Annotated in this window: 47 protein-coding genes and 2 pseudogenes (2 of these 49 running past the window's edge); 31 read left to right on the forward strand and 18 right to left on the reverse strand. The window is 42.4% G+C overall.

The window, feature by feature from the left end; translation table 11 throughout:
* The 8 genes and pseudogenes from CHJ_RS00515 to CHJ_RS00550 all read left to right on the forward strand — a co-directional run.
* Nucleotides 1-146: the 3' end of a ribonuclease HI gene (locus tag CHJ_RS00515; protein WP_317916590.1), read on the forward strand. The gene continues 295 nt to the left of window position 1, outside the view; 146 of the gene's 441 nt are visible here — the last part of the coding sequence; its start codon lies beyond the left edge, outside the window; it ends in the stop codon at nucleotides 144-146.
* 860 nt (nucleotides 147-1,006) lie between these two features.
* Complete coding sequence (locus CHJ_RS00520) at nucleotides 1,007-2,662, forward strand: SgrR family transcriptional regulator (RefSeq protein ID WP_317916591.1); 1,656 nt, start codon at nucleotides 1,007-1,009, stop codon at nucleotides 2,660-2,662.
* A 68-nt stretch (nucleotides 2,663-2,730) separates the two neighbouring features.
* Nucleotides 2,731-3,357, forward strand: coding sequence for a LysE family translocator (locus CHJ_RS00525; protein ID WP_317916592.1), 627 nt, complete (start codon nucleotides 2,731-2,733; stop codon nucleotides 3,355-3,357).
* Nucleotides 3,358-3,445: 88 nt separating this feature from the next.
* Nucleotides 3,446-4,111 carry a glutathione S-transferase N-terminal domain-containing protein gene (locus CHJ_RS00530; protein WP_317916593.1) on the forward strand — a complete coding sequence of 222 codons (666 nt, stop codon included), beginning with the start codon at nucleotides 3,446-3,448 and terminating at the stop codon, nucleotides 4,109-4,111.
* A gap of 167 nt (nucleotides 4,112-4,278) precedes the next feature.
* Nucleotides 4,279-4,890: a hypothetical protein gene (locus CHJ_RS00535; RefSeq protein WP_317916594.1), complete on the forward strand. Its 612-nt coding sequence runs from the start codon at nucleotides 4,279-4,281 to the stop codon at nucleotides 4,888-4,890.
* A gap of 563 nt (nucleotides 4,891-5,453) precedes the next feature.
* A pseudogene (locus CHJ_RS00540) lies at nucleotides 5,454-5,910 on the forward strand (hypothetical protein).
* Between the two features lie 175 nt (nucleotides 5,911-6,085).
* Complete coding sequence (locus CHJ_RS00545) at nucleotides 6,086-6,310, forward strand: DUF1835 domain-containing protein (protein ID WP_317916595.1); 225 nt, start codon at nucleotides 6,086-6,088, stop codon at nucleotides 6,308-6,310.
* A gap of 23 nt (nucleotides 6,311-6,333) precedes the next feature.
* Nucleotides 6,334-6,864: a DUF3658 domain-containing protein gene (locus CHJ_RS00550; RefSeq protein WP_317916596.1), complete on the forward strand. Its 531-nt coding sequence runs from the start codon at nucleotides 6,334-6,336 to the stop codon at nucleotides 6,862-6,864.
* 261 nt (nucleotides 6,865-7,125) lie between these two features.
* Here CHJ_RS00550 and CHJ_RS00555 read toward each other — a convergent pair whose 3' ends face one another.
* From CHJ_RS00555 to radC (CHJ_RS00580), 6 genes are all read right to left on the reverse strand, one after another.
* On the reverse strand, nucleotides 7,126-7,959 hold the full coding sequence (locus tag CHJ_RS00555) for a tetratricopeptide repeat protein (protein ID WP_317916597.1): 834 nt from the start codon (nucleotides 7,957-7,959) through the stop codon (nucleotides 7,126-7,128).
* Nucleotides 7,960-8,190: 231 nt separating this feature from the next.
* Nucleotides 8,191-8,427, reverse strand: coding sequence for a hypothetical protein (locus tag CHJ_RS00560; RefSeq protein WP_317916598.1), 237 nt, complete (start codon nucleotides 8,425-8,427; stop codon nucleotides 8,191-8,193).
* Between the two features lie 55 nt (nucleotides 8,428-8,482).
* Nucleotides 8,483-8,815, reverse strand: a complete 333-nt coding sequence (locus CHJ_RS00565; RefSeq protein WP_411861551.1) for a hypothetical protein — start codon at nucleotides 8,813-8,815, stop codon at nucleotides 8,483-8,485.
* A gap of 44 nt (nucleotides 8,816-8,859) precedes the next feature.
* Nucleotides 8,860-9,627, reverse strand: a complete 768-nt coding sequence (locus CHJ_RS00570) for a WYL domain-containing protein (protein ID WP_317916600.1) — start codon at nucleotides 9,625-9,627, stop codon at nucleotides 8,860-8,862.
* 325 nt (nucleotides 9,628-9,952) lie between these two features.
* On the reverse strand, nucleotides 9,953-10,390 hold the full coding sequence (locus tag CHJ_RS00575) for a DUF2787 domain-containing protein (protein WP_317916601.1): 438 nt from the start codon (nucleotides 10,388-10,390) through the stop codon (nucleotides 9,953-9,955).
* Nucleotides 10,387-10,860 (reverse strand): RadC family protein, encoded by a 474-nt coding sequence (gene radC, locus CHJ_RS00580; protein WP_317916602.1) that lies wholly within the window; start codon nucleotides 10,858-10,860, stop codon nucleotides 10,387-10,389. The genes CHJ_RS00575 and radC (CHJ_RS00580) overlap by 4 nt, the downstream gene beginning before the upstream one ends.
* A gap of 514 nt (nucleotides 10,861-11,374) precedes the next feature.
* Between radC (CHJ_RS00580) and CHJ_RS00585 the strand changes: the two genes are divergently transcribed.
* From CHJ_RS00585 to CHJ_RS00595, 3 genes are read left to right on the forward strand one after another with little or no spacing between them, the layout of a single operon-like run.
* Nucleotides 11,375-13,021, forward strand: a complete 1,647-nt coding sequence (locus tag CHJ_RS00585) for an ABC transporter transmembrane domain-containing protein (protein ID WP_317916603.1) — start codon at nucleotides 11,375-11,377, stop codon at nucleotides 13,019-13,021.
* A complete protein-coding gene (locus CHJ_RS00590) occupies nucleotides 13,018-15,270 on the forward strand; it encodes an ABC transporter transmembrane domain-containing protein (protein ID WP_317916604.1) in 2,253 nt (750 codons plus the stop codon). Before CHJ_RS00585 ends, CHJ_RS00590 begins: the two co-directional genes overlap by 4 nt.
* On the forward strand, nucleotides 15,263-16,576 hold the full coding sequence (locus CHJ_RS00595) for an HlyD family type I secretion periplasmic adaptor subunit (RefSeq protein ID WP_081230386.1): 1,314 nt from the start codon (nucleotides 15,263-15,265) through the stop codon (nucleotides 16,574-16,576). Before CHJ_RS00590 ends, CHJ_RS00595 begins: the two co-directional genes overlap by 8 nt.
* Nucleotides 16,577-16,654: 78 nt before the next feature.
* On the opposite strand, the pseudogene CHJ_RS00600 reads toward CHJ_RS00595, so the two are convergent.
* The 4 genes and pseudogenes from CHJ_RS00600 to CHJ_RS00615 all read right to left on the reverse strand — a co-directional run bounded on the left by CHJ_RS00600 (nucleotide 16,655) and on the right by CHJ_RS00615 (nucleotide 30,171).
* Nucleotides 16,655-17,985: pseudogene (locus CHJ_RS00600) on the reverse strand (IS4 family transposase).
* A 135-nt stretch (nucleotides 17,986-18,120) separates the two neighbouring features.
* Entirely contained in the window at nucleotides 18,121-27,369 is a 9,249-nt protein-coding gene (locus tag CHJ_RS00605; RefSeq protein WP_317916605.1) for a VCBS domain-containing protein, read from the reverse strand.
* 481 nt (nucleotides 27,370-27,850) lie between these two features.
* The gene (locus CHJ_RS00610) at nucleotides 27,851-29,068 is read right to left on the reverse strand and encodes a tyrosine-type recombinase/integrase (protein WP_317916606.1); all 1,218 of its coding nucleotides are present in this window, start codon (nucleotides 29,066-29,068) and stop codon (nucleotides 27,851-27,853) included.
* Nucleotides 29,069-29,304: 236 nt separating this feature from the next.
* Nucleotides 29,305-30,171, reverse strand: a complete 867-nt coding sequence (locus tag CHJ_RS00615; RefSeq protein ID WP_171753506.1) for a YicC/YloC family endoribonuclease — start codon at nucleotides 30,169-30,171, stop codon at nucleotides 29,305-29,307.
* A 176-nt stretch (nucleotides 30,172-30,347) separates the two neighbouring features.
* Between CHJ_RS00615 and rph the strand changes: the two genes are divergently transcribed.
* Together rph and pyrE are read left to right on the forward strand one after the other, a co-directional pair.
* Complete coding sequence (rph, locus tag CHJ_RS00620) at nucleotides 30,348-31,064, forward strand: ribonuclease PH (protein WP_171753505.1); 717 nt, start codon at nucleotides 30,348-30,350, stop codon at nucleotides 31,062-31,064.
* 86 nt (nucleotides 31,065-31,150) lie between these two features.
* Nucleotides 31,151-31,792, forward strand: coding sequence for an orotate phosphoribosyltransferase (pyrE, locus tag CHJ_RS00625; protein WP_171753504.1), 642 nt, complete (start codon nucleotides 31,151-31,153; stop codon nucleotides 31,790-31,792).
* Nucleotides 31,793-31,908: 116 nt separating this feature from the next.
* On the opposite strand, the gene lpxL is transcribed toward pyrE, so the two are convergent.
* The 4 genes from lpxL to coaBC all read right to left on the reverse strand — a co-directional run bounded on the left by lpxL (nucleotide 31,909) and on the right by coaBC (nucleotide 35,709).
* The gene (gene lpxL / locus CHJ_RS00630) at nucleotides 31,909-32,853 is read right to left on the reverse strand and encodes an LpxL/LpxP family Kdo(2)-lipid IV(A) lauroyl/palmitoleoyl acyltransferase (RefSeq protein WP_317916607.1); all 945 of its coding nucleotides are present in this window, start codon (nucleotides 32,851-32,853) and stop codon (nucleotides 31,909-31,911) included.
* A 12-nt stretch (nucleotides 32,854-32,865) separates the two neighbouring features.
* Nucleotides 32,866-33,456, reverse strand: coding sequence for a nucleoid occlusion factor SlmA (gene slmA, locus CHJ_RS00635; protein WP_171753502.1), 591 nt, complete (start codon nucleotides 33,454-33,456; stop codon nucleotides 32,866-32,868).
* A 498-nt stretch (nucleotides 33,457-33,954) separates the two neighbouring features.
* The gene (dut, locus tag CHJ_RS00640) at nucleotides 33,955-34,410 is read right to left on the reverse strand and encodes a dUTP diphosphatase (RefSeq protein ID WP_171753501.1); all 456 of its coding nucleotides are present in this window, start codon (nucleotides 34,408-34,410) and stop codon (nucleotides 33,955-33,957) included.
* Between the two features lie 96 nt (nucleotides 34,411-34,506).
* A complete protein-coding gene (gene coaBC / locus CHJ_RS00645) occupies nucleotides 34,507-35,709 on the reverse strand; it encodes a bifunctional phosphopantothenoylcysteine decarboxylase/phosphopantothenate--cysteine ligase CoaBC (protein ID WP_317916608.1) in 1,203 nt (400 codons plus the stop codon).
* 282 nt (nucleotides 35,710-35,991) lie between these two features.
* On the opposite strand from coaBC, the gene radC (CHJ_RS00650) reads away from it, so the two are divergent.
* The 6 genes from radC (CHJ_RS00650) (at nucleotide 35,992) to CHJ_RS00675 (ending at nucleotide 41,067) form a co-directional block, all read left to right on the forward strand.
* Complete coding sequence (radC, locus tag CHJ_RS00650) at nucleotides 35,992-36,666, forward strand: RadC family protein (protein WP_171753499.1); 675 nt, start codon at nucleotides 35,992-35,994, stop codon at nucleotides 36,664-36,666.
* 417 nt (nucleotides 36,667-37,083) lie between these two features.
* Nucleotides 37,084-37,320 (forward strand): 50S ribosomal protein L28, encoded by a 237-nt coding sequence (rpmB, locus tag CHJ_RS00655; protein WP_004728407.1) that lies wholly within the window; start codon nucleotides 37,084-37,086, stop codon nucleotides 37,318-37,320.
* Between the two features lie 13 nt (nucleotides 37,321-37,333).
* Entirely contained in the window at nucleotides 37,334-37,501 is a 168-nt protein-coding gene (rpmG, locus tag CHJ_RS00660; RefSeq protein ID WP_084884015.1) for a 50S ribosomal protein L33, read from the forward strand.
* A 243-nt stretch (nucleotides 37,502-37,744) separates the two neighbouring features.
* Nucleotides 37,745-38,215 (forward strand): hypothetical protein, encoded by a 471-nt coding sequence (locus CHJ_RS00665; RefSeq protein WP_171753498.1) that lies wholly within the window; start codon nucleotides 37,745-37,747, stop codon nucleotides 38,213-38,215.
* A 47-nt stretch (nucleotides 38,216-38,262) separates the two neighbouring features.
* A complete protein-coding gene (gene mutM / locus CHJ_RS00670) occupies nucleotides 38,263-39,078 on the forward strand; it encodes a bifunctional DNA-formamidopyrimidine glycosylase/DNA-(apurinic or apyrimidinic site) lyase (RefSeq protein ID WP_317916609.1) in 816 nt (271 codons plus the stop codon).
* A 12-nt stretch (nucleotides 39,079-39,090) separates the two neighbouring features.
* Nucleotides 39,091-41,067 (forward strand): LTA synthase family protein, encoded by a 1,977-nt coding sequence (locus CHJ_RS00675; RefSeq protein WP_411861527.1) that lies wholly within the window; start codon nucleotides 39,091-39,093, stop codon nucleotides 41,065-41,067.
* On the opposite strand, the gene coaD is transcribed toward CHJ_RS00675, so the two are convergent.
* Nucleotides 41,068-41,592 carry a pantetheine-phosphate adenylyltransferase gene (gene coaD / locus CHJ_RS00680; RefSeq protein WP_317916610.1) on the reverse strand — a complete coding sequence of 175 codons (525 nt, stop codon included), beginning with the start codon at nucleotides 41,590-41,592 and terminating at the stop codon, nucleotides 41,068-41,070.
* 168 nt (nucleotides 41,593-41,760) lie between these two features.
* Between coaD and CHJ_RS00685 the strand changes: the two genes are divergently transcribed.
* Complete coding sequence (locus tag CHJ_RS00685) at nucleotides 41,761-42,795, forward strand: glycosyltransferase family 9 protein (protein WP_317916611.1); 1,035 nt, start codon at nucleotides 41,761-41,763, stop codon at nucleotides 42,793-42,795.
* Here CHJ_RS00685 and CHJ_RS00690 read toward each other — a convergent pair.
* Together CHJ_RS00690 and CHJ_RS00695 are read right to left on the reverse strand one after the other, a co-directional pair.
* A complete protein-coding gene (locus CHJ_RS00690; protein WP_317916612.1) occupies nucleotides 42,764-43,558 on the reverse strand; it encodes a glycosyltransferase family 2 protein in 795 nt (264 codons plus the stop codon). The genes CHJ_RS00685 and CHJ_RS00690 overlap by 32 nt on opposite strands.
* Nucleotides 43,548-44,606, reverse strand: coding sequence for a glycosyltransferase family 9 protein (locus tag CHJ_RS00695; RefSeq protein WP_317916613.1), 1,059 nt, complete (start codon nucleotides 44,604-44,606; stop codon nucleotides 43,548-43,550). The genes CHJ_RS00690 and CHJ_RS00695 overlap by 11 nt, the downstream gene beginning before the upstream one ends.
* 42 nt (nucleotides 44,607-44,648) lie before the next feature.
* On the opposite strand from CHJ_RS00695, the gene CHJ_RS00700 reads away from it, so the two are divergent.
* The 3 genes from CHJ_RS00700 to CHJ_RS00710 all read left to right on the forward strand — a co-directional run bounded on the left by CHJ_RS00700 (nucleotide 44,649) and on the right by CHJ_RS00710 (nucleotide 47,452).
* A complete protein-coding gene (locus CHJ_RS00700; protein ID WP_171753491.1) occupies nucleotides 44,649-44,804 on the forward strand; it encodes a hypothetical protein in 156 nt (51 codons plus the stop codon).
* Between the two features lie 20 nt (nucleotides 44,805-44,824).
* Nucleotides 44,825-45,532 carry a 3-deoxy-D-manno-octulosonic acid kinase gene (locus CHJ_RS00705; RefSeq protein ID WP_171753490.1) on the forward strand — a complete coding sequence of 236 codons (708 nt, stop codon included), beginning with the start codon at nucleotides 44,825-44,827 and terminating at the stop codon, nucleotides 45,530-45,532.
* 66 nt (nucleotides 45,533-45,598) lie between these two features.
* Nucleotides 45,599-47,452, forward strand: coding sequence for a DUF3413 domain-containing protein (locus CHJ_RS00710; protein WP_317916614.1), 1,854 nt, complete (start codon nucleotides 45,599-45,601; stop codon nucleotides 47,450-47,452).
* Between the two features lie 3 nt (nucleotides 47,453-47,455).
* Here CHJ_RS00710 and CHJ_RS00715 read toward each other — a convergent pair whose 3' ends face one another.
* Nucleotides 47,456-48,622, reverse strand: a complete 1,167-nt coding sequence (locus CHJ_RS00715) for a glycosyltransferase (protein WP_411861528.1) — start codon at nucleotides 48,620-48,622, stop codon at nucleotides 47,456-47,458.
* A 341-nt stretch (nucleotides 48,623-48,963) separates the two neighbouring features.
* On the opposite strand from CHJ_RS00715, the gene CHJ_RS00720 reads away from it, so the two are divergent.
* The 8 genes from CHJ_RS00720 to CHJ_RS00755 form a co-directional block, all read left to right on the forward strand.
* Nucleotides 48,964-50,874: an acyltransferase family protein gene (locus tag CHJ_RS00720; protein WP_317918054.1), complete on the forward strand. Its 1,911-nt coding sequence runs from the start codon at nucleotides 48,964-48,966 to the stop codon at nucleotides 50,872-50,874.
* Between the two features lie 162 nt (nucleotides 50,875-51,036).
* The gene (locus tag CHJ_RS00725) at nucleotides 51,037-52,227 is read left to right on the forward strand and encodes a UDP-N-acetylglucosamine 4,6-dehydratase (protein WP_317916616.1); all 1,191 of its coding nucleotides are present in this window, start codon (nucleotides 51,037-51,039) and stop codon (nucleotides 52,225-52,227) included.
* A gap of 15 nt (nucleotides 52,228-52,242) precedes the next feature.
* Nucleotides 52,243-53,391: a LegC family aminotransferase gene (locus CHJ_RS00730; RefSeq protein ID WP_317918055.1), complete on the forward strand. Its 1,149-nt coding sequence runs from the start codon at nucleotides 52,243-52,245 to the stop codon at nucleotides 53,389-53,391.
* Between the two features lie 18 nt (nucleotides 53,392-53,409).
* The gene (gene neuC, locus CHJ_RS00735) at nucleotides 53,410-54,567 is read left to right on the forward strand and encodes a UDP-N-acetylglucosamine 2-epimerase (protein ID WP_411861529.1); all 1,158 of its coding nucleotides are present in this window, start codon (nucleotides 53,410-53,412) and stop codon (nucleotides 54,565-54,567) included.
* Nucleotides 54,568-54,574: 7 nt separating this feature from the next.
* Nucleotides 54,575-55,648: an N-acetylneuraminate synthase gene (gene neuB / locus CHJ_RS00740; RefSeq protein WP_317918056.1), complete on the forward strand. Its 1,074-nt coding sequence runs from the start codon at nucleotides 54,575-54,577 to the stop codon at nucleotides 55,646-55,648.
* Nucleotides 55,641-56,279, forward strand: a complete 639-nt coding sequence (locus CHJ_RS00745; protein WP_317916617.1) for an acetyltransferase — start codon at nucleotides 55,641-55,643, stop codon at nucleotides 56,277-56,279. The genes neuB and CHJ_RS00745 overlap by 8 nt, the downstream gene beginning before the upstream one ends.
* 14 nt (nucleotides 56,280-56,293) lie before the next feature.
* Nucleotides 56,294-57,352 carry a nucleotidyltransferase family protein gene (locus CHJ_RS00750; protein WP_317916618.1) on the forward strand — a complete coding sequence of 353 codons (1,059 nt, stop codon included), beginning with the start codon at nucleotides 56,294-56,296 and terminating at the stop codon, nucleotides 57,350-57,352.
* Between the two features lie 52 nt (nucleotides 57,353-57,404).
* On the forward strand, nucleotides 57,405-57,671 hold the start of the coding sequence (locus tag CHJ_RS00755; protein ID WP_317916619.1) for a Gfo/Idh/MocA family oxidoreductase. The gene runs 714 nt beyond the window's last position; only the first 267 of its 981 coding nucleotides appear in the window; its start codon is at nucleotides 57,405-57,407; its stop codon lies beyond the right edge, outside the window.

Raw genomic sequence — 57,671 nt, forward strand, 5'->3', positions numbered from 1 at the left:
CAGTAAAGAACCGTCATTTATGGCAACAAATCGATGAACTACGTTCACAGAAATACGTAGAGGTGAGAAAGGTCAAAGCTCATTCAGGTGATAAGGGTAATGACATGGCAGACTTGTTAGCCGTTGAAGCGGCAGAAGCTGATTAAGAAAATAGAGCACAGCTTGTTGGCAGACCGCTAGCAGGCTGTGGGGGCGTATTTTTGCTTTATCCCTAGGAACGGTGATTTGTCTTTAGGGTAGTGTTAAGCGTTTTTATAGATAACATATACCTGAAGATGAAGCATTCAATGGCTGCAATTGGGGTGTTTTTTCAGGCTCGACATTGACGATGATAGTGATCATGATGTAGATAGGGATTGTATGATTTATAAATAGAACGATATTAGGACACTACAATCTAGCGTACCGCTGCGCAGACGTTACATTTACTCTTTCTCAGCACCAGCGAAAAGTTACGCTTTGTTGAGTCGACGTGTCAAAGCGACTTTAACTTATGGAAGAGAGTTGTAAGTCTGCTTACGTTTACTTTGATGAAGATGTAGCGTCGATTGCTAATATTGCATGTGACTGGGATTAACTTGCCTCGACATGCTTGTTGAATTATTTTGTTTGGTGGCAGTTAGCAAAAATAGAGCTGTACTTCATTAATTAAAAGGTGAACTGTTTATAGTAAAGAGAGCGTTATTATTTCGGGTTTGTTCGCTGATAATGAACACATGAGTCATTATTAGCGAGTAAAACAATGAATCCATTAGACTACACATTCTATACTTTAAACGCGAAACACTACTTACTGGAACCAGAACAAACGATGACGGTAATACAAAGCCAAAGCCAAAGCCGTCCGATCTTGCCTGGGATAGTTTTCTTGGTGGGATTCCTAGTCGGTCAGATTACCCACATTTACTAATCACGTCCCGTGGCATTATAAGAGGACAACTTTAAGTTAAGTCGCCATATTTCAGAGGGATCCGTTGTATCTAATGAACATGATTTTGAGGTTGACATGGTAGCTTCTCAGTTGTTATCTACGAGTCATCTGCAGCGTTTAAAGCAACTCGAGAAACATTTTTCTCGCAATGAAACTTATGATGTTGATATTGTCTCCCTTGCTGAAATTCTGGCCTGCTCAGAGAGGTACGTGAGTAAGCTAATGGCTTCTTTTGAAAGCTTTGGGCTTATCCATTGGGCTTCGGGTCAGGGGCGAGGTCATCGTTCGAAACTGACACTACTAAAAAGTTTTGAGACTTCACTGCTGACTCAGTTAGAGCGAATGGCTCGGTCTGGCAGAATGAATCAGGCATTTCGATTAGCCACTCTACTTGGCGAAGTACGCCTATTTCAAGATCACTTACCACTCTGGTTAGGGGATGCGCAACAGGAACTGAAAAAGCAGAATACTTTAATGTATTTAGTTCCTTACGTGCTGCCTGAATGGCACCCTCATTTGGCGCAGTCCGCTCGTTCTATTTTATTGATCGAAAGCGTCTTCGATACCTTAGTTCGATATAACCCTATTCAGAACGAAATTGTACCTCATATCGCTCACCAATTTCATTACAGTGACAAGCAAATCCGTCTCCGCATCCGCAATGATATAATGATGCACAATGGAGAAGTGCTGACACCGGAACTTGTCAAAAAAAATATAGAAATGCGCCTTAGGACGCCGCATCCATATCAAATTCTATTTCGTCATGTAGAGGGTATTGACATAGATAAGCAGTGGGCCATTTTCTCTATGCGTCAATTTGACCCCGTTTTCCTGCATTTGTTAGCCGACTCACACAGTGCAATTTTTGATTATCAGGCTTCAAAACCTATCGGGTGTGGAGCATATCGGGTCGAAAGTCTGGAAAAACAATATTGGAGTTTAGTTCGCAACAACCACTATTTTGGCTTTGGTGGCCATATTGAACGAGTAGAGTTTTGGTGTAGCGATGCCCAACCTCAAACGCCTATGCACGTGGCAGAACTGCTCTATTGCGAATCTCAACCCGCTCAGCCACAAAAAGTCGATCGCAGTGGGTGTACTGTTTTGCAGTTTCATCATCATGCAAACGCCTTGTCCGCTCAAGAAAGAGCTTGGCTTGTTCATCATAGTCGACGCTTTACACTTGATAGCCAGAAAAGAGCAGCGAACAGCGTGATGGATTGCCATCAAGATAAGGGATTTCACTTGTTCAATCACGACATGAAACTGCCAGCTCGTCCGGTGATAATTGAAGTGATAGACAGTCATATGAGGGAGTTGCAACCTTTGCTTGATGCGTTGTCTCAAAAAGGGGTTATTTGGCAGGTATGTCTTCAAGGACAGTCTCAAGATGTGGCTGTTGATGTCTCCTACGACTGTTACGTATTTGGCGACGACCTGACGTTCCAGTATTACGAATGGCTACTTTGCGGCAATGTGTTTAGCCTATGTTTGCCTGAACGTGGAAAACAAAGCCTATTAACCTTTATTGATATGCTCATGCAGGAAAGTAACGACAGTGAGGAGCTTCTGCACAAGCTGTATCGAGCGGAGGATTGGCTTATCCAGAACTATTATTATTGTCCTCTGTGGCGCAATCATTTCACCGTCACTCGCGCAGACAATTTGTATGGTACCGAAACCAACAATATGGGTGTCATGTCGCTGGTCAATATGTGGTTGGAGTAATCGCTGGTATGGTAGTGTATCTGTAGCAATATGATTTGCAGTGTTTAACGGATAATTAAGGAAAAAAAATGGACTTTCACCTTTGGCTCGGCTTTGTCGCGGCATCGCTCATTCTTACCGCGACACCAGGGCCTAGCATATTTTTAGGTATTGCACATGCTCTCAGATATGGGCACAAATGCGTGCTATATACAGCCCTTGGGGACATCTCAGCTAACTTTATTCAAATGGTGTTAGTCGCCTTGGGTTTAGGTGTCATCCTTGCCAATTCGGTAGTGGCATTTACTGTCATCAAAGTTTTTGGTGTGATCACGTTGGTTTACATGGGACTAAAAATGCTCCTCGCTAAACCAGCACAAGTTGAGCACTTAAACCTCAACAACTCAGATTTACAGGCCTCAAACAAAAAGTTGTTTTACTCTGGCTTTTTAGTCGCGGCTGGCAATCCCAAAGCCATCCTATTCTTTTCGGCTTTTTTTCCGCAATTCATCAACCCCGACTTACCCGTATTCCCTCAACTATTAGTGATGTGCCCAACCATGGCGTTGCTTGATTTCAGTTTAGTGATGTTTTATGCGTTTTCGGCCAGACGGATTGTTGATGCGAGCCGACTATCTCTTACCGCTGTGACAAGAGGAAGTGGTGCTTTACTGCTGGGAGCCGCAGGTATTCTAGCAGTTAAAGAACCCACTTAATCTCGACTGAGAACCGCGACCAAGATTGAACATACTGTGCCCAGCACAACCATTACACCTATTTAGCAACTCTCGGAGTAAGACACCTATGATCACTTTTTACGAACTGTGTGGGGGCGATGGCTTAAAATTCAGTCCTTATTGTTGGCGAACGAAAATGTGCTTGATACACAAAAATATAGCGTTTGATACCACTGAGCTTTCTTTTGTCGACATTCAGGCTCAGTTTAAGGCGCAGTTTTCTACACTCCCCGCCATCAAAGATGGTGAAACGGTGCTCTCTGATTCGTTTAACATCGCTGATTATCTTGAGGCCCACTACCCTGAATCACCTTCATTATTTGGCGGTGAAAAAGGGCGTTTAATGGCACTTTTTTTCCATGAGTGGGCAGCATCATTACATTCGGACATCGCCAAAATTGCCATCTTCGACATTTACTGCAAGCTTAAAGATCGCGATAAAGATTACTTTCGTTCCTCTAGAGAGAAACACTTTGAGGACAGCTTAGAAAATGTACAAAGCAACAGCCAAGAGTTAGCAAAGGCCGACTTACTCAAAAAAATGAGAGTACTGGAATCTTATTTAGCTAAGACACGATACTTATCGGGCGATGCGCCCATGTATTCAGACTATATCGTCTATGGGGCGTTGAAGTGGCTGCTGTCTACGAGTAACGCTTTCACAGGGGAAATGCTGACTAGCCATGTTTTGAATTGGTATGACAGCCTAGATAGGATTGGTTCTGGAATTTAAACATGCTTTAAGACAACGATGGAAATGTGAACGCAACGCATAGTTTGCGTTTAAATTTACCGGATGTTACATATTGATTTGTTACAGTTTATTTCCGTATGTTGCTGTCAATATGCAATGTACAGAATAAATTTTTATTTCAAAAAAGTGCCACAGGATATCGTATTATGATAACTAAAGTTGTTCCTCTGATGTTGTTAGTTTCGTGTTCAAGCTTTGCATCAAGTGAGATTGTTGATAATTTTTCTCACATAGGATTTGGTTATAAAGGAGCTAGTTTTAAGTCGGGAGCGTTAAAACCTTACCTTAACGATAAGTATGACAATACAGAGAATAAGACGATGGGAGGATTATACTTAGATGTCAGTGTTCAAGTTTTTGACTACGTATTCGTTGAAGGAAAAGCAGACTTTCTCACTCGATTTAGTTCGGAGGTAGATAGTTGGCAAGCTGGCGGAGGACTCATTGGGCGCTTGGGAGGGGCAATGGCAAGCTCTTTATCATGTGGAGCAGTAAACTATCGTGCTGATAGTGATTACAGTTCACCATATTCCGAGCGTGGAACATACTGTCAAGCGATGGTTAGAAAACAAATAGCTAATCATTGGTTGATGGGAGTTTCCTATCAGCATGATTTCTTAGATCTAGCAAGAGATGAGTTTAAGTGGAATAACGTCTTTCAATTCGGCTCAGTGTTTGGCTTAGTTGCAAATTTAGAATATGCAGAGCGCGATGAGGCGGAAGTGAGCTATGAGCTTGGGTTACAGTTCTCATTTTAACTTGCGAGGGTATATATTTTTAGAAGTTTCATTTTATTATCAATATATTATTTTGTTTTTCATAAGAGGCTAGACTTAGCCACCACTTGAAAGTCATCTCTGTATAAAATGGTGCCGACGTCTGAATAATGTAATGTCGCCACCTTTGTATCATATTCTTCTAATATATATTTTAGCTCATACATGAGTGATATATGTTTGACGCTTGAGTCTAAAAACCAAGAGATTGCATTGTCTGGCCATGACTTTGAGTGGAACGGTGGACATGGTAGTGATTCATTAAGTTGAGTGAAGATTTTTTTAATATGCACCTGATGGTACTCGTAAAGGATCAATCCGTCGACAAGCATCATTTGTGCTTGGGTAATGATACCATGAGTATGCTGGAGTCGCTTTTCCTCCTCCATACTGGCAATAAATCTTATAAACATTGGATTCCTTTATTACTATTTATTCATCTAGTTTAAGATTTTATCATTGATAATTTATCGTTGGACGATTTGAGAGTTAGCACAGAGTGTAAATAAATTTCATGCTATTAGTCAATTATAGAGGAGATGCACATGGAAACCATTATCCACGAAGCCATCAATCTTAGAGAGGCCGGAAATTATCATGCGTCTTGGCTTTTGCTGCGTACGCTATTGGATGACAGTCAATATGCAGCCAAAGCAAATTTATACATGGCTTGGTCTTATGATAATGAAGGCAAAGAGAAGCAAGCGCTTATACATTATCATATTGCATTGGAAAGGGATCTTTCCATAACTGAACGTTTTGATGCTCTGTTTGGGTAAATACACTGAAGCGTTAGAGTATTTTGAGCGAACCATGGCTGAATACCCTGATTCACTGGAAGTACAGCCGCTCTATGCCATGGGTTTGTACAACTTAGAACGACACAAAGAAGCAACGGCGTTACTAATTAAGTTATTGTTATCAACCACTGAGAATAAGAAAATCAAAAGTTACCAGCGAGCTATTCTGCTTTATGCAAAAGACCTTGATAAAACGTGGTAAATGTTGCGTTCCTGCGTATATTTGTTCGTCTAACCGGGGAATAGAAACAATAGAGTAAACCAACTTATGAACTCTAAGGTTATGGAGCTCGATAAGTGATTAGCTGTTGGTAGCAGACAAGGATCGATGATGATAATAGAGAGACGATGTGCTGATATGATAAGTGAGTTTAGTCATGACCCTTCGTAAGGTGACTCACTTTGTTACAGGAGGCGCAGCTGCTGGCATTTTGAATTATCTTCTTGCGCCAGATGAAAAGAAGCGGGTAGTAGAGCTGAGTGACCCGTTGACTTACGGTCCGCTAAATAATTATGGTACGCAGCAGGGAGATGCTCTACGTAGTAATTGGTTTAGGGGGTATGTGATCTTATTAATGAGCCAGACTTATGGCCATGGTTAGCCGGCCATATAGGACTGCCCATATTGCAGAGCTATCAGAACCTCGAATGCGATGGCGATTATGTTGTTTGGGTTGGCCAGTCAGTGGATGAGCAATTAATGTTGCGAGCGCTGTGCTCTGTGCTACCGGAACAACGTTTATTTTTAGCCGATGTAACGACAGGTAAGTTGAGCAAAGACACCATGCCAATCGTTGGTGCCTGCTCAGCCGAAGAACTTACCACCGTCATTCCAGTACCCCTTGATATCTTTCAGCAGGTTAAATTAGCCAAAGAATGGGATAGTCTTCTTGTGAATAGGGATATGGTTCGAACTTGGAACGGTTCCGTAATTGTATCCCATGATGAGACGTTTTTTGATGCTGCTCTTCTTGCTGCGATTGGACCACGAGTTTGTGTTGCAGCAGTAGTCATTGGTCGTGTGCTTGGTGATTATGTAGGGCAAGTTGGTGATACTTTTCTCTGTTACAGATTGCGTGTGTTGATCTTGAGGAAAATAGTGCGCTCGGTAGGTGAAGGACCTTTCTTTAGGCGTCAGTTGAGTCGAGCGTTATGATATGGGAAGTTCAAACATTTAGTGAAAATATAGGGTGAGAAAAATACAACGGAAACGTAATCGAGAGTAAGAGCTCACACTTTGCCTATCGAACGCTCATTCCTAGTGTGCGTGCTTAACGTATAACTAAGTAAAAATTTAAATTCTCATTCTCATCACCGTAGCCTCGGATATTAACGAAGCGAATGTTTTTATTTTTGAGCTCTGGAAACAGCCGCGAGTATAAACTATTACAGCATAGTTTTGATTGCGTACCAAAAATTACCAATGGCAGTGTTCATACAGGGATTCGACACATTCTATTGATCTGAATTGAGCTTCATCAATATCAGTTTGGCTTAAGTCATCAAATATTATTCCTTTCATATTTTGAATATCTTTTCCGTTGTATTGACTGATGTTTAACCACATATAGCTTGTAATATCATTTTTAGGCACAATTTTCCCCAGGTAGTAAATAACAGCAAGCTTATACTGTGCGTCTTGCTGTCCATTCTTTGAGGCTAAGTTAAACCAATGTAGAGAGTATTTGTCATTTTGTAGGACACCTTCACCTAGTTCATACATTTGACCAATGTAAAACTGTGCGTCTTTATTGCCTTTCTCTGCTGATTGTAAGAACCAATGTGCTGATTTTTTTAGATCTTTGCTAATGCCATCGCCACGGTAGTACATTAAACCCAAATAAAACTGCGCTTTATTTTCGTCATTTTCTGCTGCTAACTTAAAATACGTAAATGCATCCTCGTATTGTTGAAGAGAATAAAGGTAGATTCGCCCAGCACTATATTGCGCGTCCACAAAACCTTGGTTTGCTGACTTAACGTACCAATCTAAAGCTTTCGCGACACTTTTTTCAACACCCAGTCCTTTACTATACATCCAGCCTATCGAGTACTGTGCTTGAGCATCTCCGTTCTCAGCTAAGGGTAGCCATTCTGCATAAGCAGCCTTATATTTCTTTTGCCTAAGCGCGATGTATCCTTTTTCATAGGCTTCATCAGAGTTTAGAGTTTGTTCATTTGTGATATTGGTAGTACCACTCGTACAGGCACTTAAAATAAAAAGAGGAATGAAAATTAAATAGCGAAGCATGATTTATTGACTGCGTGATGAAAATTTAAACGTAAGTATATCAGTGGTGGTCACTAAAAACATGATGTTAATCAGATGACTACTAAGTGCTATTTGAATTAAGTGAAATAGCCAGCTAATGGGAATAGTATTGTTGAGAGGTATTTAGATAAGAAGCTTATGTACAGAAGCAAAAAAAGAATGGGGGGCGTGATTGCTCCCCATTGTCATTTTTAGTCTTGGCTGGTGGCATTACTTTTCTTTGATGGCTTCACACCCTTTAGGTATCGCAACCGACGATATTTGTTTACCTGAATTTAAGGCTGCTTTCACATCCAGCTTGTATTGAGTGCATTTGCCTACACTGACGTTAACCGCTCCCGTTTCTACCGATGGATTACCTCCAAGCGATCCACCACCTTGAGCCAAAACAAAAGGTGATACTAGGGTAGTCAGTAGAACAAGAGTGTTTGTTGTGATGTTTTTCATAGTTGATCCTGATTGGTGTTTATAAATAGATGAGTAGTTTTGTCTTACTTTAGATTTAGAAGCTGTACACAAAGGTTCCAGCGTTCGATGTCACTTCGATTTCTTTCACGTTGTCTACGGTGCAGTTGTTGCTGTACCCCGTGTAGGTTTCACCGAACTTCAATTGAACGGCTTTAGAAAGGTCTGAGGCCGTACCAGCTGGAAGGCGACAATTACCTCTATTGATTACAACATTGCTTATTACGGTGTTATTAGTGATGGCTTGCAGGTCAAAGACTAAACTCCCCCAATGAGAGTTGGTGGATATCGAGACTTCAATATCAGCAACTGCTTCAGGAGTTTCCTCTTGCTCGGTGCAGGCTGTGACACCTATAAAAAGGGACATCATTACGGCGTATTGAACGGACTGACTCAATAGGTGTTTTATACTTGTCATGGGTTTGCTCTCCTCATCGGTGAGTGAAATTCTGGATACTCGGCTCCCTCATGCTCATGCATGAATTGCTCAAGATTGAAATCAGAGGGATAAGTAAATGAAAACGTCGAGACATTGGCCTCATCAATAAGCGGTAAGGCGATGGTGTGTATCGTGTGTTGGTTAGATAATCGAAAAAGCAGCAAGAGCGCGTAACATTGAACCGAGAGTCCCAGAGGTTCAACGAGCGCCTTCTCTTGCTGCATAACTTGGCTTGATATCTTCAGCATACGATGGTGCAGTAATGCGGTATGGACAGTACTGAGGACGTGCTGTTGCGCGTCAGTCCAGCCCCTAATATCAGGTAGATTAATGTGTATTTTGTTCAGCCATAGTCGTTCTTTTGAAATGGCTGATCCCTTATTCCATAAGGGTTTCGCTCTCTCCGAGGACCGACCTAAGCCATTACTCAGTTCATCAGGGATAACAGGCATTAAGTACTTGTTAGTTAAGTGCCAATGCAACGTTTCTTGCTTGTTGAGCTTCAGTAATTGCTCCGATGTTTTACGGTAAGTGTGCGGCATGCTTTGTGTTTCACACTCAACGTTAAACACTTCCACAATGACTTCATCCAGATAACGTTTGATACTGCGTGTTGTTCTATGGATATCCAGTTTGGCTAATTGTTGCTGCAACTCCTTAACGGTTATCCATCGATGTTGAGGAATAAGCATTAGCGTGTGCAGCAAAGCGGATAACCCTTCAATGCTGGTTTTATTGCTCATGGTTTTTCTCTCAATACATCAACAGGTTGATACGTTGTTGCTGGTGGACATTTAATGTCGTGAGAATAAAGAGGGGTCGGACACATAATGTCCAACGGTGAAATAGTCATCAATTGGCTTTATAAAAACGTGAACCAATTAACATTCAGGCGGTGTTACTTACCTTTTAGGTCAGCTATGAACACAATCATCCCCACCAATAACACAACGAGAAAGCCCACGGATGTGAGGCTACCAATTGCGCCAAAGAGAGGGGACAACGTGAATAAAGCGATAAGGGCTGTAATCAGTTTGATGGTTTGGAGTAGGAGGGAAATCATAGACGTTAACCAAACGTCTTGACCATAGAGAGTTGAACATTATCAAAGACGTTTCTTGATAGGTGTCTCGTAAGGGCTTTCATCCAGATAGACAGAAGTTCTTGTACTTCAGGGTGAGCAAGGTCAGTCGTGCCTATGTCAGGTTGATAGCACCAAAGGTTGGTTAGGTGAAAATACAGCTCAGGCTCAACCGATACGCTGTTGTCATTGGGATAGGAAAAGCTGGCAAAGAACACCACCAACCAACGACTACTGGTACTGTCGCGCTTTAGCTGTATCTCAATGGGGTGTAGCCCTTGCCTTGTTCGATAGTAACTCGATTGTCGGCAGTTAAGCACAACGCGCGAAGCGTTCTCAGGGATAGAGAACCGTCCAATTATCGTTTCTAATAACGAGTGCAATGTGCTCTCGATAGCAACCTCTCCATACGTTTTAGTAATCATAACCACCCCTTTTCAGCAAACGAGAAACAACGTTCACCTGTAACGATATGGTCAAGTACTCGTACATCGACTAAGGCGAGGGCATCTTTCAAACGGTCAGTAATACGCTTATCTGCTTGTGAGGGCGTAGCATCACCTGAAGGGTGGTTGTGAGCCATTATCACGGCCGCTGCATTTACTCCTAATACGGTCTTTATTACTTCACGAGGGTAGATAGTGGCCGCGTCAACGGTTCCTTTAAATAACTCCTTAAACTCTATTAATCGATGTTGGTTATCCAGTAACAGCAGAGCAAACACTTCTCGCTCACATCCTCCTAATTTACAACGGATAAATTCCTTCGTGGCTTCAGGATTACTAAAGGCATCACCGCGTACATATCGGTTAGCCAGTATTTCAGCGGCATGCTCCAGTATTTCGTTTTCCTGATAGCGTTGTTGTTTTTTATACTCAGAATGTTGTGTATTCATTACGGGCTCCTGTCGGATTCAATGATGGGTATTCACATTGATGACATATGTCTGAATATTTTTGGGCTTAGAGTGAAGGGCTATGGGGGCGAGCTCCTAATGAGAGTATATGAATTGTTAGTGTTAAGGAGGAAAGCTGATGGCGTTAGGATGAGAGATGGTAGAACAGAATCGCTGGTGTTCACAATTTATTGATTCGTTACTCTGAATTATTTATGCCCCAATATCATTTAGTATAAAAGCTCATTCATAATCCGTTAATATGAATCACACATACATTTACTAATCTAAAAGAAGCTCTAATATTGAAAATCTTGATTTGAACAGAACTAGCTAAAGTTAGATGTTTCTCGTTATAACTTAATTAGTGATAACGTGTGATTTTGGCTGTAAGATTTTCTCGAAATAACAGAATTCTAGCAATATCTTAAAATTAAATTAAATCAGCCCCTTACCTTGCATAACATAGTAGCCTGTACCAATCTTATTTCATAAGCATGGATAAGGATTGTGTATGCCCGCAAGTTCAATGAAAAACAAAGGGGTGGTGGGGAAAGTCCTACTGCCTTCTTTGCTCATAAATCTTCTTTCTCTCGCCGTTCCGCTAACGGTTTTACAAATTTACGATCGTATTTTACCTAACCAGAGTTATGGGACTGCCACTCTGTTATTAGCGGGTGCGACTTTGGCTGTCGCTATGGAAGCGCTAATTCGGTTTGTGCGAACTTGGCTTTTGTCTGCTGCGGCCAGTAATACCGAGAAAGCGACCTATCAAACCATGGTTGAAAGGGTGACTAATGCTTCATCAAGTCATCTTCGTCATTTAGGTGTTGGCGGTGTAGAAGAAGGACTCGGCTCTGTATCCAAAGTCAAAGATTGGTATTCCGGTGGTGTGATTGCAGGCTTTATTGATTTGCCTTTCGCATTGATCTTTTTGGGTTTGGTGGCTTACATCGGCGGTGAGCTGGTGGCGATACCTTTGGCAGTTTGGCTGATTACTCTCGGAATTGTTTGGTTATCTTCTATTCGCGTTAAAAGCCTAAGTGAAGAAGCTTCCCAAGATGAGCAGGAGCGAAAAGCGTTTTTGATTTTGCTAAGCCAAACCATTCAAGGAATCAAACGTCAGGCAGTTGAGTCTCGAATCTTCAATCAATTTAAATCCCTCAACAACGTCCGTTCTCAGTCTAAAGCGAGAGAAGAGGAACAGAATGCCTTTGCCCAAGAGTGTATTCAGCTTGCCGCATTAGCGACGTCAGTTTTACTCGTGATTACTGGCAGTTTGTGGGTGCTGGATGGACAGTTGACCACAGGTGGATTGGCGGCATGTTCTATCTTATCGGGCAGAGCGGTTGCACCTTTAAGTGCTTTAGTGGGAGTTCGAATCAAGCTTAATTCAATACACAGTGCCAATCAGGCAATAGAAAAATTGAGTGACTTATCATTATCGGAACCTTCAGATTCTGAGCAAGCTGAGAACCACTTATCTGACTTTGAGGTGTTGGAAATCAAGCAAGCGACCGTTGAAAGATACGGTGAAATCGCTCATGCGGATGTCACATTGAATAAAGGTGAATTGGTGTTGTTAGAGAGTGAAGACCGCCACACCAACAGTCATTTATTGTCGTCGATTGCAGGTATTGATGATCTGAAAGCGGGTGAGTGCTTCATTAACGGAGCTGCCGTTTCAATCTCATCCGTAACTAACATTGCTGCCTACTGCGGCGTTAAAGGGCAGTTGGTGTCAGGTACTATTCTCGACAACTTGTGCGGGTTTGATCCTGAGAGAACACATAGCGCCAGTGACTATGCTAAGCGTTTGGGTTTAACCAAGGAAATCACTCGATTACCCGATGGGCTAGAGACACAAATTGGCCGTACGAGTGCGTCTCTGCTGAGTATGGGCAACGTGAAAATGCTCAATATCGCGACTCAACTGGCAAGTGATAAACCCATTATCATGTTAGAAAGGCCAGACTCCTCGCTTGATTTAGATGCCCTTGGAAACCTAGCTAAGGTTCTGGAAGAAGAAGTCACGGTAGGACGCACGATACTGATGGTGAGCTACCATTCTAAACTTCGCGAATTGGCTAATCGAATCATTACAGTGGAAAGTCGAACTATTGCGGTCGACAGTGAGAACAACAAGGAGGCTATTGTATGAATCGTTTAGATACTGGTAACCCTTCAGGTACGAACAACCGTGCAAATACCAGCGGTCGACAAGAGGTGATGAACCATTTAGAAACCGAGAGCCTTTCCGTTCTTAAGCAGTTGGAAGTTAATGCTAATATCCAGTTGTTCGCACATCAATGGGTCGATGAAAATGGCATTGAATCAATCGACGATATGTTTGCCTTGTTCGACAGGCTTGCACTGCCTTATCGCTTGGTTGCCAACCTAGATGAAGTTGGTGAACATAAATTGGTCTTACTGGTACTTGGTGAACATGAGCTGGTCTCTGGTCATTTAGAATCCAAGCAATTGGTTGCCTTTAATGCCGATGACGACATCACCGATGTCCCTCAGTTTTGTATTGTTATCGAAGGGCCACCATTAGAGAAGGCCTCTCCTGATTGGGTTGGCGAAAGGTTACATGCGTTTCGTCCCATCATTCCTAAATTGTTGTTGGTCAGCTTTATCACTAACTTATTTGCGCTTGCTGTTCCCTTCATCACGATGTCGATTTATGACCATGTGATTGGCGGTGACGCAGGACATGAGCTGCAAGGTATCGCCATTGGCGCGGCGTTGTTGTTTGTGATGATGGGTTGGTTAAGAACATTGCGCAGCCGAGTGTTTGCTTCAGTGTCGAACCGGGTCAGTCGTGAGATATCTCAATCCCTCGTGCAGCGTCTGCTTCGAAATAGCTATGCTCAAAATCAGCAAACAGCCTCTTCTAGTCAACAAAACCAAGTGATGTTGTCGGAGCGTATTTCAGGTGTGCTATCGGGGCCATTAGGAAATGCGTTATTTGACCTACCATTCATTCTTATTTTTGTACTTGCGATAGGTGTTTTAGGCGGATGGTTGGTACTGGTTCCAGTCGTCTCTTTAATCCTTTATTACTTGCTAGCAAAACGTTCGATACGCTCTAGCAGCAAGCGATCGATGCAGTCGACAGTGGCAGGTACGAATCGTCAAAACATGACTAATGAGCTGTCATCCAAGCTTGCCTTTATACGCAGTGCTGGATTCTCAGAGCACTGGATTCAACGCTTCAAAAAGGCCAATCTTCTTGCTTCAACAGTGACCTTTAATCAATCGGTTCTCCAGAGTCGGTATACCTCGATTTACTATTTCATTGGGGTTGGTTCGACATTAGCTGTGATGGGATTGGGAATAGGGCTTATTTTTGAACAAGTGATGACCCCTGGTGGTTTGATTGCTTCAATGATGTTGATATCTAAGGTGACGGGTCCCGCTCAGGTGTTGGCAAACAGTGCGATGCGTTTTAACAGCTTTAATCAATCCAAATTGCAAGTGAACCGTATCTTGTATCAGCCGTCCGAGCGTGAATTCAGTTACCAGCATCACCCGTTACCTGTGGTAGCGCCTAACTTGAAATTAGACCAAGTGACACTGCGTTATCCTAAACAGAGTCGCCCCGCTTTGAATGGTGTGAGCTTTGATATTGAAGCGGGTGAAATTGTTGCGATTACTGGCCCTTCAGGAAGCGGTAAATCAACATTAATTGAAGTGCTCTCTGGCTTGCAGCCTATCCAAAACGGCATGGTCGAGCTTGAAGGCGTTAACCTCGTTCAATACGATCCGCAGCTTTATCGCCACTGGTGTTTCATTCGAGCCGCATATCCTGATTTGCTTACGCTGAGTATTCGAGAGTGGCTAAACGACGGTCACAAAGTCGAAGATCAGAAAATGATCTCTGCGATTGAAATGGTCGGCGGAAAGCGTTGGTTCGAGACATTGTCAGGTGGGCTAGACACCTCCATCAGTAGTATTCAACCGGATAGCCTTTTTGACATGTTGTCTGGTAGCGTCGCACAGATCCTTATTGATGCAAAAGCGCTGGTTTATGACTACCCAATGTTCTTAATGGATAACCCTGTGCCTGATGCTCACCCAAATGCTAAACGTATATTTGGTGAGTTTGTGCAATCGAAAAAAGGAAAAGCAACGGTGATTTACACGTCCCACGATCCGGATTTAATCAAGCTTGCCGATAAAGTGGTGGTATTAAATGAAGGTGCAGTGGTTTATGCCGGTCCATTAGATCCGGAGCAGTCTTCGAAGCAGGAACAGCCTTCAGAGCCTCAAGCTTCTCAAGAACCGCAGTTATCTGAGCAACCGTTATCTCAAGAGCTACAGACGTCAACTCAAGAGGCGTCTGCTCAACAAAATGCAGCCCAACAAGAACAATCAGAGTCTAAGCAAGGAGTCGCTAATGACTAAACAATCTATCGAGAAGGGCAAGCGCTACGGTGAACTTGTTGAATCACAAAATACGGCTCGTACATTGGCGCTGGCCACATGGTCGGTTGCCTTATGTGTTATTGCTTTTGCCACTTGGTCTGTCGTCACCCAAGTTGATGAAATTGCCAAAGCCAAAGGCGCAGTCATTCCAGAAGGTGAGAAGCAAGTACTTCAAAGCGCGATTGGCGGTAAGTTAAAGCAAATTCTCGTTAAAGAAGGGCAGCTTGTCGAGAAAGGCCAGCCGCTTGTTGAATTTGATGCGACCTTCCAACGTACCGCCCTTGAAGAGCTAAAGTCCCAACAAGTGACGCTTCTAGCCAGTGTGGAACGTATGAATGCGCTGCTTGAGCAACGTGAGCCTAACCTTGCTGAGTTTGAGGTCGATTACCCAGAGATCGTCAGCCAACAAAAAGCGCAGCTGAACGCGCAAAAAGCCCTCTACTTCCAAAAGCGTGTGGTGCTTGAGAAAGAGAGCGAGCAGATTGCAGAGCAGCTTCGTAGCGTAGAAAAGGCCTTGCCGAGTTATGAGAAAGAGTTAAATGCGACTAAGCAAGAGTTGAACATACTGGAGAAGGGTTATAAAGCGGGTAACATTTCACGTTTACGTGTGCTTGAAATGCGACAAAAATTGGCCAGTATCGAGCAGAAAATCGAAGAAGCTCGTGGTAAGAAGTCGGTATTGATTAGACAAGCTGACAGTAATGACCAAAAAATCATACAGCTTCTGGCGGAAGCGAAAGCTAAAGTGAGCGATGATCGTTCTAAAGCCGTATCTGACTTATCAGCATTGAATGCCAGAGTTCGTTCAAGCCAAGCTAAATTGACCAACACCATGTTGGTGTCACCGCTACAAGGCTTGGTGCAAAGCCTGCCAAGCACGCAAAACGGTGGTGTTATTCAGCCAGGTGGCACTGTGGTTGAAATCGTTCCGGTTGGTGGGAAAGCCGACTTTAAAGCGCGTTTATCGCCAAGAGATATTGGTTTTGTGAGTGTAGGGCAGCCGACTCGTATCAAAATTGATGCGTTTGATTACAGCCGCTTTGGGGCGCTAAAAGGGGCGGTTGAGAGTATTTCACCGACCACAAGTCAAAGCGAGCGTGGCGAGATCTATTATGAAGTCGTAGTGTCGGTTGATACGCCATACTTTCGCGATAACCCAGAGAGCTTTTCTATTTTGCCAGGTATGACGGGAGAGGTAGACATCACTACTGGTGAGAAATCTGTATTCCAGTACCTATGGAAGCCAATTTACACCAATGTCAGTGTCGCATTTGGTGAAAGGTAATAGTTATAAAGAGTCGTTGAGAGTAAACGAATAACAACTGCAAATAACAAAAAGGGAGCACATTACGTGTAATGCCAGTCAGTTAAGCTGATTGGCATTTTTCTTATTAACTGGATACTTCCTCGGTTTCGACTTTACCCGCCTTGGGTAAGACCTATCTTCTCGCCTGGGGGAAGCTTAAAATAACCCATCTGTTCTAATAATAGTTCATAGTGTTTAGGGATATTTCCCGGGCTCGTTAGGGGAAGTGTGGCAAAAAACTGAGTAATAGCCATCGAGCAACTGGTAAAGCTGAGTTGATTTGGCCATACACTATCAAGCTTTTTCGCTGCTGCGGTCATTCCTAGACGTATCAAGTTGTAACAAAGCAGTACCCCCCATAGTTCCTGCTCTATCATGTCTGGTCTCTTACTTCTCAGCGTATATTCACTGTTTAACAGTGACTGCTTCATTTCCCGATAACCTAGCTCAATCTCCCAGCGATAACGGTAAAGTTCAACTATCTCATCTCCGGGAAAGCGCATTTCATCTATCATAGAAGTGAGTATTCGATATTCTTTTCCGTTAATGATTTTACTTACAAGGCGTGCATCAACATACTCCGGTAACTCATTGAACTTTTTACGAGATTGCGGAGTTGTTTTAAGGCGAACACGGCAGTCATTCTTCCCTGCTCGATGCACGATTTCATAATTTAAATCTTTTCGTGCCGGAATGAGCCAGTGCCGTTCCACTCCGCTTTGATGCCAGCGATTGAGTAGTCCTAATGAGTAGTAACCTTTATCAAATATGGTTAATGAATGCTCTGGCGTAGCTTCAATAAGTTGCTCTGCCAGTACCATTTCATTGGTACGATAACCTGAGAACGCACTGTTGATAAGCTGATGACTGGTGAGTTCCATATGACAGACCATACGGATTTGAGGATAAGTATTCTCGCGATGTTGATTACTTTGAGTTTCGAACACCTTATGATTTTCTGCTGTATCAGCAGTTCGCCATACAACACCGTCAACAGCGAGAAGATTGAGCCCAGCCCACGTTTCGAATGAGTTCGTCTCGTATCCATGCTGAGAAACAGCTTTAAAAACTTCTTTTACAGCGTCAGAGCCTAAGCGCTGTCTTGCCTGAACTAAAGCGCTAGGAGCGACAAGTGGTTTTTTATCTGGCAACATAATATCCATCTGAGTAGCAATATCCCAGACCGATTTCTGTCGGTACAGAGCCATTCCAATAATTGACCACAGAACTGTTTCCAGTGGTAAGCGTCGCTTTCTAATAGTAGCTACTCCAGCCTTCTCAAAACCTTGTTGAATAAGCTCTGGAGATAATAACTCAGCATATTTTTCAAATGTACTGAAGGTATTACAAGACTTAAAAGCTGTTGCTAGTTCGCTCTCAAAACGCATAAAAAAATCCGATATCAATTAACCGATATCGGATTCTTACACACTGACAGGATCGTTCAATTGATCTTGTAATTAATGCCTTAACTGATCGGCATTACACATTACGTGCTCCCTTCTGTTTGGTCTCGTTATCGGTTAACTATTTGGATCAATGTCCGGTAGCCCGTCTACGTCGTTGTGATGATGGTGCTCATCATCTTGGTTATGGTTGATGTTTGCATCATGGTGTTCCAGCGCGTCTGACATATCCAAGTGCGCTTGGTCATGTGTTACTGCATCTGGTTGGTCGACTTGTGCAAGTACGATATCCATATCCGCAGGTTGATCATGAACCGTTGTCGATGTCGCATCGGGTTTAATGCCCAATGCATCCAGATAAGCTGCTGCACCATGGTGGCTGGTTTTCTGATCGGGTTCTTGATGGGTCTGTTGGGTTAAATCCAGATTACTATCATCGCTTAGCGTGACGGTAAAGTCGGCGTGTGAAGCCATGTCTGGCTCGTCATGTTGAACAGGAGGCGGTGGTGGGGGAGCAGGGTGTGATGTATGGACCAAAGGTGTGATTGTCATATCAACCACTTCAGTTCCAACTGTCAGCTTTCCACTATGTCCAGGCCCATGACTGAGTATCTGGATATTCACATGGGCGACAACTTCATCTTGATTTGTCCCTTGCAATGCCACTTCAAATTTATCTTCATGTTGACCGATACCAGAAGCGCTGCCATGAGGGCCCGTGTGAACTTGGGCTTGCTCTTGATAATGTAAATGACCAGTCTGAGGGTCAATAGTTAATGTCCCGTATTGACCATGATGACTAGTGACGTACTGTCCGTTAGGTAAATGGATTCGCCAACCGCTTTGTGCTGTTGGTACCGGAGTTAACGATGGTAATAGTGGTGGGACCCCAAGCGTGCCAGATACTTGGTGGCTTCCCGATGGTGGTCTGACAATGATCGGTTCAGGAATAGCGCTTGCAGCGAAACCTTGGCTACCTGCGGTATTACCGTGTTCGTCAGTCATTGTTGCTTGTACATTAGAACCGGGATGAACTTCAATTTGTAATCCGTGCTGTAGAGTATGAGCATCTAATACATGGTCCTGACCGTTAACGACAAGATGCTCACCGATTTTTGCATCACCAGGAGGCGTAACGGTTGCTGTGATCGTATTTGCATGGCCTCGGGCGATTTCAGCTTTACTGTATAAGTTGTCTGCCCCTGCGTTTTCAAAAGTAATCGTAGGAACGCTAACCTGTGTATCGACTTGGTAAGTAACATCTGTAGTGGCATGAGCGCTATTACCTGCGGTATCTGTTACCGCTACTGATGCCTCTATTTTTTGGTCAGCATCGGCGATGAGTTCACTGCCAGGTACGGCAATTGAATAGTGTCCTTTTGCATCGACCACGCCAGTATGCTGTGTCCCATTTACATCTAAAGTCACAATGTCGCCTGTATTAAAATCGCCAGAAACGGATCCGGTGATGTCAATGGAGCTGTTGGATTCTTGAGCATTAATCACATTGTCGGCGGTAATCGGGTCTGTTTGAATACCGACGTGTACTTGCGTATCTATATGGACAGACAGAGGCGAAGAAGTTGCAGACATCACTGACGAAGGAGCTAATGCTTTAGCGGATAGATTATGATCGCCATTCGATAAGCTGCTTACTGCCACACTATATTGTCCAGATGCATCAGACACCGCGTGTCCAACGGGTGTGGAACCATCGTAAATCGTGACTTTCGAGAATGGAATATCAGTGTGTCCGGTAATCGTTGGGGACGTGTCATTGGTCAGGTTGTCAGTGCTTGATGAACCAGAATCACTGGTTGATGCAAGATCCAGAGTCACCGTGTTCGTTGGCGCGACGTTAGTGCCTGAAGACAAGGTTGGTTGCGTCGTGGTTACCGCAGGTTGTTGAGGTACAGTCGTTGATATGACTAGACCACCCGTTGGCGACGTGGTGACATGTCCCGAGGCATCAAAGGTGATGAATTTCGAACTCTCGGCATGTTGGTCGCTCACTTTTACTTCAAACACATCCACACCATGATAGGTGTTGGTGGCAGAGTTATAACTCATTCCGGTGATTGACGTATTGGGTGTGTAGACGTAGTCACCAGTGTTTGGATCGACGGACAGTGAACCGAACTGACCCGCAGAGCTGACGACAGAGAACGTATGAGTGTCATTTACGTCTACATCAGTCTCTGTAAGCGTGCCTGTGGTAGGGGTGGTTTGCGTGACACCAAGAACGGGTTGGTCATTGGTACCATTTACAGTTACTTGTAATGTATGAGTTCCACTACCATCTTTTGAGGTAACCACCACTTGTTCTACAAATGATTCTCCTGCAGATAACTGCTGAAGGGCTTGCAGTGAATTATCAATGGTATAACTCCAGCGTCCATTTTCTAAAATATGAAAATGTCCACCATGGACTGTCGTAACATCGTCAGCTTTAAGGTAGGCTTCTCCGTGGTCAGCATCTATGACGTTAAGACGCCCACCAGCATAGAGCTCTCCTTTTGCAAAGGTACTTGTATGATCTTCGGTAACATTCTGAGTTGAAGGAAGTGAGCTTGGCATAGCATCCACTATCACCGCTTGATCGTCTTCACCGTGAATGGTCAGTTGAATTGTTTTGGTTTGGCCATCACTTGTTGTCACCTTAAATTCGTCGGTAAGTACCTCTCCGGCCTTTAAATACTCGACAAGTTTAACATTCTGATTGTTCTGACTTGCGGAATCCAGATCAAACTTATAATGACCATCTTCCCATACCGTTAGGGTTCCAAGTCCTTTCGTCCCATGGTCCATGGTAAAAGCAAAATGAGAAGAGCTTGAGTCAATGTCGGATATTTGCATTACCCCAGTTATAGGTTTCGCACCAGAAGAAACGTAACCACTCTCTATCGCTTCCGTTTCCGTAACATCTATGTCGGTAATGGTCACTTTTGCCAAATCATCAGTGCCGTGGATTGTTATTTTGATATTGTGAGATGTACCATCTGCCGAATGTACTGCGATATTGTCGAAGGCAGTTTTGTTTGCACCTAACGCTTGAACCGTCGGATTGTTATTGTCTAGATCATACGTCCAATCACCGTTGTCCTTAAGGTGTAAGGTACCTAGCGTGCCTTTAATGTCGGTATCAGAGAAGTGTGCTTCACCGGTATCAGCATCGGCGACGGTGAGGCTTCCCGATGTTTGTAAATGCGTATCTTCGGTTACCTGTCCCGAGTCTTGGCCTGCTATGGTGGCTGCATCGTCTTTACCGTCAACCCAAACCTCAACGCGTTTGGTTGTGGTAGAACCGTCGGTAGATATCGCGGTTATATTGAATCCATCAGCACGTCGCTGACCTTGCGATAAAACATTGGCTTTTGCTGGGTCCAGGTCGTAGTGCCAGGTACCGTCAGAACTCACAGAAAGCGTGCCGTACTTGCCAACCATATTACTCGCAGTGAAAGACGTGCTGTCTTTACTATCTAAGTCGTGAGCTAACAGTGTGCCACTGGTAGTTAGTTTGGTGTCTTCGATGACTGTTCCAAGCGGCGCTTGTGTGGCGTCAGGCGTATCTATGATGACATGGTCATCTGCACCATGAATCGTTGCCGTTACAGGTAGGCGAGTACCATCTGCGGTAATAAGCACCATGGTGTCTTGAAGAGAATCACCGGTGCTTAATCCTTGAATATCCGCTCGCGTATTGTCAACGGTATAGATCCATCTATCTTGCCCAGTAATACTGTTATGGGTAGTCGTAAAGGTTCCATAATGACCACTAAGGGTCATTGCAAAGTCTGCTGGAACCTTGTGTTGAATGCCATTCACTTCGATGGTTACCACGTCGGCATCATTGACCGAGTCGATGTCTTTGACATCAATGTCTTGCCAACCAGAGCTGAGCTCAACGTTACTGGATGAGCTTAGCTGGTCTTCTGTTACTGAGCCTGATGCTGAAGCAAGCGTCGACGCATCATTAACAGCAGCAAGAGACGTGTTTGCTCCCGTATGTGCAATTCCACCGTGTCTATCGGCAACATCGTAAGTAAAGTGAACCGTTCCGTTGTAATTAGGATCGGGGTTAAAGGTAAAACTGCCATCTGAATTTGATACCAAGCTACCGTGGTTTGCGGTCAAGTTTTCAACGTGTAACCAACCTCTATCGTTAGTATCAACATCTGTCGCATTAGCGATTAACTCAGCTTGTGTAATATGTATTGAAGTATCTTCCTTACCTGAAGGTAAAGAGACCTCACCACTAACGGTTGGTACATCATTATTGCCATGCACAACAACGGAGACACTTTTCGAAACATGGCTTCCATCAGTAGATACTGCCTCAACCGTAAAGTGCTCCCAATACTCGTCGCCGTCTCCTAGCTTTGTCGCTTTGCTCTGGTCAACGTCATAATGCCATTGCCCATCTGCACTTAGGTGGAACGTGCCATACTGACCGCTAATGCCACCTGTTGGTGTTTGTGTCCAGCTCACCGTATCGTGGAGATCAACATCGTGTGCGACTACATTGCCGGAAACTGAAGCGCCTGTTTGGGCATTTTCGACGACATGACCCAGTTCTGAATTGGAATCGATGACGACCCCATCCTCTGTGCCGTTAACCTTAACCGTAATAGGAAATTCAGTACCATCGGTTGCTATTAGCTTTATAGATTCGGTTAATGATTCGCCATGCTTTAATTCTTGAACATGAACATTATTATTGTCGCCAATATAACTCCAAGAGTGCTCACCTTGATGAGGTCCACTTGCGATAGTGTGGAACTGGAATCTGCCATAAGGAGTCGTAACATCTAGGTCACTGCCTATATTCCATGTGTATTGTTTGTCTGCAAATTCGACCGTGACTTGAGTGTTAGGGCTGTCTACATCCGTAATTTGTAGCGCTTGCCAATCAACAGCGTCCATAATATAGGGATTCGTATAAACAACAGTGGCTACATCTTCAGTCGCTACACCATGGTCAACGCCAGAAATAATGGTTTTGTCATCGACTGCGGCAAGTGTCGTACTCGCTCCGGTATGCGTAACCCCGCCGTGTGCATCTTTGACGTCATAGGTGAAGTGTACATCGCCGTTGTAGTCTTTTTCTGGGGTAAAGGTGAAGGTGCCATCGGCATTGTTTAAAATGGAACCATGGTCAGCATGAAGATTTTCAATAGACAGTAATCCGGCATCATTTTTATCGACATCGACGGTATTCGCTAATAGTTGAGTTGTAGTAAGAGTTTGGCGAGTATCCTCGCTACTACTTTGTAGCACCACTTCTGAAGAGCAATATGGCCTGTCGTTACTGCCATGAATAGTGATGACGATGTCGTGAGTTGTGCCATCTTTTGAGTGAATAGTAATCGTGTCGGTTAGACTTTGGCCTTCACCGAGCTGGTCAATAGCAGTGCCACGAGTTGTCGTAGTACCGCCAATAAGTGCTCTGTGCCCTGCATCAGCATGATAATGCCAAGTACCATCAGTGAGTAATACTAAGTCACCATAGGTACCGTGATAGTCATAACCATTGCTACCTTGGTGCACAAATTCTGCTTCGCCAACATCGGGATCTGTGATGGTTAGCTTGCCATCAGCATACAGTGGTTTATTGCCAAGTGTGGCTATGCCTGGTTGGGCATAGTCAGGTGACATGTCCACGCCCGCAGTATTCTCGGATATCGATCCTGTATCAATGCCAGCGATAGTCGCTGTATCGCCAACCGCCGAGAGTGTCGTTGATGCGCCAGTGTGCGCCACTCCACCATGGGCATCTTTGACGTCATAGGTGAAGTGTACTTGACCGTTGTAGTCCTTATCTGGAGTGAAGGTGTAGGTGCCGTCTTTGTTGTCAACAACAGAGCCATGATCCACTTGCAGGTTATCGACAGTCAGTTGTCCTGCATCGTTACCATCAATATCAGTCGCATTGGCTAATAATTCATGAGCGGTGAAGGTTAAAGCTGTATCTTCTGTTCCTGAATTTAAGGTGACTTCACGGCTTACCACAGGTTGGTCGTTTGTGCCATTAATGGTGATGGTAATGACTTGAGGAGTTCCATCTTTAGAGTGGACAGTCACAGTGTCAGTTAGGGTTTCACCTGCCCCTAAATGTTGGATTTCAGGTTTACGGTTATCAATATAGTAGTTCCAGTTACCGACCCTATCTATTCCTAGCAGCCCGCCAAGAGAAGAGGTATAGGGTGCATACTCTGGATGTAAAGATACGGTGGCTATTGTTTTAAAGTCAAAGCCACTTTCTCCGCTATCTGGATCTATTGCATCAAGAGTACCTCTACTCTCCAGTTTGTAGGCGAAGTTGCCACCTTCAACTGCGGCATGGGCGTTTAAGTCTTCAGTTACCGAGCCTGTAATTGCTCCTTTAAATACTGCTGTATCATTGACTGCAGCAAGTATCGTATTCGCTCCGGTATGCGTAACCCCGCCGTGAGCATCTTGCACATCATAAGTGAAGTGGACTTGGCCGTTGTAATCTTTGGTTGGTGTGAAAGTGAAGGTACCGTCTTGATTATCTAGAATAGAACCATGATCGGCATGAAGATTCGTAATCGTTAGTTTGCCTATGTCGTTCGTATCTACATCTACGGTGTTTGCCAATAGCTCAGATGCACTGATGGTTTGAGCAAGATCTTCTTTACCGCTGTTGAGTTGCACCTCACCAGAACAATACGGACGGTCATTATCGCCATGAATGGTGACAACAATATCGTGTGTGGTGCCATCTGCAGATTTTACGGTGACAGTATCGGTTAGTGACTCCCCTTTGCCCAGATGGTCAATAGCTCTGCCGGTTGCATCTTGGCCGATGGAAGCAAAGTAGCTCCAGTCCCCGTTAGTTTGAAGTATGACACGACCATGTGAACCATAATAAACGCCTGTTTGGGCATAGCTTTCACCAGCATCAGCATCAACTATCGATAGGTGGCCATCGGTATGAATTTCATCGTTCCACAATTTCCCTATGTTTCCATGCATATGATCAGGTGAACGGTCATCAACATAGCCGCCAGTCATACTACCGTCTGGTGCGGTGAAAGTGTGCCCTTCATGGACATCGCCTGTCGATGTCCCTATTATCACCGCAGCATCATTGGTGCCATTCACTGTGATCGTTACTTGATGTGACGTCCCATCAGCAGAATGAACGGTAATATTATCGGTGGCGGTTGCTCCTTTTCCTAACGCTTGAACTGTAGGATTTGTGTTATCGAGGTCGTAAGTCCAAGCACCAGAATCGGTCAGATGTAGAGTCCCTCCTAAGCTGCCTGCAACATCGGTGTTTGAGAAGTGTGCTTCGCCAGTATCTACATCAGTGACAGTCAACGTACCAGAGGTTTGAAGCTGAGATTCTTCGGTGACAGCTCCTGAGCTTGTTCCACCAATAATTGCTTTGTCGTTAGTGCCGTTTATTGTAATCGTTACTTGATGAGTGGTGCCATCTGCAGAGTGAACAGTAATGGTATCGGTAGCAGTTTTATTCACGCCTAACGTTTGAACGCTAGGGTTTGTGTTATCGAGGTCATAAGTCCAAGCACCTGAACCGCTCAAATGCAGAGTACCTAAGTTGCCTACGATATCGGTGTTGGAGAAATGCGCTTCGCCAGTATCAACATCGGTTACAGTAAGGGTGCCAGAGGTTTGAAGTTGAGACTCTTCGGTTACTGAACCTGAGTTTGTCCCACCGATTACAGCGGAGTCATTAGTACCGTTTACTGTAATCGTCACTTGGTGTGGTATACCGTCAGCGGAGTGGACAGTAATAGTATCGGTGGCTGTTTTATTTGCGCCTAACGCTTGAACTGTAGGATTTGTGTTATCGAGATTGTAAGTCCAAGCACCTGAGTCGGTCAGATGTAGAGTCCCCAAGTTGCCTACGATATCTGTGTCGGAGAAGTGTGCTTCGCCAGTATCTACGTCAGTGACAGTCAACGTACCGGATGTTTGCAATTGAGACTCTTCGGTGACAGTTCCTGAGTCTGTTCCACCAATAACTGCTTTGTCGTTAGTCCCATTGATCGTAACCATAACTTGATGCGCTGTGCCGTCGGCTGAGTAAACAGTGACTATGTCTGTCGCAGTCGAACCTTGGCCAAGCCCTTGAACTACAAAGTTATTGCTGTCTAAATTGTATGTCCACGCACCGTCTTTGGTGATGCTGAGCGTGCCGAAATTGCTAGTTACTTGTGAGGCTTGAAAGTGGTCTTCTCCAAGATCAGAGTCCGTTACCGAAAGCTGTCCTTGGACTTGCGTTGTTAAATCTTCAGTTACCGTGCCAGCATCCACGCCTGTAATCACGGCATTGTCGTCGTTCCCGCCGATCGTCATATCGATCGTTTGCGGTGTGCCATCTTTGGTGTGAATTGTGAAACTTTCATGCAGTGAAGTCGCCCCGATTAGCGCTTGAACGTTAGAAAGAGAGTTATCAACTTGATACTGCCAGTGTCCATCAGAATCGATAGTTAATGAACCATACTTCCCAGAGATAACTTCCGGCGTAACCGAACTTTCATTTTGATCAGGGTCTATGACATCAATTTTACCGTTCGCATGTAACAAGCCTTGTGAATCAATATTGTGATCTTCTGTGACGACACCTGTTAAGTCTCCAGAAATACTTGGCGTGTCTTGCTTACCCGTGACCGGAACTTGAACAATGACGCTCGAGCCGTTAGATAGATGCAACAAGAAATGATCAGTACCTTGTTGGTGCTGATTCAACAGTATGTATTGAGGCGATTTTGGGTTTAATACAAACGTGTATTGACCATTTGCATCAACATGAAGCTCTCCGTAGGTACCTTTTATGACTTCTGGCATGAAGGTGACGGGTAAAGCGGTCGTTGTAGGCGCATTCGAATGAGTCGGCTGACCGTTACTTCCTGATGAGATAGTCGGCATCGATACCGAAGGAATGTAATGGACTTGCGGGTGAGAAAGCGTCGATAAATGATGAGAAGGAACCAAGTGAGAGCTCGAGCCATGGGGAGCGTGGCTTGCACTTAAGGTAGAGTTTACGTCGCTGTCGCTCGTTTGAGTCTCTTGATGAGTAACCGCTGATGAGTCCATTTTTCCATGGTGGTCGCTGGAATCTTTTGCTGTCACGTTATTTGCGGCTACTTGATCTGCGTTATCACCGGAATTGTCTACATCCTCGGCAGCTGCGTGTTTAGCCAATGATGGCAGTATCATCATGAGTGATTGAAAAAGCGGGATATTAACTTTTAGGTGTGAATGCAGTCTGAGCTTCTTTTTTTTGGTTGGTTTCTTTTGTTCTAGCTCGTTACTTTTCTTATTTTTGATTTCTGTATTTTTCTTGTTTGCTTCGACGTTTTTTTTGTTAGCCATTTTTCTCATCCGTGAATCGTGGTTGCACTATTTTAAGTAAAATACACAGATAGATGTTTCGCTAGCTAATTGGATAATTTTTAAAGAAAAAAACCAGAAATTGAGACGGTTCTACGTTTTAGGTATCAATGGATGCAAGCAACTATGTATTTGAATACTCTGATCAGCGTTTAACCGACCAGCTTGTTTACATATATATTGGATTCAATGAGTGGGCAGCAGTTGTTACTTTCAAGATGTAGTAACAGAGTGAAAGGGGTCTCCTGATCAGGAGTTTAGTATTACAAAAAGTAATCTATATAATACTAATTTAGTAAAGTCACTAAATCACTTTTGTCCAGAAACGTGTTAATGATCACCAAGCGATTCTGTGATCACCAAGCGATTTTGTCGTACTACTAAATCAAAAATGTTAGATTATGTATGAGTCCGCACATTTAAAAAGAGGATGCCAGTGGCGTCCTCTTTTTTTTGCTTATGTCTAAATGACAATGTGATTCTTAACTAGCTCAGTGACTTTTTCTAGGGCTTCTTTGCGCTCTTCCAAGTAGTCATATCGATCATAGATACCTTCAACACCTTTCAGCTTGTGATTTAAACAGCGCTCGGCGATATGGCTAGGCACTTTGACTGAAGCAAGTAAACTACGGCAGGTTCGGCGTAGATCGTGAACCGCAAAGTGTTTGATATCGCCCATTTTATTTGGTGGTTGTACCTTACGACCGGGCTCTCGACCAAATAGCTTTGAAATAGCCCTGTTCAGTGTGTCTTTGCCCATGTGAGGTACTTTGCTTTCCCTTCTGTTTGGGAAGATGTACTCCGAACGACAAGCTCGCATATGCAGTTCTTTAAACCACTCTACGCACAGCTCTGGAAGCGGAATAGTGAAACCTGTCCCAGATTTGCTCCGCTCCGCTGGTAGGTGCCATAAAGCATTATCTAGATCGAACTCAACCCATTTTGCTTCTGTTAGCTCTGATTTACGAACGCCAAGACAAAGAAGCAGTGCACAAGCTAGGTAGTTGTCTCGATTGAAGCTGTAAATGTTTTGGTTGAAGACGGAAAAAACATGTTTAATATCTTCCAGTTCTAAGACCCGATCTCGACTTTCTTCAATGCCACCAGCATCATAGTTAGAAAATGCTAGTGCAGGGTTAGACTCAATAACACCAATCTTCATACCGTGTTTAAAAAGCTGCTTACAATACATTAGCGTGTCGTTAGCTGTGGTTGGACGGCCACTGTCAGCGACTATTTGGATGATGTTACGGATATCTAAAGGTGTGACACGTTTCAACGTGTATTGACCAATTTGTGGAGAGATCTCTTTCTGATAGATACGCTTAGGTATATTGGGGTGCTTGAGCCTTTTGGATAGCTCCTTGTACCAGTCTTCGAAGAGGTCATCGATTATTTGTATATCGGCTTGCTTACTCCGTTTTCTTTCTGCAATTGGGTTAATCCCTTCGCTTATTTGCTTTCGAAGCTCAGATGCTTTCAACCTTGCATCTGCAAGAGAAAGTTCATCGACCTTGCCAATAGTCACCTCCTTTCTTTTCTTAAAAAGGGTGTACCTTAGCATCCAGTATGGTCGACCTATTCTAGGAATCATTAGATAGAAACCATCACCATCGGCATGACGACCCGTTTTTTGGTCTTTTACTATCGCCTTAACTTGGTTAACGGTGAGATTACCCATCTGTATCTCCTTGAATTTAGAGTTCTAATCGAAGTTATCATTACATTACCACTCCAGAAGTGGGGAGTATGTGGTGGTATTTATACTACGGTGGGGAGTAAATAGCAAAGTGCTACCCACGATACTCCCCGTTTGTTCGTGGCTGCTGATGAATTTCATGAATGTGTATGGATGGTAAAAATAACAAAGCCCTTATAAATAAAGGCTTTTTGGAAGTGTGTGGAGTGGAGGGGAACCTATTCTATATTCTGGATCTGCTCGCGCATTTGCTCGATTAATACTTTCAACTCGACACCTGACGCGGTGATATCTGTGCTGATGGATTTCGATGCCAGTGTATTAGACTCACGATTGAACTCTTGCATCATAAAGTCTAGGCGGCGTCCAACAGCCCCACCTTTGTTAAGAATGTTTTTGGTTTCTTTAACATGGGAGTCTAGACGATCTAGCTCTTCTGCTACATCCACTTTTTGTGCCAGTAAGATCAGCTCTTGCTCAACTCGGTTGGCTTCAAGCTCTATTTTTGCATCTTCAAATTTGCTGATTAGACGCTCTCGTTGCCACTCTAATATTTCCGGCATGCGAGAACGAACGTTTATTGCTTCTGATGTGATGGCGTCTAAGCGCTGTTCGATCAGTTCACGCATGTTGGAACCTTCACGAGCACGAGCATCAATAAAGTCTTTAATGGCGTCTTCAAAAGCAGACAATAACTCTTTGTTAATGGAGTCCATGTCTTGCTCTGGCGTTTCCATTACACCCGGCCATTGCATTACTTGAAATGGATTAATTCGGTTAGATTCACCTGTCATGGATGAGATTTGATTGGCGGCATTGATCACCTGCTGAGCAAGTGATTCATTGATAGTAAGCTCCCCTTTCGCGGCTGGGTTTGCTTCAAATCTCAGGTGGCATTCAACTTTTCCACGAGCCAGACGTTTGCGAAATCGCTCTCTTAGAATGGGCTCTAAGCTACGAAACTGTTCTGGTAGGCGAAAGTAAGTCTCTAGATAGCGCTGATTTACAGAGCGAATTTCCCAGATTGCACTTCCCCAGTCACCTTTCACTTCTTTTCGGGCATAAGCCGTCATGCTGTAGATCATTGAATTACCTTTTGGATTTACTTGGGTTGAATAGATGAAAATGTTGCGGCAATGGTAGCACAGAAGACAGGGTTGCGTTACTTCCAAGACGGGAATCTTTTGGGGATAGGAAGACGAAGGTATTTCTTATATAATCCGGCAGAAAATGAAATCCATTACATACAGGTGATTTACCAATGCGTCCAAATGACAGAAGTCCTGAACAGGTTCGTCCGATTAAAATGACTCGTAACTTTACAGCGTATGCTGAAGGTTCAGTGCTGGTTGAGTTTGGTAATACAAAAGTGCTTTGTAATGCCACCGTTGAAGAAAATGTGCCGCGTTGGCTGAAAGGGCAAGGTAAGGGGTGGGTAACTGCAGAGTATGGCATGTTACCAAGAGCAACTCACACTCGTAACCGACGTGAAGCGGCCAGTGGTAAGCAAGGGGGCCGTACAATGGAGATTCAACGTTTGATCGCTCGTAGCTTGCGTGCCGTGGTTGATTTAGAAGCTATGGGTGAGATCATGGTGACGGTTGATTGTGATGTTATTCAGGCTGACGGTGGTACGCGTACTGCTTCTATTTCTGGTGCTAGTGTGGCAATGGCGGATGCGCTTAATGGTTTGGTTGCTAAAGGCAAACTAAAAAGTAACCCAATGAAGGGGCACGTAGCGGCTGTTTCTGTTGGTATGGTTGCAAATGAAGCGTTGTGCGATCTGGAATATGTAGAAGACTCCGCAGCGGATACCGATATGAACGTAGTGATGACGGAAGAAGGGAAAATGATTGAAGTTCAAGGTACTGCCGAAGGCGAACCCTTTAGTCATGAAGAACTTTTAGAATTATTGGCTCTGGCTAAGCAGGGCATCAGCGATATTGTGGAGATTCAGAAATCCACTTTAGCTGACTGAGATAATAGCTCCTTTTAAGGGGCTATTTTTTTGTCTTTTTTTCCTGCGATGGGAAATAATGTAAGCAATTGATAGAGAGAGAAACAATGAAAGCATATCAGCGAGAGTTTATAGAGTTTGCTCTTGAAAAAGGTGTATTAAAGTTTGGCGAGTTTACCCTAAAGTCTGGACGAACAAGCCCCTATTTTTTTAATGCTGGTTTGTTTAATACTGGGGGCGACTTAGCTCGATTAGGGCGCTTTTACGCTGCGGCTTTGGCTGACTCTGGTATTCAGTACGATGTGTTATTTGGTCCGGCATATAAAGGCATCCCCATTGCAACAACGACAGCCGTGGCGTTAGCGGATCATCATAATGTTGATACGCCATACTGTTTTAATCGTAAAGAAGCGAAGAACCATGGCGAAGGGGGTAGTTTAGTGGGTGCACCGCTGGTCGGAAACATAATGTTGGTTGACGATGTGATTACCGCAGGAACGGCGATTCGTGAATCAATGGAGATCATTAAAGCGAGTGGTGCCAATCTTGCGGGTGTGCTGGTGGCGATTGATCGTCAAGAGAAAGGTCAAGGTGAGTTGTCTGCTATTCAAGAAGTTGAGCGAGACTTCGCCTGCCAAATTATCTCTATCGTTAGCCTTAGCGATATTATTGCCTATTTGGAAAACGAAGAAGGTAATGCTCAACAGTTAGCAAAAGTGAAAGCCTACAGAGAAGCATTTGGCGTATAAAAGTCAGCGGTTATAAATGAGAATTAAGGGGCAAATAGTGCCCCTTAATAAATGCAGTTACTGTTTAAAAATAGAGATGATGTTGACTGTTTCACCCCCTCTCAAAAAAATGGACGTCATTTATACAGCGTATCTTTAGGGATATTAATATCTTCCATAGTTTTAAAACGCTTGTGTAGCCACATCCACTGTTCAGGTGCTTTGAGGATGGTTTTTTCCACGTGCTGATTGACGAATATCGCCGCCGCGTATTCATCTTTTTGTGGATACTGCTCATGAACGGATTTCTCGGCGATTAAGTCATATTTACCCTGATTATTTCTAAAGCCGGATACAAAAGATACTGCGCATTGCCCTGTATAAGCTAAGATGCTGGTGCCCGTAGTTGTACAGGCATTGTCGACCGCAAAAAAAGGAACAAAGACCGATTTACGTCTACCATAATCGTGATCTGGCAAATAGAAGATACGAGCGCCATCGCGTAGTGCACGAATCATCCCTTTAACATCTTTCCTATCAATGGCTTGGTTTCCACCATGGGTTCGTCCCCAGTGCTGTATAAAATTATAAGCAGGATTATTGTGAGGTCGATAAACGCCATAACCTTGTAGGTTGACGGTAGAAAATGCTCGGGCGGTAATTTCTAGATTAAGCGCATGAACAGCACAAACCAGTACGCCTTTTTTATTTTGATCGAACTGATAAAGTTCTTCTAGGTCGCCAAAACTAAGTAGCCGCTTAAAGCGCCACTCAGGCCAAAACCAAGCGATACCAGTTTCGATGAGCGCTAATCCGGTATTCTTGAAATTTTCGGTCACCATGGCGCTGCGCTCTTGCTCTGACATGTCAGGAAAGGCGAGCTCTAAATTACGGTTAGCAATAAATACGCGTTTTTTACTGAACTTCATTCCCCATTGGCCTAACTTTCTGCCAATGAAATAAAGCAGCTTGTAAGGAAGAACATTCACAAATAGCGCTAAAATGGCAAAGCCAATCCATACTCCCCAATATTTGGGGTAAATAAGTGAGAGGCTGAATGTTGGCTTGTATAGATCTTTCATTACTGTCTGAGCCTATTGAATTTGTGCGCTGAGTAATGCCCAATACTCTTCAAAGTTTTCAGTTGGCTGATACTTAAAGTCAGAACGAACAAATCGGTTTAAACTGCCTTCAACCTGGCCAAGTAGCTGAGCCGCTAGAATACCTTCATCAACAGGAAATGACTTTCCTTCTCGGATTTTTCGCTCACGTAATATTTGTCGAAGTTGAGTTTCGATTCTTTCAAACAGTTGGTTGATACGGGTACGTAATCGTTCGTTTTCAAACATCAAGGCGTGACCGGACAAAATTCGGGTTAAGCCAGGGTTCATCTCAGCAAAAGCCAAAATTAATTGTAGAACCATACGAATTCTTTGCAGAGTATCTTTTTCGTCGTCGAGAATTCGATTTATTCGCGACATTAATGCATCTTCAATGAATTCAATAAGGCCTTCAAACATTCTAGCTTTGCTTGGAAAGTGCCTGTATAGAGCAGCTTCTGATACACCGACCTGTTTAGCTAGTTTTGCAGTGGTGATTCTGGATGCACCATCAGTTGACTCGAGCATGTGGGCAAGAGCCTGTAGAATCTCTTCACGACGGTTAGATTTGCGAGTACCAGTCATCTATTCGTTTCCTTTTGTTCATATTAGGGTCTGTTGACCTTTCGCGACTATTTTTGCAACAAACACTGCCTGAAGGGTTCATCTGAAAATGTCTTGAGCTGTGTTATGAGTCGTTTACATAGAAAAACTATGCTGCTCTCTTCATGCCTTGCTCAAACCGCTTTCAGATTAAACAAAATCTGTTCTCGAAAGATAAACAGACCCTAGGTACGCCAATAAAGATGTTCATTAAAGAGGAAATTGGCGACAATCGTTGTTGCAACATTCTAGCTGAGACTGGCGAGATATCGTAGTGTTTAGTTAGACGAAGTTAACAAAAATAAGCATTTAGAAAGAAGTTGGTGCTTGCTAACTAATTTTATCCACTGTGAGAAAGCATCACTTGAGTTAATAAGGAGAGAGCGATAGAGATGACAAATAAATTATCATCTCTGCTTGGAGCCTTGGGCAGACGCTAATGTGTTTTCGCTGAACAGGTTTGCTTAGTATTGGAATAAGTTACTGTTTACCGGAATGGCCAAAGCCGCCTTCGCCGCGTTCTGTTTCATCAAAGTCTGTAACAATATTGAATTCAGCTTGAACCACAGGAACAAAAACTAACTGAGCAATTCGATCGCCGGGCTCAATAACAAAAGTAGATGTACCTCGATTCCATACAGAGACCATCAGTTGTCCTTGGTAGTCGGAGTCGATTAAACCAACGAGGTTTCCTAATACAATTCCGTGCTTATGACCAAGGCCAGAGCGAGGCAATATCGTCGCAGCTAATGTAGGATCGGCAATATGGATTGCAAGCCCTGTTGGTACAAGGTGAGTTTCACCTGGCTCTACTGTTAGAGGCTGATCAAGACACGCTCTAAGATCCAAACCCGCGGAACCATCTGTTGCGTAGGCGGGTAGTGGGAATTGGTCGCCAATGCGAGTATCTAAGATTTTTAAATCAATTTTTTTCATAATAATTTTCGATCACAATAGTTTTTATAACGGACAAATAACAGCGAATTGAGAGCGATAGTCACTAGGAGATATATCGCTCACCTACTGAATACGTTATTGGCTTAGTTGAGCAATCTTGACCAGAATTTCATGGGCCAATTTTTCTTTGCTATCTAAAGGTAGATTTGCTTCCCCGTCAGGCCAGTATAAATGCAAGGCATTGTTGTTGCTGTTAAAACCTTGGCCAGCTACGGACACATCATTGGCACAAATTAAATCCAGGTTCTTCTTTTGTAGTTTGCTACGAGCATACTGCTCCACTTGCTGAGTTTCTGCTGCGAAACCAACCGTAAATGGACGGTTGTCTGCTAGTGCGGCAACACTTGCCACAATATCAGGGTTTTTTATCATGCTGATAGACATAGAGTCGCTGTCATCTGTCTTTTTGATTTTTTGTTGTTCAATATTAGCAGGACGGTAATCAGCAACGGCAGCACAGGCGATAAATATGTCTGAAGCTACGCTATTTTCCATGACGACATCATACATCTCTTGAGCGCTATCAACATTTATACAGTGCGTTTCATTTGGAACAGCAAGAGCAACAGGCCCGCTAACAATAGTCACCTCGGCACCTAATTGCTGAGCGGCTTTTGCCAGCGCATAGCCCATTTTTCCAGAACTGTGATTAGAGATGAAGCGAACAGGGTCGATAGCTTCACGAGTTGGGCCCGCGGTAATCAGTATTTTTTTGTTTTGCAGTAATTTAGGTTGAAAGAAAGCTTGGCAATGCTCCACAAGTTGCATCGGTTCTAGCATTCTGCCCATTCCTACATCACCACATGCTTGTTCACCAGCAGCAGGGCCCCAAATGTGCATTCCTCTGCGTTGCAATGTGGCGAGGTTCTCTTGTGTAGCAATATTACTGTACATCTGTTGGTTCATTGCCGGCGCTATGGCAATAGGTGCTTCCGTTGCCAAAACGGCGGTTGAAACTAAGTCATTCCCCATACCAGCCGAAATACGAGCAATAAGATCGGCGGTTGCTGGGGCAAGTAGAACAAGATCAGCCCATTTTCCTAGCTCTATATGGCCCATTGAAGCTTCTGCGGCAGGATCGAGCAAACTGTCCGATACTGGCCTGCCAGAGACGGCTTGCATGGTTAATGGGGTAATAAACTCTTTGGCTGCATTTGTCATCATTATCTGAACTTCAGCTCCTCGCTCTACAAGACGTCGAGTGAGCTCTGCGCATTTGTAAGCAGCAATGCCACCGCTAATACCTAACAGGATTTTTTTTCCAGATAATGATTGCATGTATTGTTCTCCTAAAATTCTGGCCAAACCATAGCATATTGTGATTGATAAAGTGCACCCGAATTGATGCAGATTTGAGGATATTGAAATGGAAATAAGGCATTTTCTTTCAATGGAGGCGCTACTTTTGCAAAAAATGAGCAACGGTCTCAAAAATATGTAATAGATGATACAGAGCATTCTTTATAGAGTTCTGTTAGTCGTATAACGAGGTTTTGTCGTTTGTGACCGTGAGGAAATGGCTCTCTTATTAAGCTGTATTGGTTCTATTAAGGAGAGGACATGAGCATTAAATTATTACCTAAGGAGTCTCGGCCACGAGAGAAACTACTAACTCGTGGTGTAAAAGCATTATCTGATGCTGAGTTGCTGGCCATATTTCTTCGTACGGGTATTCGGGGAAAAAATGCGATAGAGCTGGCTGAGTATCTGTTGGCAGAGTTTGGTTCATTAAAAAACCTGTTTACTAGTACGAAAGAGACTTTTTGTGCACACAAAGGGTTGGGAGAGGCAAAATATACCCAAATGCAGGCAGTACTAGAAATGGCTCAGCGATATTTATTGGAAACCATTAAAAAGGGAGATACGTTAAATAGCTCTCTTTATACTAAACAGTATTTAACTAGCGTATTAAAAAATAGAGAGCGTGAGAGTTTTGTAATCTTATACCTTAACAATCAACATCAGGTTATAGGGGAAGAGATATTGTTTGAAGGAACAATCAACGCTGCAAGCATCTATCCAAGAGAGGTTGTGAAAGGCGCTCTAGCTCATAATGCTGCGGCAGTGATCTTGGCACACAATCACCCTTCAGGCATATCAGAGCCTAGCCAGTCAGATATTAGAGTGACGATTAGAATAAAAGAGGCGTTGATTTTGGTCGATATTAGAGTGTTAGACCACTTTATCATCGCAGAAGAGAGTGTCTTGTCATTTGCAGAGCAGGGTTTGATATAAAAAAATGACATTGAGGCGTAGTATTATTGAAATATAGATTAGAGAGAATAAAAGCTAACATGCTGACAAATAGCGTAAAAAATGATTAGCCAAACCCTGTTTTTGTTTATAATCGGCCAGTTGTGACATATAACCTTGATAAAACCTATTTTTTCTAGTTGCCCTCCCTCTTAAATCTGCTATGATCCGCGCACTATTTTTGAACACAAATTCAGCTCTGTGTAAAAAAGATCACTAAATCCTGCAAAAAGGATCTGTCTGGGTATTGAGCAATGTACGTCAAGTTAGTATAATGCGCGACCTTTGATAGCCTTGTATGGATTTACCATAGGTTTTAACCTCATTTCTTGATGATTAGATAGAGAGGTTCGGCCACCAAGGTTGATATCGAGCTGAAACGATTTTGGAGAGACATTAATGTCCCGAGTATGCCAAGTAACTGGTAAGCGTCCAGTAACGGGTAATAACCGTTCACACGCACGAAATGCTACTAAGCGTCGTTTTCTGCCGAACCTACAAACTCATCGTTTCTGGGTAGAGAGCGAAAAACGTTTTGTTAAACTACGTCTAACTGCTAAAGGCATGCGTATTATTGATAAGAAAGGCATTGATGCTGTTCTTGTTGATATCCGTGCACGTGGCGAAAACGTTTAAGAGGAATTAAGCAATGGCTAAAGGCATTCGTGAGAAGATCAAACTTGTTTCTTCAGCAGGTACTGGTCACTTCTACACTACTGATAAAAACAAGCGTAACATGCCAGGAAAATTTGAGATCAAGAAATTTGATCCAGTTGTTCGTAAGCACGTTATGTACAAAGAAGCAAAAATCAAGTAATTGATTACTAGTTTCAAAAAGCCCAGCTCTTGTAGCTGGGTTTTTTTATGTCTGTAATTTTTGATATATTCTATACTCAAGTAACCTTGAAAGGGGATGCCATTCCTTCGATTATCTTTCTTGAACTGACCCTGTTGATGTAGCTCTGAATCCTGCAGCTTGAGGTCACTTGAGTATATGACTTGGCATTATTGACTGGTATTCGTCGTACTGGTTACTCATTGAGTAAAATAAGGAAATGCAATGAAGCTTTCTCGTCGTGGTTGGAATAACGTGCTGATGTTGGGCGTTATTATGTTTATGATCATTCTTAATATGCCAACCATTATTAAGAATCACCTCCTTGAACCGGAGCAGAATGAGTACCCATATTTGCTAAACCCGAATCAAACTGTTCAACAGATTCATTTTTCTCGTTGGTCGCTTTTACGGGAAGCGAGCGGCTGGAAAGCAACGGAGACACTTTCTATTCCTGAATTGGAGTTGGTACAGCGTTGGCAAAATTTAGTAGGAACAGCGGTAAGTGATGATACCTATCGTCAATTAAAACCAACGTTATCTAAGGCGAATACGATTGAAGTGTGGTACTTAGAAAAAGAAGAGCCTCAGCGAATTACTTATTATGAAACGCCAAAGTTTTGGTTGATGAAAAACTGGCAGCAAAACTGGATAGCCGTTTCTGTTGAACCAAGCTATCTTTTCCCTATTAATTAAATGCAATCAAGCCAAACGGCAAATATTGGCAAGCTTTGAGTGGATGTATGCCAGAATTACCTGAAGTTGAAGTGAGCAAAATGGGGATTACACCTCATATAAAAGATCAAACAATTGAAGAAATAATTGTACGTCAACCACAGTTACGTTGGCGCATTCCTGATGAACTTCAACTGCTAACAGGACAAAAAATCGTTGCCATTAAACGTCGAGCAAAATATTTGTTACTGGTTACCCCCATTGGTTCCATTATTGTTCATTTAGGAATGTCTGGCTCATTACGGATATTAGATGGTGAACATGTCGCGGGTAAACATGATCATGTTGATCTGGTGCTTACCAATGGAAAACGGCTTAGATATAATGATCCGAGACGTTTTGGCAGCTGGTTGTGGCAGGAGGCTGGTGAAGAGAGCCAGCTATTAAGTAATTTGGGGCCAGAACCATTAAGTGATCAGTTTAGTTGTGACTATATGAGAGATAGAGCGCAAGGCAAAAGAGTTGCTATTAAACAGTTTATTATGGATAACAAAGTGGTGGTAGGTGTCGGTAATATATACGCAAGTGAGTCACTTTTCTCTGCAAGTATTCATCCATTAACGCAAGCGGGTAAATTAACGATAACCCAGTGGGATAAGTTGGTTTTTGAAATAAAGCAAGTGCTTACTACTGCAATAAAGCAGGGTGGAACGACGCTTAAAGACTTTAATCAGGTGGATGGCAAACCGGGTTATTTTGCTCAAGTATTACAGGTCTATGGTCGAGCTGGGGAGGCTTGTCCAAGATGTGCGAATGACATTCAGCAAATTAAAATAGGTCAAAGAAACAGCTATTTTTGTACAGATTGCCAACCAATAAAATAAAGTGCGATAACAATGAATTTTCAGAATAACTTTTTAAGGATCACTGTTTGGGTCCTTACGGCATTACTTATTTCAAGTGTAATTTTGACCACTGGCCGAGTGATTTTTTTGTTTCAACAAATTGATGTCACTATGCTTGGTGAACGATACTGGGATCTATGTCGAGCGTTATTTGTTGGTTTGCGATATGACTTAAAAGTGACAACGATTGCTTTCGCGCCCCTTTATTTATTGGCCATCGTTGTAGCCGCATTTCCTGCGCTATTTAATTTTGTTAAGAAGTGTCTACTTCCTTATGCCAGTATTATTTTCTTTCTGTTAACAGCATTTAGCATCGGGAATTATTACTACTATATTACTTTTGGTAACTATTTTGATGTGTTTGTTTTTGGACTGTTTGATGATGATACCAAAGCCGTATTAGAAAGTGCATGGAGTGATTACCCCATTGTATTTGCGCTACTTTTCACCGTAACTATTACTGTGGCTGCATCAAAACTTCTTCACAAGGTTATCGCCAGCAAGCGCTTTTTAGCGACGAAGTCATGGCACTGGTCAATGGTTTCTATTGCCGTTTTTGTGGCAATTTTAGTCTATGTCGGACTGGCCCGTGGTAGCTTTTCGACCTTACCCCTTAAACGTTATCACGCTAATGTCTCTGATTATGATGTACTAAATAAGGCGACTCCCAATGCATTTATGGCTCTAGATTGGGCGAGAGGCGACTATAAGGAACAAACCAAGTTTGAACCGATTGGTGCAGAGTTACTGACGACTCAAATGAACAAAGTGTTAGGGCAACCAACCCCTGAATATCACACGCCGACAAATGAATATCTTGAGAATAATAAACCTCATATAGTCATGACCTTAATGGAAGGGTTTGGCAGTAATGTTTTGCTAGAGGATGACGCGGAAAAGAATGATCTACTGGCTTCGCTTCGTCAGCCGTTTGAAGATGATTTTGTCTTTAAGCGTTTCTTAGCAAGTACCTCCGCAACCATTGATAGCATGATGATGATGCTATTTCATAGTAGTAACCCTTCCATTAGTCACTCTAGTGTGCAAAAAGTGGTTATGCCTGGCTCTGCAGTAATGCCTTATAAGCGGGCAGGGTATGAGGTTGTGTATATTACGCCAGGAAATGCGATGTGGCGTAATTTAGCCAATTACCTGCCCTTGCAGGGGTTTGATAAAATCGTTGATGAAAATACTCTTATTAGAACCTTCCCTGAAGCCAAAAAATACGCAGATACATGGGGAGTTCCTGATGAGTACGCTTTTAAATATGCCGAAAAAATATTAAACAGCAGTGATAAGCCGTTATTGATCTATATTCTTACTGTGACCAACCATTCACCGTTTAAGGCGCCAGAGAGTTATCAGGTTAAGCCGGTTGAGATAAGTGAACGACTGAATCAGTTATTAGGACCTTTAAAGGAGCATGGAACTGCTCTTTTGAGTGCTTACCAATATGCAAATGACGCTTTTGGACAGTTTATAACGAATATTAAAGGTTCAGCCTTAGCCAATAACACCTTAATCGCAGGGACGGGGGATCATAGAATGCGTTACTTGGATGGTACCTTGGCCAATGAGTTTGCCATTAATTACGCTGTTCCTTTCTATCTGTATGTGCCGCAGAAAATCTTACAGAATGTACCATTTCAATATGATAGCCAGCGTATTGGTTCTCATCGGGATATTTTCCCGACCTTGTATAATTTCAGTCTGTCTGATGCCAGTTATATCTCTTTAGGCGGTAACAACCTGCTTTCTACACAATCGATAGAAAGCTTTGGTTATAACGCGCAAAGGGTTATTAATGAGCAGGGTAGCTATGATGTATATCAGCCAGAAAAACTCTACCCATGGGCTGATGATCAGTGGCACAGTGAAGAGAGTGCGGTTGATAACCCAAATCCACAACAAGGCAAAGAGTACCGCAAGCTTCAAGACTACTATCTGCGTTGGCAGGTCGCTCAGTAATTACGACTCTTCTGTCTTTGTGATGGAAGAGTTTTTGGCCGTCTTGTTGCTAATGGCTAGCGCGACATTTTCTGGAACAAATTGCTTAATGTCGCCACCGTGAATGGCGACTTCTCTAACGATGGTTGACGATAAGAAGGCGTATTCTTCTGAAGGAGTAAGAAATACGCTCTCTAAAGTTGGCAGAAGTTTTCGATACATATTTGTTAGACCAAACTCATACTCAAAATCGATTGTGGTTCGAAGACCACGAATGAGTAAGTTGGCTTGTTCTCTTTTGGCAAAATCAACCAGCAGTCCTGAGAAACCGACAACGGATATATTGTTGTGGCTGCTGATCGCGGTTTCTATTAGTTCTACTCGCTCTTCTAAGGTGAACATGGTTTTTTTGCTCGGGCTGGCAGCAACGCCTATGACCACATGATCAAACATTTTTGCAGCTCTTAAAATCAGGTCTAAATGCCCATTAGTAATAGGATCAAATGTACCAGGGTAGATCACTTTAGATGTGTGCTTATGTGTCATTTTATCGTTTCTTGTACTTAGAAGTGCATAACGATCATGCTAACAAATGCGCATAAAATTAACTATTTAATTTTGAGGCTCTATACAGGTACTATACGGGTCTATGTTGAATATAAATGATATCGGTAACGATACTTCTCTGATTAGTTTGTAAACTTGGTGCTATATATGCAAAAAATACTGGTAGTTCGTAATGATAAAATTGGCGACTTTATGTTGGCCTGGCCAAGCTTCGCCATGTTAAAAGAGTCGATGCCAGAGAGTCATATTACGGCTTTAGTTCCTCGTTATACCGCTGAACTTGCAAGGCAGTGCCCATGGATTGATGATGTGATTATTGATCCAACTAAATCCGCCGATAAGTCTGATTATAATGCACTGCTTCAAACAATAAAAAAGTGTCATTTTGACGCTGCAATTAATCTATTTTCTACTACGTATAATGCAACGCTTGTATGGCGAGCGGGTATTCCTTACCGTTTAGCTCCGGCTACCAAATTTGCGCAAATTTTCTATAACCATCGAGTTAAGCAAAGACGTTCTCAGTCCGCAAAACCTGAATATCAATATAATATGGACTTAATTCGAGTCTTTTTGTCGGATAACAATGTGGCAATTATTGAACCGAGTGCGCCATATTTCCAGTTTGATGAAGATGCGTTGGCGGCACAGAAAACAAAGTTAGCTAAGCAGTTAGGGATTGACTCGAATCTACCTTGGGTATTTGTTCACTCTGGTACGGGAGGCTCTTCAAATGCCCTTGCGAATGAGCAATATCAGACATTGATAAGTGGCTTAGATGGCGAGTTTGAGACGGTGTTAACTGCAGGGCCAGGTGAAGAGGAAAACGCGAGAAAACTTCTATCTCTGATCTCAGCACAAGGTGATCACTGTGTTGTGTATGATAAAAATGATGGTTTAGTGGATTTTTCCTGCTCTTTAGCTTGCGCCAGTTTGTTTATTGCGGGTTCTACCGGGCCACTTCATATTTCTGCCGCACTGGATGTGCCTACTGTCGGCTTTTTCCCAGCAAAACGGTCTTCAACACCTTTGCGTTGGATGCCGATAAATTCAGATGAACGTCATATTGCCTTTACTCCCCAAGGTGGTAAAAACCAAGAAGAGCAGAGCAATATGACCAGTATCGATATAGAACAGGTGTTAACGGATCTTAATCCTTGGGCTTGTCAGTATTTGTCCTAATCCATAAATCAGCGTATTTCACAAAAGTGGAGTGCGCAGAGAGGATGGAAAGCAACAAACCTTGTTTTCCATCTAAGAAACCTGCCTTGATGAAATACATTTTCACAAAACAACTTAATGCATGAGTGATGCCCGTAAAAAGACTGCTTTTTTTACCACTTCTTTCTCGTTGATCTGCCCATGCCTTGGCATACCCTGCTGACTTCACAAGATAGTGGTGCAGATCATTATAAGTATAATGTATGGCATCCCCATCGAGCTCTTTGACTTGCATACTACTGTTTACCTGCACTTTTTCATGAACAAGGGCATCATCGTATTGGGTCAGTTGGGTAGGATATAGGCGTACAACTCTATCTGGATACCAACCACAATGTTTAATATAGCGTCCAAATACCCAGCTGAGTCGATTCATTCTGTAGACGGTATTTGGCTGGTTTTGAGTCACTGCAGATTCAATGCTTGCTTGTAGTTCTGGGGTAATTCGTTCATCTGCATCTAACCAGAGCACGTAGTCGGACTCAACGTACTGCTGGGCTAACTGCCGCTGAGGGCCAAATCCCGGCCAACTTAGGTTAGTGAAAAATTTGTCGGTATAGTTGCGGGCAATTTGCTCAGTATTGTCAGTGCTTCCTGAATCAAGAATAACAATTTCATCAGCCCAGTTAGAAACGGTATCTAAGCAGCCGGCGAGGTTATCAGCTTCATTCTTTACAATTAAAGCCACCGCGACGGTGATTTTTTTATCGCTGCTATTTGGCATGGTTATCCTCGGTTTTTTCGATGGTGTTAAAGCGTTGTTGAACGTCTTCTAAAGAGATGGCATCCATTATGTGGCTGCCTTTTACTCTAGAGCTCCAAGAGAGATCTTCGAGCGGCTTATTGTATTGCTGTTGTGCAAATTGTTCATAGACACTGACAACATATTTTTGACTGTTATAAGGGCCAGTTCGTTTAGGGTTACTATGCCCATATAAACCGATTACGGGAGTATGTTGGGTAGTCGCGATATGTGCCGGGCCTGAGTCTGGTGCAAGTACAATATCAGCATATCTTAATATTGCGGTAAGCTGTTTTAAGGATGTTTTTCCTACTAGATCCAGCGCTGTGGAGTTCATGAGCGTTTGAATACGTTGTGAAAGTGCCAGTTCGCGCTCTGATGGCGATCCGCATAGCACGACTTGATAACCTTTACTCGTTACCCAGTCGGCAAACTGGGCGTATTTTTCAACTTGCCAGTTGCGTTCATCTTTGCTTGCCGCCGGGCTGATAACGACGGACGGCTTCTCTTGTAGTACCTGTTTAGCGAAGAGAAGATGCTCTTGATCAATAGGCAACTGCCACTCGGGCTGGCTGCGAGGTACTCCTAAATAGTGAATGAAGGAGAAGAAGCTGTCTAAGACATGTTGAGAGTGGGTATCAGGTATTTTTCGATTGGTAAATAACCATTGACCTTCTTTAGCTCGTTCTCGATTAAAACCTACTTTGTAGTTTGCGCGAATGCCAAGGGTAACAATACTGGCTCTCAATGCTAGCTGCATATGAATAAGGGCATCGAAGTGTTGTCCTTTTAGTGCCTTCCAAACGGATTGGATACCAGTCCAGCCAGCTTTCTTGTCGAATATGATTAGCTCGACACCTTCTAATCCTTGAACTAATTGCGCCTCTACTTTGCCTATGATCCAGGTTACTTTAGTTTCAGGCCAATGTTTTTGCAAAGCTTGGACTGCTGCGATGGCATGGCATACGTCTCCAATTGCTGACAAGCGGAGAAAACAGACAGATTTAGGTGCTGAATTGAAAAGGGGCATGATTAGTTCCAGATTCGGTGTCTCAAGGATTATGCAGCGATAGTGTTGCAACTTCAAGATATTGACGGGTTAATACCAATGGGAAATAGCAACGTACTATTCAATAAAGATGGCATATTTGAGAATGTGAGTGATAACTGTAGAATGAAGCTTCTCAACTGGCAGGCGTCCATTATAGATGAACTGCCAATAGAATAGATAAATATACTGGTTTGATAATGAACGAAATTAAGCAGCCCAAATTACGTATTTGGTATGATGATAAGTTATTAGCTTCTGCTGTTGAGCAGAGTTTTGATATTGATTATTGGCATCATCAAGACCGTGTTATTGGTGCTGCACAGGGGCGAGGGACCACTTGGTTTATTCAGCTAGCTGGCATTCAAGCAGCGCTTCGTCATTATCGACGTGGTGGCTTGTTTGGCAAGATTGTGAGTGACCATTATCTGTTCTTTGGCTGGAAGAATAGCCGAGCGTATCGAGAGTTCCAATTGTTGGCTAAGCTTGCTGATGGTGGGGCTAATGTCCCTAAGCCTATTGCTGCTAGAGTAGTAAAACGGACATTTTGTTATCAAGCGGATCTGTTAAGTGAAAAAATCCCCAATACGGATGATTTAGTCTCAATATTGGAGAGAGAGCCTTTATCTAACATACTGTACCAATCAATAGGAAAGGAGATCAGAAAAATGCATGATCTGCAGGTTAATCACACTGATCTCAATATTCATAATATTCTGGTGGATAACAATAGTGTCGTTTGGTTGATTGATTTTGATAAATGTGGTGTTAAGGAGGGGGATTCTTGGAAAGAATCGAACCTTAGTCGATTAAAGCGGTCATTCTATAAAGAAAAAAATAAAAGAGATATTTGCTGGCAAGAGAGTGATTTTGAGCAACTGTTGATAGGTTACCACTCTGAAGAGTAACTTATTTTTGGATTGATCTTTTTGTGTCGTATGATTTTTTATTGATCAGGTTTCGTGGAGAAAACATTGAACAAGCTTTCGTTTAAACAGAAGTTACACTCTCATGGGTGGCTTATCCTTATTAATGCTTTGGTCGCCATGGCTATATCGAGTCGCTACTTTGCATTCTTGCCAGAGTTCCCTAGTGATATTCAGGCAATAGTGTTTATTTTTGCAGGTACGTTTAGCCAAATGGTATTGCTGTCTGCTGTGGTTGGGTTGATTAGCATTCCGTTTCTGTTTCTCCCCACTCGCAGTCGTAGACTGGTGCAAAGTCTCACTGCCTCCATTGGTATCGCGGTTCTATTCATCGATACCATTGTGTTCGCTCAGTACCGTTTTCATATTAACTTTGTTGTGGTCAATATGATTTTATCTGGGCAGATTGTAAGCTTTCCACTGGTTACTTGGGCGATGGTGATTGGAGGTGTCGCGGCATTGTTAGTGAGTCAGTGGATGTTAGTACGCTGGCTAGATGGTCAACCAGTGATCACACAACATAAGCTTGGACGAAAGTTTGCATTTGTGACTTTTTTGGCTCTATTGGCGACAAATGGCATCCATATCTGGGCTGCTGCACACGCCTACCAGCCTGTTACGGTTGTTAAGCGATATCTGCCTCTTTTCCAGCCGGCTACTTCCAATAAATTGATGCGTAAGTACGGCTGGATTGATGAAGAAGCGTTAAAGCGCCAACAGTCGATGAAAATGGATCGAAAGAGCGATTTACACTACCCATTAAATCCTTTGCAAACTGAGCCAGTAGAAAAGCCAGTGAATATTCTTTGGCTGGTGGTGGACTCATGGCGCGCCGATACCTTTAATGCTGAGATTACCCCTAATACATGGGCAGTAGTAGAAGAACAGGATGGCATTATATTCAATAACCATATGTCGACGGGTAACTCGACTCGAACGGGTATTTTTGGTTTGTTTTATGGTGTTCCTGGTACTTATTGGCACGGCTTTCTGGCAAACCAAAAAGCACCGTTATTTATCGATAGGCTTCAGCAGCTAAATTATAATTTGGGCATTTTTTCTGCGGCCCAACTGAGATCGCCAGAGTTTGATAAAACGGTATTCACCAATGTGGCGGATTTACGAGTAGATGGCTCGGAAGGTGGCCGACCATCTGAGTTAGATATTGATTTAACCAATGATTGGTTAGCTTGGTATGATCAAAAAGATAAAACGAAACCGACCTTCTCGTTTTTATTTTATGATGCGCCCCATGGCTATGATTTTCCTGATGACTACCCAAATAAGTTCGAGCCTTATCTGAAAACCCTTAACTATCTAAAATTGAATAATGACACAGATACGACAGAGTTCTTTAATCGTTATAAAACCAGTGCTCACTTTGTTGATAGCCAGATGAAACGAGTGTTGGATAAGTTGAAGCAAAGCGGTGATCTCGAGAATACGGTTGTAATCATCACTGGCGATCATGCTCAAGAATTGAATGATAATAAGCTGAATTTTTGGGGTCACAATAGTAATTTTACTGATGCCCAAATCAAGGTGCCTTTCGCTATATTTGGCCCGAAAATTAGCGCTAATAGCATGCTTTGGCCTGCGGATGCACTCACCAGTCATCAAGATGTTGTTCCTACATTTATGAAGAATTATCTTGGGGTAACGAGTGAGCTAGCAGATTACTCTGTTGGTGAAGACTTGCTAGCGTCACCGGTGAAAAGAGATTGGACTCTATCATCAAGTTATGGGGGGTATGCAGTGGTAAGCGATGAAAGCATTTTAGAAGTGAAGATTAGCGGTGCTTACCAACTGATGGACAAAACCAATAGAGAGATAAAAGGCGGAGAAATTAACTATAAGCAGCTAAACGATGCTTTAGAGCATGTAAGCCGCTTTAATAAGTAACGTTTAATACATCGATTTGGTGGCCACCTCTTCCCATTGACTGATAATGTTTGCGCGGTCAAAAGGTTTTAGGTGGTCATCAGTAATCATCGGTTTATTGGCTAACATTGAAGACATAGCAATAGTGATATCTTCAACAATATCATTCTCATCTCTACCAGTAATGTCTATTAAGTACTTTTGTAATTCACCTGTAAGTATTTCACTTGGTCCGCTAGGGCAATTAGTGCTAACTACGGGGGTATTACAAGCTAATGCTTCAATCAGTACCATCCCCATCCCTTCATAATCTGATGTGAAGGATAAGAGTTCAGCATGGGCCATATAGGGGAGGGGGTTTTCAACAAATCCTTTAAATATTACGCGTTCTTCAATCCCTAAATTTTCTGCAAGCTGTTTTAGTTTCGGCTCTTCTGGTCCTTTACCTAATATAACCAAATATAACTGTTCATCATTCAATTGGCTAAATGCTCTTATAGTTCTTTCAATTCTTTTTCCAGGTGCGAGAGAAGATACAGAAATGATGTAATCATTTTTAATGAAAAAATCAGATAGTCTTCCGGTTGATAATTCTCTGATAGCAGCAATATCAACGGGGTTGTAAATAGTTTTAGTTCTTTTTGTTAGTGCAGGATAGAGTATATTCATTTCACGTGATACGCCCTCGGAAACACCAATGCATTGAATATCTTGGAATATTTTATTGATAGGGCGCAATGACTTAACCGTGCGATCAATAAAAACTTGTTTAGGGGAATTATGGAGAACAACACAAAGGTTTTGGTTTGAATAAAAAGAATAATGCTCCAAGAAGTAATACATGTTATGGCTGATGACTATGTCAGGCCTGATATTTTCTATTAATTTCGATATTCGTGTTTTTTTTATTGGAAATGAAATAACCTTTAATAAGTATCGTTTCCACTCATTAATATTGCTTATAAATTCAGAGTGCTCTCTTAATTTCTTTTTTTTTGTTTTTTTCGTCGTTTTTTTCTCTACATGTTTTTGAAAAAGAGAGGTATCACCGACAACTTTAGGGGTTACATCTTTAATCGTGAAGGTTTTAAGGTGGTAAACCTTCACATCTTTATGTAGTGGGAATGCGATTCTATTTCGATCGATGATAATAGATACTTGATGTCCCTCTTCAACAAGATAGTTGCTCAAGTTGGTGATGACTCGGCTTCCCCCTGAGGAGGTTAGAGATAAAGAGTGAAATAGAAAATGCATATATTCTTATGGTCTAACTTTTGTTTTAAGTTTGGCTATTATGTCGTGAGATAGGATAAATTGCTATCTTTGTACTGTTAGAGCAACTAACTGGTGTCGTCGGTTTTATTGGTAATAATGTTTGTTTTAATTTTTAATCTAAATTTCATGTACATACTGCTAATACGAAACTAGAATTGGCGGCTTTATTGATGCTTGGTTGTTAGTGTTTCTGAGTATGGTGTGCAGCGTCATAAAAATGATGGATGAGAGAGTAATAAGTTGGGTTGGATTATATTTTGACATTTAGATATGACATTAATGGCTTGAGGGCTATCGCTGTAATGGCTGTTATGCTGTTTCACTTTAATCCCAGCTGGATCAAAGGAGGTTTCTCCGGAGTCGATGTTTTTTTTGTTATATCTGGTTATTTGATGACCGCAATTATAGTTGGAAAGCTAAGCTCTCGCTCTTTTAATCTTGTTCAGTTTTATACTTCCCGCGCAAATCGAATTATTCCGGCTCTATCTGTTTTGTGCGCAACACTTTTTGTATTTGGGTGGTTTTATCTCCCTCCTTTTGATCTAGCCATGCTAGGAAAGCATATTGAAAAAAGTGCCTTTTTTGTATCAAACCTTAGGTATATAGCTGAGGGAGGATACTTTGATAGTGCTGCTAAAGAGAAATGGTTGCTTCATACTTGGTCATTGTCTGTGGAGTGGCAATTTTACCTGATATATCCCATTTTCTTACTAGCGTTAAGTAAATTATTCTCTGTCAGTAATATTAAGAGAATCATCTTGTTATTGGTATCTGTTGGCTTTCTTTACAGTGTATGGTTAACGGAACTTGATTCTGATACTGCGTATTATATTTTGTCGGCCAGAGCGTGGGAAATGATGATGGGTGGAGTCGCTTATCTGTACCCGTTTTCGTTTAACAAGAAAAACAAAAAACGAATAGAAATCATTGGATTATTTTTTATTTTTCTAGCGTTTGTTACTGTATCAGAGGAGCTGTTATGGCCGGGCTACTATGCTTTGATGCCTGTATTGGGTAGCTATCTTGTTTTAATAGCTAATCGACAAGATAGTATGCTTACCAATAACTTAACTTGCCAATTTTTAGGAAAATGTTCGTATTCTATTTATCTTTGGCACTGGCCTGTTGTGGTAATCAATCAGTATCTAGATATTTCTAACTGGTGGCTGTATGGAATTCCACTGTCCATATTATTTGGTTACATTAGTTATCGGTGGATTGAATCACTATCATTTTCTTCATTTAGCCGTTGGAGAGATATTTATAAAATAAAGCCGGTTTGGATGGCTGTGTTCTTGTTTCTATTTGGAAAAGAGGTTTATTTATCGGACGGATATGAATGGCATTACCCTGATAATGTTAAAGAGATGTTTGTAGAGATTAAAGAGCTAAAAGATAACAGTCGATGGGAAAAGTGCCATGGTGGATGGAATTCGCCTCATCCTGAATGTCTGCTTGGGAGTGGTAAGGTCGGTGCTATTGTTATTGGAGATAGTCACGCAGAAGCGATGGTAGGTATGATTGATAGAATTCATACCAAAACAGCTGTTTTAGACTGGAGTATTGGCGCATGCGCAACGATAGCAGGGTTATTTTCTAACAAGGAAGGAAATGGTTGTGGCAATTTTGTTGAGTATGCGATTGAACAAGCGGGAACAAAATATAAAGGTGTTCCTGTCATTATAATAAATCGAACATCACAAAATTTATATGGTCGGAATGAGGATACTAAGCCAGTATCCCGCTTTGTTGGGAAAGAGTATTCCTCAAGAGATGATGAGTACCGACAATCTATTGCTCAAGGAATGATTGATACTGCATGTCAGTTTTCAAAAACCAATCCTACTTATATCGTGAGGCCGGTTCCCGAATTAGTAAACAATGTTCCTAATACCCGTCTAAGGAGCCAGCTCTTTGCTGGAAATGATAAGCAGATATCCATTTCAAGAAGAGAGTACGACCAACGACAGAGCTTGGCGTATGATATTCAAAATGAAATGCGTGATAAATGTGATGTGAAAATTATTGATCCGATTCCATACCTCTGTTCTGAAACTTCGTGTGTCGGAGTAAAAAATGGTCAATCACTCTATTTTGATGATGATCATTTAAGTGAATATGGTGCGGATTATATTGCTCCTGCATTTCAAAAAGCATTGAATTTGTAGTTAATCACGAAGTCGAACGATCTATATTGTTTGGAAAATTGAACCTAGAAGTGCAGGTCGATTAATAAATATCGTTAATAGCACAGAACTTTTCTCTCCATCCCTTTCACCATTGATAGGCATGGTTTAAAATCTAGCAAACGAATTGAAGTAATTGAAACTATGAACGCATATTTGTCATTGATTGGTCGCTCTGATGCTCTGTTTGAAAAAGACATTAGTGATAACGAAAAAGCACTAAGAGCTGAGGTGTCAACATCTAAATTTTTGGTGTTAGGTGGTGCCGGCTCTATTGGCCAAGCTGTCACGAAAGAGATATTTAAACGTAACCCTCAAAAATTGCATGTTGTGGATATTAGTGAAAACAATATGGTTGAGCTGGTTCGAGATATTCGAAGTTCATTTGGCTATATTGGGGGAGACTTTCAAACGTTTGCATTAGATATTGGTTCTACCGAATATGATGCTTTCATCAAATCCGATGGTGAATATGACTATGTGCTGAACCTCTCAGCTCTAAAACATGTTCGCAGTGAAAAAGATCCATTCACTTTGATGCGTATGATCGATGTTAATGTCTTTAACACCGACAAAACCATTCAACAATCGATTCAGTCCGGTGTTAAGAAATATTTTTGTGTATCAACAGACAAAGCAGCCAACCCTGTCAATATGATGGGCGCATCGAAGCGTATTATGGAAATGTTCCTAATGCGCAAAAGTGAGCAGATAACCATTTCAACAGCTCGTTTCGCTAACGTTGCCTTTTCTGATGGCTCTTTATTGCATGGGTTTAATCAAAGACTACAGAAGAATCAACCTATTGTTGCTCCTAATGATATAAAGCGCTATTTCGTGACACCTCAAGAGTCAGGTGAGCTATGTTTAATGTCTTGTATTTTTGGTGAAAACAGAGATATTTTCTTTCCTAAGCTTAGTGAAGCTCTCCATTTGATCTCTTTTGCTGATATTGCCATCAAATATTTAAAACAACGTGGCTATCAGCCGTATTTGTGCTCATCAGAAGAAGAGGCGAGAGAGCTAGCGAAAACCTTGCCTGAGCAAGGCAAATGGCCCTGCCTATTTACCGCGAGTGATACGACAGGTGAAAAAGATTTCGAAGAATTTTTTACTGATAGTGAAGTATTGGATATGGAACGATTCCAAAACTTAGGCATTATCAAGAATGACCCTCTATATGACTCTCAATTACTTGCTTTATTTGAACAGCAGATCGCTGATATGAAAGAGAACAAAGAGTGGACTAAAGAGCAGATTGTCGAGCTTTTCTTTAAGATGATTCCAGATTTTGGACATAAAGAAACGGGCAAATACTTAGACAGCAAAATGTAGTGAGAAGTAATGACTATAACCGCTAAACGCATTGTCGATTTCGTACAAGAGACTTACTCTACTAAAGAGTTTATTCCTTTACATGCGCCCAGTTTTTCAGGCAATGAGAAAAACTATGTAATGGAAACCATTGAGAGCACTTTTGTATCCAGTGTCGGCAAATTTGTAGACGATTTTGAGAAAAAAATAGAAGCTTATACTGGTGCTGCAAAAGCCGTTGCAACTGTTAATGGCACCGCGGCCTTGCACGCTGCTTTGTATATGGCGGGTGTTCAGCGTGGAGATTTAGTTATTACTCAAGCGCTGACATTCGTTGCTACCTGTAATGCGTTATATCACATGGGAGCTGAGCCTGTATTTGTTGATGTGTCACCTGTTAGTTTAGGGCTTTGCCCAAAAGCGTTAGAAGCTTATCTGGATGAGTATGCACTGACGACGGAAGAGGGTTGTGTTCATAAATCAACAGGGCAAAAAATTTCTGCTGTTGTGCCTATGCACACCTTTGGTCATCCAGTTGAATTAGATGAGCTGCTTACCGTGTGTAATAGGTGGAAAATTGCATTAGTAGAAGATGCTGCAGAAAGTTTGGGCTCTTTTTACAAAGGAAAACACACGGGTACTATTGGTGACTTAGCTGCGGTTAGTTTTAATGGTAATAAAATTATTACTACCGGCGGCGGTGGGATGGTGTTGTGTCACGATGAAGCGCTAGGAAATAAAACAAAATATGTCACCACAACAGCGAAGGTTCCGCACCCGTTTGAGTTTTATCATGATGAACCCGGTTTTAACTACCGAATGCCAAATCTCAATGCCGCATTGGGTTGCGCGCAGATGGAATCCTTGCCGCATTATTTAAAACAGAAAAGAGAGCTTGCCCATCAGTATCAAGCGCTATTTACTGGAAGTGACTATCAGTTTGTCGTTGAGCCAGAATATGCTCAGTCGAACTATTGGTTAAATGCAATTCTATGCCCTGATGCAGAGAGCAGGAACTTGCTATTAGAGCAGACAAATAACGCAGGTGTTATGACTCGGCCTATCTGGCAGTTGATGCATCGTTTACCTATGTTTTCTGGTGCGATGCGAGGGGATTTGACGCATTCTGAATATATTGAAGCGCATTTGATTAATTTACCAAGTTCACCTGTAAAGTGTGATTAGACTTACCCAATAGGCGAAATGATGACAATTAAAGTTGCCGTATTTACTGGAACAAGAGCGGAATATGGCTTGTTGTTTTGGTTGCTGAAAGACATTCAAGCAGATGACGAGATGCAATTGCAGCTTTTAGTTTCAGGATCGCACTTGTCGCCTGAACATGGAGAAACTTATCAGCAAATTGAACAAGATGGTTTTCATATTGATGAAAAAATTGAGATTTTGCTGTCATCAGATTCGGCTGTAGGGACAGCTAAAAGCATAGGTTTGGGGGTGCTTGGGTTTTCTGATGCTTTAGCTCGGTTAAACCCTGATGTTTTGGTGTTGTTGGGTGATCGTTTTGAAGCGCTTGCTATTGCTCAAACGGCCATGATCATGCGCATTCCAATTTTACATCTTCATGGTGGAGAAATAACCGAAGGGGCTTATGATGATGCAATTCGTCATGCCATTACCAAGCTGAGTTATTTACATGCTACATCTACTGATGAATATCGTCAGCGAGTGATTCAGTTGGGAGAACATCCTGATAGAGTTCGAAATGTAGGTGCCATTGGGCTTGATCATCTTAAACGAGGCAAGTTCATGGAGCTTGATGAGCTTTCTTCTTCTCTCAATTTTTCATTAGAGCGCCCATTTTTTGTCGTTACATATCATCCGGTTACTTTAGGTGAAGAGCAGCCTACTGCCAGTTTTAGTGCATTACTAAAAGCGTTGGATCAGTTTCCAGATCATCAGGTGATATTAACTTATCCCAATGCTGATGATGGTGGCCGCCAGATTATTCCTCTGTTAGAAGCTTATGCGGCGAAAAATGCTGACCGAGTATTCGCTATACCATCATTAGGACAAGTCCGTTACTTGAGTGCGATAAAACTTGCGTCCGCAGTGATTGGAAATTCATCGAGCGGGGTTATTGAAGTGCCATCGTTTGATGTGCCCACGGTAAATATTGGTGTTAGACAAAAAGGGCGTTTAGCCGCGAAAAGCGTGATTGATGCCGCGGCTAATACCGATGATATTGTTAAAGCGATTAATAGTGCGGTAAGACGTGATTATCTTGTCGATGATGAAGTGGTAATAAATCCATATGGGCAAGGTGATTCTAGTTCGCAAGTTATTGATATGATTCGAACCTTGCAATTTGAATCATGTAAAACATTTTATGATATTAAGTGAGTAAGTGATGACGTTAATTATCGCAGAAGCAGGAGTTAACCATAATGGAGATGAAGACTTAGCATTTGAGCTGGTAGATGCCGCGTATAAAGCTGGTGTAGATATTGTTAAGTTCCAGACATTTAAGGCGAAGAACTTGGTAACGGAAGCCGCTAAACAAGCTGAGTATCAAGTCGAAAACACTAAGAAAGAAGAATCTCAATTACAAATGCTAACGCGATTAGAACTCTCGTATCAGGCTCACCACAAGTTGATTGAACACTGCAATAAGCTTGGCATAGAGTTTTTGTCTACAGCATTTGATTCTGAAAGTTTGGCATTTTTAGTTAATGATTTAGGACTAAAGCGTCTTAAATTACCTTCTGGAGAATTAACCAATGCTCCACTGGTTCTGGAGCATGCTAGAACAGGATGCGACATTATCGTTTCTACTGGTATGGCAACCTTGGCCGAAATTGAAATGGCACTAGGAGTGATTGCATTTGGTTATACTGCCGCTGCGGATGCTCTACCTAGTAAAGATGCCTTTCAAATGGCGTATTCGTCTCTTGAAGGACAAAATTTACTTAAAAAGAAAGTGACAATGCTTCACTGCACAACTGAATATCCTGCACCGATGGAAGAGATCAATCTAAATGCGATGGATACTATAGCAAGTGCATTTGATTTAGCTGTTGGCTACTCCGATCACAGTAAAGGCATTACTATCCCTATTGCTGCCGTTGCAAAGGGAGCGACATTGATCGAAAAGCATTTCACTTTAGATAAGAATATGGAAGGGCCTGATCACAAAGCATCTTTGGAGCCTGATGAGTTGGCAGAAATGTCAGTTGCAATACGTCAGGTAGAAAAGGCATTAGGCTCAAAAATTAAAGCACCTACTGTATCCGAAATTAAAAATAAAATGGTAGCTAGAAAAAGTTTGGTTGCGTTAAAAGATATTAATTCTGGAGATATTTTTAGCAGAGACAACCTTACGATAAAACGCCCCGGCTCAGGTGCTTCTCCGTATATGTACTGGGAACTATTGGGCTGTGAGGCTAAAAACGAGTATTGTGCTGGAGAGTTGATAAGTGAGTAATCTCAAGCCGATCATTATTATCGGTAGTGGCGGGCATGCCAGTGTGCTTGTTGACATTTTACGAATGCAAAATCGTGAAATTATTGCCGTTGTAAGCGCTGAAACAACTATTTTGAGAGCAGTATTCGATAATATAAAACAGTTAGTTTCTGATGACGATGTCTTTCAGTATCCACCTAAAGATATCTTATTGGTTAACGGCATCGGGTTTCTACCGCGATCAAACGTTCGCTCGAATCTAACTAAATTTTATACAGAAAAAGGGTACCAGTTCGCAACCGTAGTGGCGGAAGATGCAGCAGTTTCTTCTTATGCTACGATTATGCAAGGTGCTCAGGTGTTATCGGGCGCTCGAGTACAAGCTGGTGCTGTAGTGGGTGAACATACAATTATTAATACTGCTGCTGTTGTTGAGCATGATTGCAATATTGGTGTCAATAATCATATTGCACCTTGTGCCATCTTATGTGGACAAGTTAAGACTGAAGCGGATGTTTTCATTGGAGCGAACGCTACCATTATCCAAAATGTCGAACTGAAGCAAGATTGTATTGTTGGGGCGGGAGCAACACTTACCCGCTCTTTGCTTGCAGGGCAAACCTGCTACCCTAGTCGAAGTCAAATTAAGTAAAAGTAAGGTATCTGATGAGCCATTGCTGGAACAATGTCTTAATTAAGGCAGACAGTACTATTCGTGAAGCGTTGGAAATTATTAACAACGAAGCACTACGAGTGGTATTGGTGATAAATGAACACCATGAGTTACTTGGCGTGGTTACTGATGGTGATATTCGTAGAGGGATATTGGATAACCTTTCACTTGCAGCTCCGGTGACGGAAGTCATGAATACATCGCCAGTAACAGCAGACGTGAGCACGTCTCGAGAGAAGCTTGCTAGCTTGATGGAGAGTAAAGGCATTTTATCTATACCTATTCTCTCGCAAGGTAAGGTTGTTGGCCTTGAAACACTACAAGGTGTTCTTAGTAAACCTAAATATGATAATCCTGTTTTTATTATGGCGGGTGGTTTTGGGACGCGCTTAAAACCCTTAACGGATAACTGCCCTAAACCTATGTTGCCAATTGGTGGAAAACCAATGTTGGAGACGGTTATTCGTGGCTTTATCAATGCTGGTTTTAGTAACTTTTATATCTCTACTCACTATATGCCAGAACAAATTAAAGCGTACTTTGGTGATGGAGAAAAACTGGGTATTAACATTCAGTATGTTCATGAAGATATGCCATTAGGGACGGGAGGTGCACTTGGCTTGCTACCTAATGATTTACCTGAGGATTTACCGTTAATCATGATTAATGGTGACATTCTTACTAAAGTCGATTTTCAACGCCTTTTAGAGTTTCATAGCGATAATGGCGCTGATGCCACTATGTGTGTACGTGAGTACGATTATCAGATTCCTTATGGTGTGATTAATGGGGAAGGTAACAAAATTACAAGTATGGTAGAAAAGCCAGTACAACGCTTCTTTGTTAATGCGGGTATTTATGTTGTTTCGCCACAAGTGATTCAGTCTGTGCCTAAAAATCACGCCATTGATATGCCGACATTGCTCGAGCAGCATATGAGAGAGCGAAACAATATATTGATGTTTCCTATCCATGAGTATTGGCTGGATATTGGTCGTATGGATGATTTTAATCGTGCTCAAGCAGATATCCATACTTTGGGTTTAATATAGTGATACTGCTTTAGCTCTCTAGAGTATGCCTGTTTAACAAATGGATAGATAAATGCAAAAAGTTGCCGTAATAGGTCTTGGAAACATAGCGACAAGGCATCGCAGAAATTTAAAGACGTTGTTTCCGAATGCGGCTTTATACGCTATGTCGGCCAGTGGACGACAACCTCAAGAAGAGGTAAATGACTGTGATGCTATTGTTGCTAGCATTGATGAGCTCATAGAAAAGCAATTAGATATGGTGATTATCGCGTCACCTGCTACTTGTCATGAGCAACATGCTATTCCCTTTATACAGTCTGGAGTAGCGACCTTTATA

Origin of the sequence: Vibrio sp. MACH09 (genome assembly GCF_033238805.1) — a bacterium.
In the GTDB taxonomy this organism is placed as follows: Bacteria; Pseudomonadota; Gammaproteobacteria; order Enterobacterales; family Vibrionaceae; genus Vibrio.

Coding starts and splice junctions, on each gene's coding strand:
- radC (WP_317916602.1), bottom strand. CDS start 10,860: ATGAATACACAACATTCTGAGTATAAAAAACAACAACGCTATCAGGAA.
- CHJ_RS00725 (WP_317916616.1), top strand. CDS start 51,037: ATGAACGCATATTTGTCATTGATTGGTCGCTCTGATGCTCTGTTTGAA.
- pyrE (WP_171753504.1), top strand. CDS start 31,151: ATGAAAGCATATCAGCGAGAGTTTATAGAGTTTGCTCTTGAAAAAGGT.
- coaBC (WP_317916608.1), bottom strand. CDS start 35,709: ATGCAATCATTATCTGGAAAAAAAATCCTGTTAGGTATTAGCGGTGGC.
- CHJ_RS00750 (WP_317916618.1), top strand. CDS start 56,294: ATGAGCCATTGCTGGAACAATGTCTTAATTAAGGCAGACAGTACTATT.
- rpmG (WP_084884015.1), top strand. CDS start 37,334: ATGGCTAAAGGCATTCGTGAGAAGATCAAACTTGTTTCTTCAGCAGGT.
- CHJ_RS00665 (WP_171753498.1), top strand. CDS start 37,745: ATGAAGCTTTCTCGTCGTGGTTGGAATAACGTGCTGATGTTGGGCGTT.
- CHJ_RS00545 (WP_317916595.1), top strand. CDS start 6,086: ATGACCCTTCGTAAGGTGACTCACTTTGTTACAGGAGGCGCAGCTGCT.
- CHJ_RS00575 (WP_317916601.1), bottom strand. CDS start 10,390: ATGATTACTAAAACGTATGGAGAGGTTGCTATCGAGAGCACATTGCAC.
- CHJ_RS00685 (WP_317916611.1), top strand. CDS start 41,761: ATGCAAAAAATACTGGTAGTTCGTAATGATAAAATTGGCGACTTTATG.
- CHJ_RS00535 (WP_317916594.1), top strand. CDS start 4,279: ATGATAACTAAAGTTGTTCCTCTGATGTTGTTAGTTTCGTGTTCAAGC.
- CHJ_RS00525 (WP_317916592.1), top strand. CDS start 2,731: ATGGACTTTCACCTTTGGCTCGGCTTTGTCGCGGCATCGCTCATTCTT.
- CHJ_RS00615 (WP_171753506.1), bottom strand. CDS start 30,171: ATGATCTACAGCATGACGGCTTATGCCCGAAAAGAAGTGAAAGGTGAC.
- CHJ_RS00690 (WP_317916612.1), bottom strand. CDS start 43,558: ATGCCAAATAGCAGCGATAAAAAAATCACCGTCGCGGTGGCTTTAATT.
- CHJ_RS00570 (WP_317916600.1), bottom strand. CDS start 9,627: ATGAGCAATAAAACCAGCATTGAAGGGTTATCCGCTTTGCTGCACACG.
- CHJ_RS00555 (WP_317916597.1), bottom strand. CDS start 7,959: ATGCTTCGCTATTTAATTTTCATTCCTCTTTTTATTTTAAGTGCCTGT.
- radC (WP_171753499.1), top strand. CDS start 35,992: ATGAGCATTAAATTATTACCTAAGGAGTCTCGGCCACGAGAGAAACTA.
- neuB (WP_317918056.1), top strand. CDS start 54,575: ATGACGTTAATTATCGCAGAAGCAGGAGTTAACCATAATGGAGATGAA.
- CHJ_RS00610 (WP_317916606.1), bottom strand. CDS start 29,068: ATGGGTAATCTCACCGTTAACCAAGTTAAGGCGATAGTAAAAGACCAA.
- CHJ_RS00705 (WP_171753490.1), top strand. CDS start 44,825: ATGAACGAAATTAAGCAGCCCAAATTACGTATTTGGTATGATGATAAG.
- CHJ_RS00585 (WP_317916603.1), top strand. CDS start 11,375: ATGCCCGCAAGTTCAATGAAAAACAAAGGGGTGGTGGGGAAAGTCCTA.
- coaD (WP_317916610.1), bottom strand. CDS start 41,592: ATGACACATAAGCACACATCTAAAGTGATCTACCCTGGTACATTTGAT.
- mutM (WP_317916609.1), top strand. CDS start 38,263: ATGCCAGAATTACCTGAAGTTGAAGTGAGCAAAATGGGGATTACACCT.
- CHJ_RS00695 (WP_317916613.1), bottom strand. CDS start 44,606: ATGCCCCTTTTCAATTCAGCACCTAAATCTGTCTGTTTTCTCCGCTTG.
- rph (WP_171753505.1), top strand. CDS start 30,348: ATGCGTCCAAATGACAGAAGTCCTGAACAGGTTCGTCCGATTAAAATG.
- CHJ_RS00560 (WP_317916598.1), bottom strand. CDS start 8,427: ATGAAAAACATCACAACAAACACTCTTGTTCTACTGACTACCCTAGTA.
- neuC (WP_411861529.1), top strand. CDS start 53,410: ATGATGACAATTAAAGTTGCCGTATTTACTGGAACAAGAGCGGAATAT.
- rpmB (WP_004728407.1), top strand. CDS start 37,084: ATGTCCCGAGTATGCCAAGTAACTGGTAAGCGTCCAGTAACGGGTAAT.
- dut (WP_171753501.1), bottom strand. CDS start 34,410: ATGAAAAAAATTGATTTAAAAATCTTAGATACTCGCATTGGCGACCAA.
- CHJ_RS00675 (WP_411861527.1), top strand. CDS start 39,091: ATGAATTTTCAGAATAACTTTTTAAGGATCACTGTTTGGGTCCTTACG.
- CHJ_RS00565 (WP_411861551.1), bottom strand. CDS start 8,815: ATGATGTCCCTTTTTATAGGTGTCACAGCCTGCACCGAGCAAGAGGAA.
- CHJ_RS00595 (WP_081230386.1), top strand. CDS start 15,263: ATGACTAAACAATCTATCGAGAAGGGCAAGCGCTACGGTGAACTTGTT.
- CHJ_RS00530 (WP_317916593.1), top strand. CDS start 3,446: ATGATCACTTTTTACGAACTGTGTGGGGGCGATGGCTTAAAATTCAGT.
- CHJ_RS00520 (WP_317916591.1), top strand. CDS start 1,007: ATGGTAGCTTCTCAGTTGTTATCTACGAGTCATCTGCAGCGTTTAAAG.
- CHJ_RS00605 (WP_317916605.1), bottom strand. CDS start 27,369: ATGGCTAACAAAAAAAACGTCGAAGCAAACAAGAAAAATACAGAAATC.
- CHJ_RS00590 (WP_317916604.1), top strand. CDS start 13,018: ATGAATCGTTTAGATACTGGTAACCCTTCAGGTACGAACAACCGTGCA.
- lpxL (WP_317916607.1), bottom strand. CDS start 32,853: ATGAAAGATCTATACAAGCCAACATTCAGCCTCTCACTTATTTACCCC.
- slmA (WP_171753502.1), bottom strand. CDS start 33,456: ATGACTGGTACTCGCAAATCTAACCGTCGTGAAGAGATTCTACAGGCT.